This is a genomic window from Mesorhizobium sp. P2_E9, from assembly GCF_056403815.1.
The window spans coordinates 392,987-448,339 of record NZ_JBFUET010000003.1 but is presented as its reverse complement, the minus strand read 5'-3'; the positions used below and the strand labels follow the sequence as shown (position 1 = coordinate 448,339).

General features: G+C 63.0%; 56 protein-coding genes and 2 pseudogenes (2 of these 58 only partly in view). 39 read left to right on the top strand and 19 right to left on the bottom strand.

Going from position 1 to position 55,353, the window contains the following annotated elements:
* From AC1D05_RS08195 to AC1D05_RS08175, 5 genes are all read left to right on the top strand, one after another.
* A protein-coding gene (locus AC1D05_RS08195; protein ID WP_477439861.1) for a translocation/assembly module TamB domain-containing protein crosses the window boundary here: on the top strand, positions 1-5 show its end. It extends 6,049 nt beyond the left edge of the window; 5 of the gene's 6,054 nt are visible here — the last part of the coding sequence; its start codon lies beyond the left edge, outside the window; it ends in the stop codon at positions 3-5.
* Positions 6-281: 276 nt separating this feature from the next.
* Positions 282-1,940, top strand: a complete 1,659-nt coding sequence (locus AC1D05_RS08190; protein ID WP_477439859.1) for an ABC transporter substrate-binding protein — start codon at positions 282-284, stop codon at positions 1,938-1,940.
* Between the two features lie 227 nt (positions 1,941-2,167).
* The gene (locus AC1D05_RS08185; RefSeq protein WP_477439857.1) at positions 2,168-3,202 is read left to right on the top strand and encodes an ABC transporter permease; all 1,035 of its coding nucleotides are present in this window, start codon (positions 2,168-2,170) and stop codon (positions 3,200-3,202) included.
* 12 nt (positions 3,203-3,214) lie between these two features.
* Positions 3,215-4,372, top strand: a complete 1,158-nt coding sequence (locus AC1D05_RS08180) for an ABC transporter permease (RefSeq protein ID WP_477439855.1) — start codon at positions 3,215-3,217, stop codon at positions 4,370-4,372.
* A gap of 53 nt (positions 4,373-4,425) precedes the next feature.
* Positions 4,426-6,747 (top strand): dipeptide ABC transporter ATP-binding protein, encoded by a 2,322-nt coding sequence (locus AC1D05_RS08175; RefSeq protein ID WP_477439853.1) that lies wholly within the window; start codon positions 4,426-4,428, stop codon positions 6,745-6,747.
* A gap of 13 nt (positions 6,748-6,760) precedes the next feature.
* On the opposite strand, the gene AC1D05_RS08170 is transcribed toward AC1D05_RS08175, so the two are convergent.
* The gene (locus AC1D05_RS08170) at positions 6,761-7,351 is read right to left on the bottom strand and encodes a transglycosylase SLT domain-containing protein (RefSeq protein ID WP_477439851.1); all 591 of its coding nucleotides are present in this window, start codon (positions 7,349-7,351) and stop codon (positions 6,761-6,763) included.
* Positions 7,352-7,567: 216 nt separating this feature from the next.
* Here AC1D05_RS08170 and AC1D05_RS08165 point away from each other — a divergent pair, with 216 nt between their 5' ends.
* Both AC1D05_RS08165 and AC1D05_RS08160 read left to right on the top strand, forming a co-directional pair.
* Positions 7,568-9,106, top strand: coding sequence for a trimethylamine methyltransferase family protein (locus AC1D05_RS08165; protein ID WP_477439849.1), 1,539 nt, complete (start codon positions 7,568-7,570; stop codon positions 9,104-9,106).
* A 57-nt stretch (positions 9,107-9,163) separates the two neighbouring features.
* On the top strand, positions 9,164-11,590 hold the full coding sequence (locus AC1D05_RS08160; RefSeq protein WP_477439847.1) for a GcvT family protein: 2,427 nt from the start codon (positions 9,164-9,166) through the stop codon (positions 11,588-11,590).
* A gap of 22 nt (positions 11,591-11,612) precedes the next feature.
* Here the strand turns inward: AC1D05_RS08160 and AC1D05_RS08155 are convergent, their stop codons facing one another.
* Positions 11,613-12,005, bottom strand: coding sequence for a DoxX family protein (locus AC1D05_RS08155; RefSeq protein WP_477439845.1), 393 nt, complete (start codon positions 12,003-12,005; stop codon positions 11,613-11,615).
* Between the two features lie 218 nt (positions 12,006-12,223).
* Between AC1D05_RS08155 and AC1D05_RS08150 the strand changes: the two genes are divergently transcribed.
* Positions 12,224-12,712: a hypothetical protein gene (locus AC1D05_RS08150; protein ID WP_477439843.1), complete on the top strand. Its 489-nt coding sequence runs from the start codon at positions 12,224-12,226 to the stop codon at positions 12,710-12,712.
* Positions 12,713-12,896: 184 nt separating this feature from the next.
* Here the strand turns inward: AC1D05_RS08150 and AC1D05_RS08145 are convergent.
* Positions 12,897-13,672, bottom strand: a pseudogene (locus tag AC1D05_RS08145) (VOC family protein).
* 166 nt (positions 13,673-13,838) lie between these two features.
* Between AC1D05_RS08145 and AC1D05_RS08140 the strand changes: the two are divergent.
* The 7 genes and pseudogenes from AC1D05_RS08140 (at position 13,839) to AC1D05_RS08110 (ending at position 19,783) form a co-directional block, all read left to right on the top strand.
* Positions 13,839-14,573 (top strand): gamma-glutamylcyclotransferase, encoded by a 735-nt coding sequence (locus AC1D05_RS08140; protein ID WP_477439841.1) that lies wholly within the window; start codon positions 13,839-13,841, stop codon positions 14,571-14,573.
* 121 nt (positions 14,574-14,694) lie between these two features.
* Positions 14,695-16,050, top strand: a complete 1,356-nt coding sequence (locus tag AC1D05_RS08135) for an NAD(P)-dependent oxidoreductase (RefSeq protein ID WP_477439839.1) — start codon at positions 14,695-14,697, stop codon at positions 16,048-16,050.
* A gap of 5 nt (positions 16,051-16,055) precedes the next feature.
* Complete coding sequence (locus tag AC1D05_RS08130) at positions 16,056-16,898, top strand: class I SAM-dependent methyltransferase (protein ID WP_477439837.1); 843 nt, start codon at positions 16,056-16,058, stop codon at positions 16,896-16,898.
* A gap of 12 nt (positions 16,899-16,910) precedes the next feature.
* Positions 16,911-18,224: an NAD-dependent dihydropyrimidine dehydrogenase subunit PreA gene (gene preA / locus AC1D05_RS08125; protein ID WP_477439835.1), complete on the top strand. Its 1,314-nt coding sequence runs from the start codon at positions 16,911-16,913 to the stop codon at positions 18,222-18,224.
* 111 nt (positions 18,225-18,335) lie between these two features.
* A complete protein-coding gene (locus AC1D05_RS08120) occupies positions 18,336-18,866 on the top strand; it encodes an RrF2 family transcriptional regulator (protein WP_477439833.1) in 531 nt (176 codons plus the stop codon).
* Positions 18,867-18,877: 11 nt separating this feature from the next.
* Positions 18,878-19,315: pseudogene (locus AC1D05_RS08115) on the top strand (carboxymuconolactone decarboxylase family protein); the annotation flags it as partial.
* A gap of 30 nt (positions 19,316-19,345) precedes the next feature.
* A complete protein-coding gene (locus AC1D05_RS08110; RefSeq protein ID WP_477439959.1) occupies positions 19,346-19,783 on the top strand; it encodes a DoxX family protein in 438 nt (145 codons plus the stop codon).
* An 87-nt stretch (positions 19,784-19,870) separates the two neighbouring features.
* Here AC1D05_RS08110 and AC1D05_RS08105 read toward each other — a convergent pair whose 3' ends face one another.
* Both AC1D05_RS08105 and AC1D05_RS08100 read right to left on the bottom strand, forming a co-directional pair.
* Positions 19,871-20,593 (bottom strand): SDR family oxidoreductase, encoded by a 723-nt coding sequence (locus AC1D05_RS08105; RefSeq protein WP_477439831.1) that lies wholly within the window; start codon positions 20,591-20,593, stop codon positions 19,871-19,873.
* Positions 20,590-21,429, bottom strand: coding sequence for an SDR family NAD(P)-dependent oxidoreductase (locus tag AC1D05_RS08100; protein ID WP_477439829.1), 840 nt, complete (start codon positions 21,427-21,429; stop codon positions 20,590-20,592). Before AC1D05_RS08100 ends, AC1D05_RS08105 begins: the two co-directional genes overlap by 4 nt.
* 104 nt (positions 21,430-21,533) lie before the next feature.
* Here AC1D05_RS08100 and AC1D05_RS08095 point away from each other — a divergent pair, with 104 nt between their 5' ends.
* Entirely contained in the window at positions 21,534-22,406 is an 873-nt protein-coding gene (locus AC1D05_RS08095; protein ID WP_477439827.1) for a helix-turn-helix transcriptional regulator, read from the top strand.
* A 16-nt stretch (positions 22,407-22,422) separates the two neighbouring features.
* Here the strand turns inward: AC1D05_RS08095 and AC1D05_RS08090 are convergent, their stop codons facing one another.
* Complete coding sequence (locus AC1D05_RS08090; RefSeq protein ID WP_477439825.1) at positions 22,423-23,058, bottom strand: TetR family transcriptional regulator C-terminal domain-containing protein; 636 nt, start codon at positions 23,056-23,058, stop codon at positions 22,423-22,425.
* Between the two features lie 227 nt (positions 23,059-23,285).
* On the opposite strand from AC1D05_RS08090, the gene aptA reads away from it, so the two are divergent.
* The 6 genes from aptA to AC1D05_RS08060 all read left to right on the top strand — a co-directional run bounded on the left by aptA (position 23,286) and on the right by AC1D05_RS08060 (position 28,711).
* Positions 23,286-24,614, top strand: coding sequence for an omega-aminotransferase AptA (gene aptA, locus AC1D05_RS08085; protein ID WP_464609806.1), 1,329 nt, complete (start codon positions 23,286-23,288; stop codon positions 24,612-24,614).
* 112 nt (positions 24,615-24,726) lie between these two features.
* Positions 24,727-25,167 (top strand): endonuclease domain-containing protein, encoded by a 441-nt coding sequence (locus AC1D05_RS08080; RefSeq protein ID WP_477439823.1) that lies wholly within the window; start codon positions 24,727-24,729, stop codon positions 25,165-25,167.
* Positions 25,168-26,418 (top strand): Zn-dependent hydrolase, encoded by a 1,251-nt coding sequence (locus AC1D05_RS08075; RefSeq protein ID WP_477439821.1) that lies wholly within the window; start codon positions 25,168-25,170, stop codon positions 26,416-26,418.
* Positions 26,419-26,484: 66 nt separating this feature from the next.
* On the top strand, positions 26,485-27,936 hold the full coding sequence (hydA, locus tag AC1D05_RS08070) for a dihydropyrimidinase (RefSeq protein ID WP_477439819.1): 1,452 nt from the start codon (positions 26,485-26,487) through the stop codon (positions 27,934-27,936).
* 2 nt (positions 27,937-27,938) lie between these two features.
* On the top strand, positions 27,939-28,310 hold the full coding sequence (locus AC1D05_RS08065; RefSeq protein WP_477439817.1) for a hypothetical protein: 372 nt from the start codon (positions 27,939-27,941) through the stop codon (positions 28,308-28,310).
* Between the two features lie 23 nt (positions 28,311-28,333).
* Positions 28,334-28,711, top strand: coding sequence for a hypothetical protein (locus AC1D05_RS08060; protein ID WP_477439815.1), 378 nt, complete (start codon positions 28,334-28,336; stop codon positions 28,709-28,711).
* Between the two features lie 17 nt (positions 28,712-28,728).
* On the opposite strand, the gene AC1D05_RS08055 is transcribed toward AC1D05_RS08060, so the two are convergent.
* Positions 28,729-29,127, bottom strand: coding sequence for a cupin domain-containing protein (locus tag AC1D05_RS08055; RefSeq protein ID WP_477439813.1), 399 nt, complete (start codon positions 29,125-29,127; stop codon positions 28,729-28,731).
* A gap of 128 nt (positions 29,128-29,255) precedes the next feature.
* Between AC1D05_RS08055 and AC1D05_RS08050 the strand changes: the two genes are divergently transcribed.
* From AC1D05_RS08050 to AC1D05_RS08035, 4 genes are read left to right on the top strand one after another with little or no spacing between them, the layout of a single operon-like run.
* Positions 29,256-30,047, top strand: a complete 792-nt coding sequence (locus tag AC1D05_RS08050) for an ABC transporter ATP-binding protein (RefSeq protein WP_477439811.1) — start codon at positions 29,256-29,258, stop codon at positions 30,045-30,047.
* Positions 30,048-30,059: 12 nt separating this feature from the next.
* The gene (locus AC1D05_RS08045; protein WP_477439809.1) at positions 30,060-30,938 is read left to right on the top strand and encodes an ABC transporter permease; all 879 of its coding nucleotides are present in this window, start codon (positions 30,060-30,062) and stop codon (positions 30,936-30,938) included.
* Positions 30,935-32,089 carry an ABC transporter permease gene (locus AC1D05_RS08040; RefSeq protein ID WP_477439807.1) on the top strand — a complete coding sequence of 385 codons (1,155 nt, stop codon included), beginning with the start codon at positions 30,935-30,937 and terminating at the stop codon, positions 32,087-32,089. Before AC1D05_RS08045 ends, AC1D05_RS08040 begins: the two co-directional genes overlap by 4 nt.
* A 39-nt stretch (positions 32,090-32,128) precedes the next feature.
* Positions 32,129-33,100 (top strand): ABC transporter substrate-binding protein, encoded by a 972-nt coding sequence (locus tag AC1D05_RS08035; RefSeq protein ID WP_477439805.1) that lies wholly within the window; start codon positions 32,129-32,131, stop codon positions 33,098-33,100.
* Between the two features lie 39 nt (positions 33,101-33,139).
* Here the strand turns inward: AC1D05_RS08035 and AC1D05_RS08030 are convergent, their stop codons facing one another.
* Positions 33,140-33,598, bottom strand: a complete 459-nt coding sequence (locus tag AC1D05_RS08030) for an Lrp/AsnC family transcriptional regulator (RefSeq protein ID WP_027045952.1) — start codon at positions 33,596-33,598, stop codon at positions 33,140-33,142.
* A gap of 121 nt (positions 33,599-33,719) precedes the next feature.
* On the opposite strand from AC1D05_RS08030, the gene AC1D05_RS08025 reads away from it, so the two are divergent.
* Positions 33,720-35,003: a cystathionine gamma-synthase family protein gene (locus tag AC1D05_RS08025; RefSeq protein WP_477439803.1), complete on the top strand. Its 1,284-nt coding sequence runs from the start codon at positions 33,720-33,722 to the stop codon at positions 35,001-35,003.
* 162 nt (positions 35,004-35,165) lie between these two features.
* On the top strand, positions 35,166-35,609 hold the full coding sequence (locus AC1D05_RS08020) for a CHRD domain-containing protein (RefSeq protein ID WP_477439801.1): 444 nt from the start codon (positions 35,166-35,168) through the stop codon (positions 35,607-35,609).
* A 48-nt stretch (positions 35,610-35,657) separates the two neighbouring features.
* Here the strand turns inward: AC1D05_RS08020 and AC1D05_RS08015 are convergent, their stop codons facing one another.
* The 3 genes from AC1D05_RS08015 to AC1D05_RS08005 form a co-directional block, all read right to left on the bottom strand.
* Positions 35,658-37,307 (bottom strand): thiamine pyrophosphate-binding protein, encoded by a 1,650-nt coding sequence (locus AC1D05_RS08015; protein WP_477439799.1) that lies wholly within the window; start codon positions 37,305-37,307, stop codon positions 35,658-35,660.
* Entirely contained in the window at positions 37,304-38,479 is a 1,176-nt protein-coding gene (locus AC1D05_RS08010) for a CaiB/BaiF CoA transferase family protein (RefSeq protein ID WP_477439797.1), read from the bottom strand. The genes AC1D05_RS08015 and AC1D05_RS08010 overlap by 4 nt, the downstream gene beginning before the upstream one ends.
* A gap of 104 nt (positions 38,480-38,583) precedes the next feature.
* A complete protein-coding gene (locus AC1D05_RS08005; protein ID WP_477439795.1) occupies positions 38,584-39,513 on the bottom strand; it encodes an alpha/beta fold hydrolase in 930 nt (309 codons plus the stop codon).
* A 185-nt stretch (positions 39,514-39,698) separates the two neighbouring features.
* Between AC1D05_RS08005 and AC1D05_RS08000 the strand changes: the two genes are divergently transcribed.
* On the top strand, positions 39,699-40,706 hold the full coding sequence (locus AC1D05_RS08000; protein WP_477439793.1) for a ribonuclease T2 family protein: 1,008 nt from the start codon (positions 39,699-39,701) through the stop codon (positions 40,704-40,706).
* Positions 40,707-40,787: 81 nt separating this feature from the next.
* The gene (locus tag AC1D05_RS07995) at positions 40,788-41,399 is read left to right on the top strand and encodes a hypothetical protein (RefSeq protein WP_477439791.1); all 612 of its coding nucleotides are present in this window, start codon (positions 40,788-40,790) and stop codon (positions 41,397-41,399) included.
* A gap of 9 nt (positions 41,400-41,408) precedes the next feature.
* On the opposite strand, the gene AC1D05_RS07990 is transcribed toward AC1D05_RS07995, so the two are convergent.
* Positions 41,409-42,695 (bottom strand): GGDEF domain-containing protein, encoded by a 1,287-nt coding sequence (locus AC1D05_RS07990; RefSeq protein ID WP_477439957.1) that lies wholly within the window; start codon positions 42,693-42,695, stop codon positions 41,409-41,411.
* 257 nt (positions 42,696-42,952) lie between these two features.
* Between AC1D05_RS07990 and ettA the strand changes: the two genes are divergently transcribed.
* From ettA to AC1D05_RS07965, 5 genes are all read left to right on the top strand, one after another.
* On the top strand, positions 42,953-44,602 hold the full coding sequence (gene ettA, locus AC1D05_RS07985) for an energy-dependent translational throttle protein EttA (RefSeq protein WP_477439789.1): 1,650 nt from the start codon (positions 42,953-42,955) through the stop codon (positions 44,600-44,602).
* A 46-nt stretch (positions 44,603-44,648) separates the two neighbouring features.
* A complete protein-coding gene (gene tam, locus AC1D05_RS07980; protein ID WP_477439787.1) occupies positions 44,649-45,419 on the top strand; it encodes a trans-aconitate 2-methyltransferase in 771 nt (256 codons plus the stop codon).
* Positions 45,420-45,528: 109 nt separating this feature from the next.
* Positions 45,529-45,867 carry a hypothetical protein gene (locus AC1D05_RS07975; RefSeq protein WP_477439785.1) on the top strand — a complete coding sequence of 113 codons (339 nt, stop codon included), beginning with the start codon at positions 45,529-45,531 and terminating at the stop codon, positions 45,865-45,867.
* Between the two features lie 128 nt (positions 45,868-45,995).
* Positions 45,996-47,117 (top strand): beta-ketoacyl-ACP synthase III, encoded by a 1,122-nt coding sequence (locus tag AC1D05_RS07970; protein WP_477439783.1) that lies wholly within the window; start codon positions 45,996-45,998, stop codon positions 47,115-47,117.
* A gap of 172 nt (positions 47,118-47,289) precedes the next feature.
* Entirely contained in the window at positions 47,290-47,706 is a 417-nt protein-coding gene (locus AC1D05_RS07965) for a GFA family protein (RefSeq protein WP_477439781.1), read from the top strand.
* Between the two features lie 25 nt (positions 47,707-47,731).
* On the opposite strand, the gene AC1D05_RS07960 is transcribed toward AC1D05_RS07965, so the two are convergent.
* The 3 genes from AC1D05_RS07960 to AC1D05_RS07950 form a co-directional block, all read right to left on the bottom strand.
* A complete protein-coding gene (locus AC1D05_RS07960) occupies positions 47,732-48,298 on the bottom strand; it encodes a methyltransferase family protein (protein WP_477439779.1) in 567 nt (188 codons plus the stop codon).
* A gap of 106 nt (positions 48,299-48,404) precedes the next feature.
* Positions 48,405-48,803 carry a VOC family protein gene (locus AC1D05_RS07955; RefSeq protein WP_477439777.1) on the bottom strand — a complete coding sequence of 133 codons (399 nt, stop codon included), beginning with the start codon at positions 48,801-48,803 and terminating at the stop codon, positions 48,405-48,407.
* 19 nt (positions 48,804-48,822) lie between these two features.
* Entirely contained in the window at positions 48,823-49,245 is a 423-nt protein-coding gene (locus AC1D05_RS07950; RefSeq protein WP_477439775.1) for a tautomerase family protein, read from the bottom strand.
* 119 nt (positions 49,246-49,364) lie between these two features.
* Here AC1D05_RS07950 and AC1D05_RS07945 point away from each other — a divergent pair, with 119 nt between their 5' ends.
* Complete coding sequence (locus tag AC1D05_RS07945; RefSeq protein WP_477439773.1) at positions 49,365-50,012, top strand: TetR/AcrR family transcriptional regulator; 648 nt, start codon at positions 49,365-49,367, stop codon at positions 50,010-50,012.
* 17 nt (positions 50,013-50,029) lie between these two features.
* Positions 50,030-50,647 carry an MOSC domain-containing protein gene (locus AC1D05_RS07940; protein ID WP_477439771.1) on the top strand — a complete coding sequence of 206 codons (618 nt, stop codon included), beginning with the start codon at positions 50,030-50,032 and terminating at the stop codon, positions 50,645-50,647.
* Positions 50,648-50,709: 62 nt separating this feature from the next.
* Here AC1D05_RS07940 and AC1D05_RS07935 read toward each other — a convergent pair whose 3' ends face one another.
* Both AC1D05_RS07935 and AC1D05_RS07930 read right to left on the bottom strand, forming a co-directional pair.
* Entirely contained in the window at positions 50,710-51,549 is an 840-nt protein-coding gene (locus tag AC1D05_RS07935) for an SDR family oxidoreductase (protein WP_477439769.1), read from the bottom strand.
* Positions 51,550-51,682: 133 nt separating this feature from the next.
* Positions 51,683-52,645, bottom strand: coding sequence for a D-amino acid aminotransferase (locus AC1D05_RS07930; RefSeq protein WP_477439767.1), 963 nt, complete (start codon positions 52,643-52,645; stop codon positions 51,683-51,685).
* A gap of 158 nt (positions 52,646-52,803) precedes the next feature.
* Here AC1D05_RS07930 and AC1D05_RS07925 point away from each other — a divergent pair, with 158 nt between their 5' ends.
* Positions 52,804-53,313 carry a hypothetical protein gene (locus tag AC1D05_RS07925; protein WP_477439765.1) on the top strand — a complete coding sequence of 170 codons (510 nt, stop codon included), beginning with the start codon at positions 52,804-52,806 and terminating at the stop codon, positions 53,311-53,313.
* Positions 53,314-53,317: 4 nt separating this feature from the next.
* Here AC1D05_RS07925 and AC1D05_RS07920 read toward each other — a convergent pair whose 3' ends face one another.
* Both AC1D05_RS07920 and tsaA read right to left on the bottom strand, forming a co-directional pair.
* Positions 53,318-53,632, bottom strand: a complete 315-nt coding sequence (locus AC1D05_RS07920) for a DUF2293 domain-containing protein (protein ID WP_135881930.1) — start codon at positions 53,630-53,632, stop codon at positions 53,318-53,320.
* Positions 53,629-54,153 carry a tRNA (N6-threonylcarbamoyladenosine(37)-N6)-methyltransferase TrmO gene (gene tsaA / locus AC1D05_RS07915; RefSeq protein ID WP_477439763.1) on the bottom strand — a complete coding sequence of 175 codons (525 nt, stop codon included), beginning with the start codon at positions 54,151-54,153 and terminating at the stop codon, positions 53,629-53,631. The genes AC1D05_RS07920 and tsaA overlap by 4 nt, the downstream gene beginning before the upstream one ends.
* A 194-nt stretch (positions 54,154-54,347) precedes the next feature.
* On the opposite strand from tsaA, the gene AC1D05_RS07910 reads away from it, so the two are divergent.
* Positions 54,348-55,353, top strand: partial view of an ArsR/SmtB family transcription factor gene (locus tag AC1D05_RS07910; protein ID WP_477439761.1) — the 5' portion only. The gene runs 11 nt beyond the window's last position; the window shows 1,006 of its 1,017 coding nt (coding positions 1-1,006); it begins with the start codon at positions 54,348-54,350; the stop codon falls past the right edge of the window.

Sequence of the window (55,353 nt, the reverse complement as noted above, 5' to 3'; positions counted from 1 at the left end):
ATTGAGGGCTGGCCCTCATCCCGGGTGAGGCGCTGGCCCTCATCCTGGCCAGCACTGGCGCTGTCGAAACCCGTGCCAATGTCTCAGTTTAATCGCCCTGAGTAGATTTTGGCGGAATCTGGGCGCACTAGCAATTTTGCGTCAAGACTGTCGCTATCGCGCGTACCGCTCCCTTTTCAAAGTTGCACATTCGCAAACATGTTCCCAATCCAAGCCGTCTTTGACATCATGGCCTGGATGCGGAATGTTAATCGGCGGAAAGCCAACAATGGGAGTTAGTCATGACAATCTACAAGAGTAATGGCGACAGCGTTCCGGATCACATCCTGGCCATGGCCGAAGAAGCCAAGGCAGGTAATGTCGATCGCCGCGAATTCCTGGCGCTCGCCAGCGTCTTCGGCGCCTCGACGGCGATGGCCTATGGCCTGCTCGGTCTCGCCGACCCGACGCCGGCAAAGGCGGATGAGGTAAAGGGCAAGAAGGGCGGCACTCTCAAGATCGCCCAATGGATCAAGGATCCGAAGGACCCACGCAAGGCCGACTGGTCAGAAATCGCCAATGCCGAGCGCCAGGCGCTCGAGCCACTGGTCAAGTACACCACCGAATACACGTTCCGCCCCTATCTGCTGGAAAGCTGGGACGTCAACGACGACGCCACGCAGTACACGCTGCATGTGCGCAAGGGCGTGACCTGGCACAACGGCGATGCTTTCACCGCCGATGACGTGGTACACAACTTCAACCGTTGGGGCGAGAAGGCCGCCGAAGGCAATTCCATGCCCGGCCGTCTCGGCACGCTGTTCGACGACAAGACGGGCAAGCTGCGTGAAGGCGCGGTTACCAAGGTCGACGACATGACCGTCAAGCTGTCGCTCACCAAGCCCGACATCTCGATCATCCCCGGCATTTGTGACTATGTTGCTCTCATCGTCCACAAGTCCTTCGACGAAAAGGGCGGCGACTTCAAGGCCTGCCCGATCGGCACCGGCCCGTTCGAGCTCGTCTCCTATGATGTCGGCCAGAAAGTGGTCTACAAGCGCCGCGCCGACGACAAATGGTGGGACGGCGAAGTGTTCCTCGATGGCCTGGAGTTCATTGACTACGGCACCGATCCGGCAGCCATGGTCAGCGCTTTCGAAGCTGGCGAAGTGCACACCAATTTCGAGACCTCGGCCGACTATGTGTCGATCCTCGACGGTATGAGCCTGGTCAAGTCCGAGGTCGTCACCGCCTCGACCATCGTTTGCCGCACCAACGTCAACAACAAGCCTTATGGCGACCAGAAGGTGCGCAACGCGCTGCAGCTTGCAGTCGACAACAACGTCGTCCTGCAGCTCGGCTACGGCAATGCCGGTTCGGTCGCCGAGAACCACCATGTCTGCTCGATCCATCCGGAATATTACGAGCTGCCCAAGGTTGCCCGTGATCCGGCCAAGGCGAAGGCGCTGATGGCGGAAGCCGGGCAGGCCGATTTCGAACATGAACTGATCACCGTCGACGAGGACTGGCACAAGAACACCGGCGATGCGATCGCCGCGCAGCTGCGCGACGCCGGTATCAAGGTGAAGCGCACCGTGCTGCCGGGTTCGACGTTCTGGAACGACTGGCTGAAGTATCCGCTGTCGATGACCAACTGGAACATGCGGCCGCTCGGCGTCCAGGTTCTGGCGCTGGCCTATCGCACCGGCGAGGCCTGGAACGAGGCTGGCTGGTCGAACCCCGAGTGGGATGCCAAGCTCAATGCGGCGCTCGCCGTTGCCGACGCCGCCAAGCGCAAGGACATGATGAAGGATATCGAGCAGATCCTGCAGGATTCCGGCATCATCATCCAACCCTACTGGCGCAAGCTCTACAGCCACTCGGTCAAGGCGGTGCAGAACTACAAGATGCACCCGACCTTCGAGCGCGACTACGGCAAGATCTGGCTCGACCAGGCTTGATCGCACAGACAAGGGAAAGGGGCTTCAGCCTCTTTCCCTGCTGTTTGCATCATCTGTCCCCGTTGGTCCGCGCTTCTCTAAAAAAGTTGCGGACTCCCGGGCAAGGTCATGCAACAAAAACAGGGTTGATCGCATCCGAAGGCCTGTTTGACGGCCAGCCTTGCCGGTCACGGCAGGGTTGGCTTTCATAGCCGGCTCAAACCCCAACCCATCGGCAGGGGGCCGCCATGCTTTCCTTCGTTATCAGGCGTCTTGGCACCATGGCATTGACGATGCTGTGCCTGACCATGGTCGTCTTCTTCCTGATCAACCTTGAACCCAATCTGAAGAAGCTGGCGATCAGCCAGACCGAAATGCATACGTCGGCCGAGCAGCTCGAGAGCTGGCTGGCCGGCCATGGCTACCGGCAGAATTTCTTCGTCCGCTATGGGCAGTGGCTGGGCGTCATGCCCAAGCAGCCGGCGACCGATCCGGCGACCGGCAAGCCGGCGCAGCGTTTCTCGTTCTGCAATGATCCGATCGTGCCGACCTTCGCCGGCGTTTTCGAGGGTGATTTCGGCTGCTCGACCAAGTTCAAGGCAACGGTCGCCTCGAAATTGTTCCCTGCCCTTGGTGCGACCGGCATCCTGATGTTCTGGGTGCTGGTGGTGATGGTGCCGATCTCGCTCTTGATCGGCATCCTGGCCGGTATGCGCGAGGGCTCGCGAACCGACCGGGTGCTGTCGGTGGCCTCGATCGCCTCGACGGCGACACCCGAATATGTTTCGGGCGTCATCTTCACCGTGATCTTCGCCTCCTGGCTTGGCTGGCTGAACGGCTCGGCCGCGTCGGCGAGCCAAGGCATCACCTTCTACAATTTCACGCTGCCGGTCATGACGCTGGCGATCTACGGCATCGGTTATATCGCCCGCATGACGCGCGCCTCGATGGTCGAGGTGATGACGCAGCAATATATCCGCACCGCCCGGTTGAAGGGTCTCTCCTTCGGCAGCGTGGTGGTCAAACATGCGCTGCGCAATGCGCTGATCGCGCCGTTCACCGTCATCATGCTGCAGTTTCCCTGGCTGCTCACCGGCGTCGTCATCGTCGAGGTGATGTTCCGCTACCAGGGTTTTGGCTACACGCTGGTCGAGGCCGCCGGCAACAACGACATCGATCTTTTGCTCGGCTGCTCGCTGGTCTCGGTGTTCATCGTCTTGATCACGCAGCTCATTTCCGATGTCGGCTACGCGTTTCTCAATCCGCGTATCAGAGTTCAGTAGGGGGCGAAGCGGATGCAGGTCCAATATATCAGTGCCTTCACCGTCGTTCTCGAAGTGCTGTCGCGCTTCTGGCCGGTCTGGATCGCGCTCATCATCGTCATGGGGGCGAGCTTCGCCTACAAGAAGAAGCTCGCGCTCTATGGACAGCTGTTCGACAGCGGCGTCGGCATCGTCGGTGTCGGTATCTGCCTGTTCTGGCTGTTCACGGCGATCTTCGCGGCGACCATCTCGCCCTTCGACCCGCTGGCCCAGATCCCCGCGATGAAGGACGTGCTGCCGGGAGCGGTCGAGCCGCAGTCAGGTCTGGTCTATCTGTTCGGCGGCGACAAGCTTGCGCGCGACGTGTTTTCGCGCATGGTCTACGGCAGCCAGATCGTGCTGATCATCGCGCCGGCGGCGACCGGCTTCGCGCTCATGGTCGGCATCACGCTTGGCCTGCCTGCCGGCTATTATGGCGGCAAGATCGATACCGTGCTGTCGTTCCTGGCCAACCTGGTGCTGGCGTTCCCGGTGATCCTGCTGTTCTACCTGCTGGTGACGCCGGGCATCATGGACACGCCAATCCCCTATGCGATGGCCGGCGTGTTCTTCCTGTTTCCAATCATCTTCTTCAGCGTGCTGTTCTGGACGCGCTACAAGAACCGGCCCGACCGGCTGTACATCCTGCTCGGCATCACCCTGATCGTCGGCGGCTGGATTTATCTGGGCCTGGTGTTCGACAAGGACCCGCTGCATATCGTCCACATCGATCCCAACCAGCTCAACATCTTCGTGGCGGTGGTGTTTGCCTCCAGCCCCGGCGTGTTCCGCATCGTGCGTGGCCTGGTTATGGACATCAAGACGCGCGACTATGTGGCGGCGGCGCAGACGCGTGGTGAATCGCCCTGGTACATCATGCTGTGGGAAATCCTGCCCAATGCGCGCGGGCCGCTGATCGTCGATGCCTGCCTGCGCATCGGCTACACCACCATCCTGCTCGGCACGCTGGGCTATTTCGGTCTCGGCCTGGCGCCGGAAAGCCCTGACTGGGGCACAGCGATCAAGGACGCCAGCCGGCTGCTGCGCTCCTTCATCCACCCGGCGCTGCCACCGACGATCGCACTGATGAGCTTCGTGCTGGGGCTCAATCTGCTCGCCGATTCCCTGCGCGAGCAATCGATGAAGGATTGATGGCGGGGTCTTCGACCCGACTTGCCTGCAAGAACCAAGGATTGGAGCGACCCATGAACGAGGCAGTTCGAAATCCCGCAGAGCCGATCATCGAGATCGAGAACCTGTCGATCTCCTTCTTCACCCGCAAGGGCGAGATCCCGGCCGTCATGGATTTTTCCTGCACGGTCATGCCCGGCGAGGCGATGGGCATCGTCGGCGAATCCGGCTGCGGCAAGTCGACCGTGTCGCTCGGCATCATGCGCGACCTTTCCAACATCGGGAAGATCGTCGGCGGCAAGATCAAGTTCCAGGGCAAGGATATGGGCGAGCTCTCCGACGAGGAACTGCGCGCCATCCGCGGCAACAAGATCGCCATGATCTACCAGGAGCCGATGGCCAGCCTCAACCCGGCGATGAAGGTCGGCCAGCAGCTGATGGAAGTGCCGCTGATCCACGACAAGGTGTCGAAGGAAGAGGCCTACAAACGCTCCCTCGACATGGTACGCGCGGTCAAGCTTCCGGACCCTGAGCGCATGATGCGCTCCTATCCGCACCAGCTCTCCGGTGGCCAGCAGCAGCGCATCGTCATCGCTATGGCGCTGCTGTCGAAGCCGGCGCTGCTTCTGCTCGACGAGCCGACGACGGCGCTCGACGTCACGGTGGAGGCGGGCATCGTCGAACTGGTCAAGGGGCTCGGCGAGAAGTTCGGCACCTCGATGATCTTCGTGTCGCACAATCTCGGCCTGATCCTGGAAACCTGCGACCGCATCACCGTGATGTATTCGGGCGAAGCGGTGGAGACCGGCAAGATCAAGGACGTGTTCGACCGGATGCGCCATCCCTACACACAAGGGCTGTTCCGTTCGATCCCGCTGCCGGGCGCGGACAAGAATTCGCGGCCGTTGATCTCCATCCCGGGGCAATTGCCGCTGCCGCATGAGCGGCCGAAGGGTTGCAATTTCGGCCCGCGCTGCCACCATTTCGTCGAGGGCGTCTGCAACGCCGCCGAGATCCCGATGATCGAGGTCGCTGGCCACGAGGGCCATTTCTCGCGCTGCGTGCGCTTCAACGAGATCGATTGGGAGGCGCTGCCGCCCGGAGCCAAGAAAGTCAATGAGCGCGTCATACCCGGCGCGCCAGTGCTCAAGATCGAGGATTTGAGAAAATACTACAAGGTCGGCGGCAACGAGGTGTTCGGCTCGAGCGAGGGCCGCGTCGTCAAGGCTAATGAGACGATCTCGTTCATGGCGCGCGAATCCGAGACCGTCGCCATTGTCGGTGAATCCGGCTGCGGAAAGTCGACGCTGGCCAAGGTGCTGCTCGGCCTGGAGACGGCCAGTGCCGGCACGGTGACGCTGGGCAACAAGGAGATCCAGTCGACCGGCATCGAGAGCCGCAGTGTCGACACCGTGTCGTCGATCCAGATGGTGTTCCAGAATCCGTTCGACACGCTGAACCCCAGCCATTCGGTCGGTTCGCAGATCATCCGCACGCTGGAGAAATTCAATGTCGGCAAGACGGTTGCCGACCGCCGCAAGCGCATGCTGGAACTGCTCGACCTGGTGAAGCTGCCGCGCGCCTTCGAGACACGCAAGCCGCGCCAGCTGTCGGGTGGCCAGAAACAGCGCATCGGCGTGGCACGAGCTTTTGCCGGCGACGCCAAGGTGGTGGTGGCGGACGAGCCAGTTTCCGCTCTCGACGTGTCGGTGCAGGCGGCGGTGACCGAACTCTTGATGGACATCCAGCGCAAGAACAAGACGACGATGCTGTTCATCAGCCACGATTTGTCCGTCGTGCGCTACATCGCCGACCGCGTCGTCGTCATGTATCTCGGCTACATCGTCGAGCAAGGCACGACCGACCAGATCTTCGCGCCGCCCTATCATCCCTATACCGAGGCGCTGCTGTCGGCGATCCCGATCGCCGACACCAGCGTGGTCAAACGGCACATCGTGCTCGAAGGCGACATTCCCTCGGCGATGAATCCGCCGTCCGGCTGCCCGTTCCAGACACGCTGCGGCTACAAGAAGCTGGTGCCGGACAATCTGTGCGAGACCAAGGTGCCGCCGGTCAAGCATCTCGGCGACGGCCATATGAGCCTGTGCTGGCTGTCCGACGACGTGCTGGCGACGATGGAGCCGGTGATCAAGTTCGACAAGGAGCACGCGGCGCATGAAGGCGTGCCGGAAGATGCGCCGCATGGCGGCGGCCCGGGTTCGACAGGAACAGCGCCCAAACGGCCGCGTGGCAAAACGTCCAGCGCGGAAGCCGACCAGATCGGCGAGGCCGTGGAGCAGGGCCAGGCTGGGATGCGAGCCCGTCGCAACAAAGTAGTCGACGAGGCTTCCGAAACCGGTGTTAAAAAGCCGAAAGATACGACAAGGCGGCACTAAACCGGGAAGGGTGCTAGTTTTCGCATTGCTGTAGCTGGACGGCGTAGTCGCGGGCCATCTTGTCGGTCGCCCGCGCGTAGCCCTGCACGCCCGCGTCGCCACGGTTGCCGCGGCCATAGGCGGTCCAGCCGAGATAGTAGGCGAGGTAGAGATTGTAGGTGTCGTTGCGGGCGACGCCGTATGTGTCCGCCGTCTTGGAATGATACCAGCCGACGAAATCGACGGCGTCGGCGAACTTCGTGCGTCGCGCCGCCCAGTTGCCGGTTTCGCGCTGATATTGCGACCAGGTGCCGTCCAGCGCCTGCGAGAAGCCGGTGGCCGAGGAGACGTGCTTCCACGGAATGAAGCCGAGCAGCTTGGTGCGCGGCGGCCGGGCATTACTCTTGAAACCGGATTCCTTGCGCACCGTCGCCATCAGCACCGGCACGGGTATGCCGTATTTCTGCGAGGCGCGTTCGGCCGCCGACTGCCAATTGTCGAACCAGCCGTCATTCTGGTCGAACACGGCACAGACATTGTTGATGTGGCTGGGCGCGGTGGCGCAGGCCGACAACGCCAGCAGAACGCCAACCGCTACAATTTTACTAAAACTCGACCTACGCATGGGATGAGCAATAGGCCGAAATCATAAAAGGAATCTTGCTGCGTCCGTTAACGCTCCGCCGGGACGAGAGCTTGGCGAAAAGCCGTATTGATATTCCGACGGATTTTGTCGCTTATTATAAAGTCAAACTGCATAGATGCCGCCGTGGCTAAAATCACGCCTGCAAACGGCGTATTTCTGACAGCTTGCGTGGTTTGCCGGAGCTTTGATGCCGGTATGAACGAACCAAGACGCAAGCGCGGCGCCGAGCGCACCAGCAACCGAGGGCCAGCGCCGATCCCGCAGCTGCCGCAAAAGCGGGTGACCAATCCCTATCCGCCGATGGCATTGCTATCGCCCGACCAGATCGAGGCGATCCACCAGGCATCGATGCATGTATTGGAGAATTTCGGCATCGAGGTGATGAGCCCGCGGGCGCTGTCGCTGTTCGAGAAGGCTGGTGCTGCGGTCGATCACGCCTCGGCGAATGTCCGCATCGATCGCGGCATGGTCGACGAGGCGCTGAAGACCACACGGTCCAACTACACGCTGACACCACGCAACCCGGCCAATACGATCCATCTCGGCGGCAACACCATCAATTTCACCCTCGTTGCCGGGCCGCCCAATGTGCACGACATGGAGCGTGGCCGCCGCGCCGGCAATCTCCGCGACTATGCGGATCTCACCCGGCTGGCACAGCATTTCAACTGCGTCCACATGCTCGGCAACCAGGTCTGCGCGCCGGTCGAGTTGCCGGCCAATTCGCGCCATCTCGACACATACTTCACCAATCTGACGCTGACCGACAAGAGTTTCCACGTCTCGGCGATTGGCCGGGGCAGGGCGCTGGACGGCATCGAGATGATGGCGATCGCGCGCGGGCTGACGCTGGACCAGCTGCGCGACGATCCCGGCATCGCCACCATCATCTCTGTCAACTCGCCGCGCCGCTTCGACGAGATGATGGCCGAGGGGCTGATGACGATGGCCGAGTTCGGCCAGTCGGTGGCGGTGACGCCGTTCACGCTGATGGGGGCGATGAGCCCGGTGACGCTGGCCGGCGCGCTGGCGCAGCAGAATGCCGAGGCGTTGTTCGGCGTCGTGCTGACGCAGTTGGTGCGGCCGGGCGCGCCGGTGATGTATGGCGCCTTCACTTCCAATGTCGACATGAAGTCGGGCGCGCCGGCCTTCGGCACGCCGGAGAACACCAAGGCCAACATCGCCTCGGGGCAGTTGGCGCGGCGCTACGGGCTGCCATACCGCACCACGCCCGGTTCGGCCTCCAACGCCGCCGATGCGCAAGGCGCCTATGAAACGCTGATGGCGCTGTGGGGCGCGGTGCTTGGCCATGGCAATCTCGTCTACCACGCCGCCGGCTGGCAGGAGGGCGGGCTGACGGCGTCGTTCGAAAAATTCATCATCGATGTCGAGATGATCCAGCACATGATGGAGTTCCTGCGCCCGATCATGGTCGATGAGGCCGAGCTTGCCATCGAGGCGCTGGGCGCGGTGCCGACGGGCGGGCATTTCTTCGGCGAGCCGCACACGCTGGAGCGCTACGCCACCGCTTTCTACCAGCCGATCCTGTCCAACTGGCAGAATTTTGAAGCCTGGCAGGAGGCCGGCAGCCTCGACGCCACCGCGCGCGCGACGCGGCTGTGGAAGAAGGCGCTGGAAGACTATGTCGAGCCGGTGATGGATGTCGCCGTGCGCGAGGCGCTGGAGGCGTATGTCGCCAGGCGCAAGGAAGCGATCGGGCAGGGCGAGCCGTGACGCCTCCCGTCTTGAATCCATTCACCCATCCAACTCCTTGATATCAGAGAAAAATCCATGAAATCGCATGCAAAGGTCGTGGTCATTGGCGGTGGCGTCGTCGGGTGCTCCGTGCTGTTCCATCTCGCCCGCCATGGCTGGACCGACGTGGTGCTGCTGGAGCGCGACGAGCTGACCTCCGGCTCGACCTGGCACGCGGCGGGCGGCATGCACACGATCAATGGCGACCCCAACGTCGCCAAGCTGCAGAAATACACCATCAACCTCTACAAGGAGATCGAGGAGCTTTCCGGCCAGGCGACCGGCGTGCACCTGACCGGCGGCGTGCTGTTGGCGGCGACCGAGGCGCGGCTGGACTGGCTGCGTGGCGTCGTCGCCAAAGGGCGCTATCTCGGCATCGAGCTGGAAGAAATCTCGCCGAAAGAGGCAGCCGAACTGATGCCTCTGCTCGACCCAAAGCAGTTCGTCGGCGCCGTCCGCAACAAGGAGGACGGCCATCTTGATCCCTCCGGCGTCACCCACGCCTATGCCAAGGCTGCGCGGAAGCTTGGGGCGGAAATAGAACGCTTCACCAAGGTCGAGGACATCGTGCGGCGGCCGGACGGAATGTGGCGCGTCATCACCAACAAGGGCGAGGTGGTGGCCGAGCATGTCGTCAATGCCGGCGGCCTGTGGGCGCGCGAGGTCGGTCGCATGGTCGGGCTCGAACTGCCGGTGCTGGCGATGGAGCACATGTACCTGATCACCGAGGACATGCCGGAAGTCGCCGCCTGGAACGCCAAGACCGGAGAAGAGATCATGCATGCCGTCGATTTCGACGGCGAGCTTTACCTGCGCCAGGAGCGCGGCGGCATGCTGATGGGGACCTATGAGAAAGCCAACAAGCCATGGTCTGAATACCAGACGCCGTGGAATTTCGGCCATGAATTGCTGGCGCCCGACATCGACCGCATCGCGCCGTCGCTGGAGGTGGGCTTCCGGCATTTCCCGGCCTTCCAGAACACCGGCATCAAGCAGATCATCAACGGCCCCTTCACCTTTGCGCCGGATGGCAATCCGCTGGTCGGGCCTGTGCGCGGCCTGCCGGGTTTTTGGGTCGCCTGCGGCGTCATGGCCGGCTTTTCGCAGGGTGGCGGCGTTGGTCTTGCGCTGTCCAACTGGATGATCGAGGGCGATCCCGGCGCCGACATCTGGGCCATGGACGTGGCGCGCTACGGAGACTGGGCGACGATGGCCTACACCAATGCCAAGGTGCGCGAGAACTATTCAAGGCGCTTCTCGATCCGCTTCCCGAACGAGGAACTGCCTGCAGGGCGGCCGCTCAAGACCACGCCGATCTACGATCTGTTGTCGGCCAAGGGCGCGCAGTTTGGCGTCGCCTATGGGCTGGAGGTGCCGCTCTGGTATGCGCCGGAAGGCATCAAGGATGAGTTCTCCTGGCGGCGTTCGAGCGATTTCTCCCATGTCGCCAGGGAGGTCGCAACGGTACGCGGGGGCGCCGGCCTGTCGGAAATCTCGTCATTCGCCAAATACAAGGTGACGGGCGAGGGGGCGGCGGCTTGGCTGGACCGCATGCTTGCCTGCAAATTGCCGAAACCCGGCCGCATGACGCTGGCGCCGATGCTGAAAGAAGACGGCAGGCTGATCGGCGATTTCACACTGGCCAATCTGGGCTCGGACGGCTGGTTCCTCGCCGGCTCCGGTATTGCCGAGCAGTACCATATGCGCTGGTTTGAGGCGCATCTGCCGGGAGATGGCTCGGTTCACATCGAAGCGCTGGGCGCGAAACTCACCGGCCTTGCGATTGCCGGGCCGAAGGCGCGGGAGGTGCTGGCCAAGGTCAGTCGCGCGGATGTCTCCAACGCAGCGTTTCCGTTCATGGCGGTAGCGAAGATGGATATCGGCATGGCGCCGTGCCTGGTCGGCCGCGTCAGCTATACCGGCGATCTCGGCTACGAGATCTGGGTGGCGCCGGAATATCAGCGTGCGGCCTATCAGGCGCTGATGGCGGCGGGCGAAGACTTCGGCATCGGCCTGTTCGGTTCTCGGGCGCTGAACGCGCTGCGGCTGGAGAAGAATTATGGCTCATGGGGGCGCGAATACCGGCCGATATACGGGCCGCTAGAAGCTGGGCTCGACCGCTTCGTCGCCTATGGCAAGGAGGCGGATTTCATCGGCAAGGCGGCGGCATTGGCCGAGCGCAGGCAGGGCGGCAAGCTCCGGCTGCGGGCCTTCATCGTCGATGCCGATGATGCCGATGTCATCGGCGACGAGCCGATCTGGTTCGGCGGCGCGGTGCGCGGCTGGGTGACGTCGGGCGGTTATGCCCATCACTCGAAAAAGTCGGTCGCCGTCGGCTATGTGCCGAAGGAGATCGCCGACGAGAGCGATGGCTTCGAGATCGAGTTGCTGGGCAAGCGCCACGCGGCGCGCATGCAGGCGGCGCCGCTGTTCGATGCGAATTTCGAGCGGATGCGGGAGTGAAGGCTCACCCCCGCTTGGGACCTCAGGCCTTGCTGCGGTTGTCCAGCGCGAAGGCGCCGGCGCCGGCGAACACCAGATAGAGGAAGATGAAGCAGAACGAGATCGCCGCGTCGCCGCCATTGTTGGCTGGGAAGAAGTCGCGCGGGTAGTGCGCCATGAAATAGGCGATCGCCATTTCGCCGGCTAGAAGGAACGCCACGGGCCGCGTGAACAGGCCAAGCGCCAGCAGGATGCCGCCGGCGAATTCGAGAATGCCGGCGGTTGTCGTCAGCCCGTTGAGGGCGTGAGGCTCGGCGCTGAAGGGGAAGTTGAACAGTTTCTGGCTGCCATGCTCGATGAACTGCAGCGCGGTCATGATGCGCAGCACGCCGAGCGCCTGCGGCTGGTATTTGGAGAGGCTTTCGAGAAGCTTCATCTAAAACTCCATTTTCACCCTCCCGGCCCGGCCATAGATTATCGCCCGGCCATGGACCATTCACTTCCCATGGCGCAGCATCAACAATCGGTGATTGGAAATGTGCCCTGGTATGCCCTTTGATATTGTTCTCGCCTGGGTTGCATTATTATCGCTATGGTTGTATCAGAATGGACGCTCTGAACGTGTGGGTTCCCCGCCATGAAAGTTCCCTTGTCATGAAAAAAGTCATCATCAGCCTGTTCGCACTCCTTGCAGGCACCAGTTTCGCCATGGCCGAGGACGCCGGCTGTGAGGCCTTCAAATGGCCGGTGACGCGGGAACAGGCGCTGTTTGCCTCGGCACCCGCAACGCCGTCTGGAGCGGCGCTGGCGGTGGGTGCCGCCGCGGATCTGGCACTGGTCCCGGCCGAGAAAGCCGGCTTTACGCTGCCGCCCGAGCGCGCGCCGGCGGAGGGCACGTTCGGTGCCGTCGCCAGCGTGGAGGTGCCGGCCGAAGGCGCCATTCAGATCAGCCTGTCGGGCGAGGCCTGGATCGATGTCATCGAGGACGGCAAGGCCATCAAGTCGGCCGGCTATAGCGGTGTGAAAACCTGCCCCGGCATCCGCAAGAGTGTGCGCTTCAAGCTCGCGGCCGGCCCGGCCACCGTCCAGTTCAGTGGCGCGAAAAAGGCCGAGCTGAAGGTCGCGGTGCTGACGCCGGAATAAGACGGCTAAGGCATGTCGCCCAAAAGTGACCTCGGTTTTGGGAGAACGACATGCATAAAAACAAAGACCTAAAGCGCGTCGCATGAATCCGTTTCAACGCGACGCGCTTTAGGCAGAGCAATGCGGCCTTTCATCGGTGGTGCGATGAAAGGCCGTCGTTTCATGCCAGCGGTGTTTGTTGCCGTCAGCGCACCGGCGCCATCAAGGCGAAATGCGCGCCTTGCGGGTCCTGGCATTGCACGATCCAGCTGCCGCCGGGAACCTCCATCGGCCCCATCAGGATCTTGCCGCCATTGTCGGTGACGCGCTTTGCGGCCGCGTCGATGCCGGTGACGTTGAAATAGAACTGCCAGACCGGGACGGGGATTTGCGCAGGCTTGTTCATGATGCCGCCGCCGGATTCGGGGCCGGCCGTGAATGTCTGGTAGGTGCCCATCGGGCCCATGTCGAAATCACCGGCATTGGCCCAGCCGAACTGGCCGGAATAGAAATCGAACGCGGCCTTCCAATCGCTCGTATAGAGCTCGTGCCAGCCGATATGGCCAGGTGTGCTGGCTTGCACGACGGGCTGGTCGGGGCCGCTGGCTGCAGGAACATGAAGGTCGCGCCTTGCGGATCGGCGACGACGGCAAAGCGGCCGACGCCGGGGATGTCGTCGGGCTCGCGGTGTACAGCTCCGCCAGCAGCCTTCAGTGCCTTGGTCGAGGCATCAACATCTTTGGTGTGGATATAACCTAGCCAGGCGGGCGGCATGCCCATCTTGGCCGCGTCCTCTGGCATCGTCATCAGGCCGCCGACGCCGCGCTCGCCGACATTCATGACGATGTAGCGCGGCATGCCGGGCGCCTTGTCGAAAGGCTGCGCCGTCCAGCCGACAACCTTGGTGTAGAAGGTCTCGGCGGCGTCGAGGTCTGTGGTCATCAGCTCGTACCAGAAGAAGGGCATTGGGGATTTCGGCATGGTCGGTCTCCTCACCGTTCAGCATCGATCGTTGTCCGATCCATCGCAGGACGATCCTGGCGACGGAAATCCGACAACCGCCCAAACAATAATGTCGGCCCATGACATGCGTTCCCCGGTTGCGTGCCCCGCGGTTTTCGATTTCTGTACGACAAGGGGGTTGTTCATGCGCCAGATGTCGCTCACGCCGGAGCTTGTCGCACTGTGCCACAGGGAAGAGGCCGATCCCGGCCCGGACCCAAGCTGGACGGAGCTGAACGATGAGGATTTCAGGGCGCTGGCCATGCGGCTTGCCGCTGAAGCGGATGAGGGGCCGCTCTGGGTGTTCGCCTACGGATCGCTGATCTGGAAGCCGGAATTCGAATCGGTCGAGCAACGGCTCGCCACGGCCTTCGGCTGGCACCGCTCTTTCTGCCTCGACATGGTGCGCTGGCGCGGCAGCGCGGCGCAGCCCGGCCTGATGATGGCGCTCGAACGCGGCGGCCGCTGCAACGGCGTGATCTACCGCTTGCCGGAGGGCGAAAAACCGGCGCAGATCGAAAGGCTGCTGCGGCGTGAGATCAGCGACCATGAGAGCATCAGCTCGGTCCGGTGGCTGCCGGTGCATACGGCGCAAGGCGGGCTGCGGGCGTTGGGTTTCTGGGTTGGCGTGAAGGGGCGGGGAACGTCACTCAGCCAACCGCTGGACAGAGTGGCGAGCATATTGGCCAGGGCCTGCGGCCATGTCGGCTCCGGCGCCGAATATCTCTACAACACGGTCAGCCATCTCGAGGCATTCGGCATCCACGACCGCAATCTGTGGCGGCTGCAGCAACTGGTGGCGGACGAGGTCCGGGCTATCCATGACCGACCGATCGACGAGGGCTACCCGCCACTGCAAGAGCAGCCGTCCACAGTATAACATGAGTAAAAAAATCATGTTTTTATCGAGCCTTTTCAGCAGCTTGCGCTGAAAATTGACCAATTGATAAAAAAATAAAACGTGCTAGCCTTCCCCAAAACGAAAACATGGGGAACTGACAATGCCAGAAGGCCAGTTCAAAGAGGGTATTGTCGGCGGCCGGCTCCAGGCCGACCAGTACGCCGACAATTTTTCCGACCTGCATCCGCCGCTCGATCATCACGAGGCGCTGGTCGAATCCGACCGCTGCTATTTCTGCTATGATGCGCCGTGCATGAATGCATGCCCGACTTCGATCGACATTCCGCTGTTCATCCGCCAGATCTCGACCGGCAATCCGATTGGCTCGGCCAAGACCATCTTCGACCAGAACATTCTGGGCGGCATGTGCGCCCGTGTCTGCCCGACCGAGACGCTGTGCGAAGAGGTCTGCGTGCGCGAGATCGCCGAGGGCAAGCCGGTGCAGATCGGCCGCCTGCAGCGCTACGCCACCGATGTCGCGATGGCCGAGAACAAGCAGTTTTATCCGCGCCCGGAACCGACCGGCAAGACGGTTGCCGTGGTCGGCGCCGGCCCGGCTGGCCTTGCCGCCGCGCACCGGCTCGCCCGTCATGGCCATGACGTGACCATACTGGAAGCGCGGCCGAAGGCCGGCGGCCTCAACGAATACGGCATTGCCGCCTACAAGAGTGTCGACAATTTCGCGCAGGCCGAGGTCGACTATGTCACCGCGATCGGCGGTATCGACATCCAGAACGGCAAGGCGCTCGGCCGCGACTACCAGCTCTCCGACCTGATGCGCAATTACGATGCGGTGTTCCTTGGCATGGGGCTGGGCGGCGTCAATGCGCTGCGCGCCGATGGCGAGGATGCGGCCGGCGTCACCAACGCGGTGGAGTTCATTGCCGAACTGCGCCAGGCCAGCGATCTCTCCGGCCTGCCGGTCGGCCGCCGTGTCGTCGTCATCGGCGGCGGCATGACGGCGATCGACGCCGCCGTGCAGTCGAAGCTGCTCGGCGCCGAGGAGGTGACGATCTGCTACCGGCGCGGCCAGGAGCACATGAACGCTTCCGGGTTCGAGCAGGACCTGGCCGCCGCCAACGGCGTCACCATCCGCCACTGGCTGCAGCCGAAGCGGGTAATCGCCGAAGGCGGCAAGGTGTCGGGCATCGAACTCGAATATACCGCGCTAAACGGCGACAAGCTCGCCGGCACCGGCGAGACGCTGACGCTCGTTGCCGACCAGGTGTTCAAGGCGATCGGCCAGAGTTTTGTCCCGGCCGCGCTCAATGGCAGCGGCGCGTCGATCGAGCTCGAAGCCGGCCGCATCAAGGTCGACGCGGAAGGGCGCACCTCACTGGCCAAGGTCTGGGCCGGCGGCGATTGCATCTTCGGCGGCGACGACCTGACCGTCTCGGCCGTGGCGCAAGGGCGCGATGCGGCGGAGAGCATCAACAGGAGTCTGACACAGGGATAGAGATCATGGCCTCGGTTGAATCGGGCATCGCCCGTCACTACGACGTATCGGGTCTTGAGCAGCACATTCTTGCCGTGCTCGCCGATGCCGGCGTGGACGTTGCCCATCTGCGCACCGGCGATCTCGAAGCGGTCGACGAATTCCACATTGGCGGTATCGCCGCTACCAGGGAACTCATCGGCCAGATGGGTTTGAAGCCGGGAGCCAGGCTGCTCGACATCGGTTCCGGCGTCGGTGGTCCAGCCCGCTTTGCCGCCAACAATGCCGGCGCCGATGTCACCGGCATCGACCTGACACAGAGCTATGTCGATATCGCGACGAGCCTGTCGAAGCGGGTGGGAACGGCCGACAAAGTCCGGTTCGCGCAGGGCAGTGCCCTGGACATGCCGTTCGGCAACGCCAGCTTTGACGCGGCTATGATCCTGCATGTCGGCATGAACCTTCCCGACAAGTCGAGGCTGATGAGCGAGGCTGCCCGCGTGCTCAAGCCGGGCGGTATCTTCGCCGTCTACGATGTGATGCGGCTAAAGGACGGCGTGCTGACCTTTCCGCTGCCATGGGCATCCGATGAAAGCATGTCATTCGTCGCCACGCCCGGCGACTATCGCGCGGCGGCCGCAGCCGCGGGGTTCTCGGTGATCGCGGAGCGACAGCGTGGCGCCTTTGCCATCGAATTCTTTGCAACGGTGCGTGCCAGGATGGCGGCCGCGCAAGCAGAGGGCAAAAAACCGCCGCCCGGCGTCGGCGTCGTCATGGGTGAGGACGCCCGCACCAAGATCGCCAATATCACCGCCGCGCTTGAAGGCGGCATTCTCGCACCCGTCGAATTGATCCTTCGTCTCGGCTGAAAGGGACCTGTCATGGCTGACATTCGCAACAATTTCGTCGGCATCAAATCGCCAAATCCGTTCTGGCTGGCCTCGGCGCCGCCGACCGACAAGGCCTACAACGTCATCCGCGCCTTCAAGGCAGGCTGGGGTGGCGTGGTGTGGAAGACGCTGGGCGAGGAAGGCCCGCCGGTGGTCAATGTCAACGGCCCGCGCTATGGCGCGATCTGGGGCGCCGACCGCCGCCTGCTCGGCCTCAACAACATCGAACTGATCACCGACCGCGACCTGCAGGTCAATCTGCGCGAAATCAAGCAGGTCAAGAAGGATTGGCCCGACCGCGCCATCGTCGTCTCGCTGATGGTGCCCTGCGTCGAGGAAAGCTGGAAGGCGATCCTGCCGGTGGTCGAGGAGACGGAAGCCGACGGCATCGAGCTCAATTTCGGCTGCCCGCACGGCATGTCGGAACGCGGCATGGGTGCCGCCGTCGGCCAGGTGCCGGAATATATCGAAATGGTGGTGCGCTGGTGCAAGCAGAACACCCGCATGCCGGTCATCACCAAGCTGACGCCCAACATCACCGATGTGCGCAAGCCGGCACGCGCCGCCCTTGCCGGCGGCACCGACGCTGTGTCGCTGATCAACACCATCAACTCGATCACCGGCGTCGACCTCGACAGTTTCGCGCCGCAGCCGACAATCGACGGCAAGGGTTCGCATGGTGGCTATTGCGGCCCGGCGGTGAAGCCGATCGCCATGAATATGGTGGCCGAGATCGCGCGCGATCCCGAAACGCAGGGCCTGCCGATCTCCGGCATTGGCGGCATCACCACCTGGCGCGACGCCGCCGAATTCATGGCGCTCGGCGCCGGCAATGTGCAGGTGTGCACGGCGGCGATGACCTATGGCTTCAAGATCGTCCAGGAGATGATCGCCGGTCTTGAAAACTGGATGGACGAGAAGGGCCATGCCTCGCTCGACGATATCATCGGCCGTGCCACGCCCAATGTCACCGACTGGCAGTATCTCAACCTCAACTACATCGCCAAGGCGCGTATCGACCAGGACGCCTGCATCAAATGCGGCCGCTGCCACATCGCCTGCGAGGACACTTCCCACCAGGCGATCACCAGCATGGTCGACGGCGTCAGGCATTTCGAGGTGATCGAGGCCGAATGCGTCGGCTGCAACCTCTGCGTCAATGTCTGCCCGGTCGAGAACTGCATCACCATGGAGCCGCTGGCGGTTGGAGTGATGGACCAGCGCACCGGCAAGCCGGTGTCGCCGATCTACGCCAACTGGACCACGCACCCGAACAACCCGATGGCCAAGGTGGCTGCGGAGTAGGGGCGGACATTCAACAGAAAAGGCGGCGCCTTCGGGCGCCGTTTTTCATTTTCCTATTGCAGACAAAAATTATCCACGATAAAGGATATCTATGAATAGGAGATCGGCATCATGAAGCTGGGCGAGGGCGTTGAAGCGGCCATCCACTGCGCGGCCACGCTGGCGAGCGTCGAGGGCAACAGCACCATGCCCGGTGCGGCTCTGGCAGAGGCCTTCGGTCTGTCGCCGAGCTATCTGCTGAAGCATCTCAACATGCTGACCGCCGCGCGCATCCTGGAATCGGTATCGGGTCCAGCGGGCGGCTACCGGCTGGCGCGGCCGGCCGAACGCATCACGCTGCTCGACATCGTGCTGGCGGTCGAAGGGCGCGAACCGGCGTTTCGCTGTGGTGAAATCCGCCGCAACGGTCCGGTCAAGATCGATGCCTCGGCCTATGTCAAACCCTGCGGCATCAATGCCGCGATGTTGAAAGCCGAGCGCGCCTATCGCGCAGCACTCGCCGAAGTGAAGCTGTCCCACATCGTGGCGGATTATGCGGCAGAGGGCGATCCGAGATCGTTTGCCGCGAGCTGCGCCTTCGTCGCGCGCCACCAGCGGCCACAGAGATTCAGTTCAACCCCGCAAACCCCAAAGCAGATGTGAAAGGAAAGACGATGAAGCCGAGACTGCAATTTTACGCCAAGGCGCCCGAGATCATGAAGGCAGTGTCGGCGCTCAACAAGGCGGTCGACGAATGCGGGCTTGAGGTCAGCCTGCTGCACCTGATCAAGCTCAGGGCCTCGCAGATCAATGGCTGTTCCTTCTGTGTCGAGATGCACAGCCGCGAGGCCCGGCGCGATGGCGAGACCGAGCAGCGGCTCTATCTCGTCGCGGCCTGGAAGGAATCGCCTCTGTTTTCCGAGCGCGAGCGCGCCGCGTTCGCGTGGACCGAGGCGGTGACCCTGATCGCCAACAATGGCGTGTCGGACGAGCTCTATGCCCGTACGCTCGAGCATTTTTCGGAAGAGGAACTGGTCAAGCTGTCCGTTGCGCTCGGTATGATCAACACCTGGAACCGGCTCTGCATTCCGTTCCACGCCATTCATCCGATTGCCGGCCGCCAAGGCGGCCTGATTGTCCTGATGTGTTTGGGAGCGCCGTCGAGGAGGCGGCGCTCCCCTATTTTTCAAAGGGAGCGTTTTATGCCTGTCGATTTGTCTTCGACCCTGTTGTTTCTCGGCCGCCTGTTGCTTGGCGGCGCTTTCGTCTTCGCCGGCCTGCGCAACATCCAGAACGCGGCTTTCCTGACCGGGCTGATGGCCGCGCGCGGCGTGCCGCAGGCGCGGCTGGCGCTGTGGGCCGGCATCGTCCTGCAGATCCTTGCCGGCCTGCTGGTGATGGCTGGCCTGTGGACCGCGATCGCCTGTGCGGTGCTGGTGCTGTTCCTGATTGTCGCCACACCGATATTCCACAACTTTTGGGACCATCAGGGCCCGGACCGCGCGGCGCGCATCAACGGCTTCGTCGGCAACGTCGCGCTGAGCGGTGGTTTCCTGACGCTGATCGCGCAATCCGTTTGAAGGGCGAACTAGAGCGGTGAATCGCTCTAGTTCCTTGTTTGACGCATTCCGGACGGAAAACCGCTTCGCACTTTTCCTGGAATTGCTCTAGGCGGCAAACCGCAGGCCGCCATCGCAGGTCAGCACCTGGCCGGTCATGAAGCCGTTGGAGACGAGGAAGGCTATTGCCGAGGCGACATCCTCGGCGCAGCCGACCCTGCCCACCGGCGTCTTGCCGGCGTATTCGGCAAAGACCGCCTGCCGCTGGTCCTCAGGCAAAAAATCCCACCACGGCGTGTCGATGACGCCGGGCGCCACGACGTTGACGCGCAGCGGCTTCAGTTCGACAGCCAGGATCGGCGTCACGGTCAGCAGCATGCCGTTGACGGCACCGATGCCGGCAACGCCGGGCATGGTGGCCTGAGCCGACACCGCCGATATGAAGGTGACCGAACCTGATTTGTTCAGCGTCGGCAAGGCCGCCTGCAGGCAGGACAGTTGCGGCCGCACCTTCTCCTCGACGCCGCTGCCGATGTCGGCAAGGTCGAGGGTCGCGAACGGGCCAAGGCCCTTGCCGCCGCTCGCCGCCAGAACGAGGTGGTCGAACGGGCCGAGGCGCTCGAAGAATTGGCGGACTTCATCCGGCTTCGAAGCATCGAAAGCCGCCTTGTCCGCGGCGCCGCCAAGGCTCTTCCAGGCACTGTTGAGCTTGTCCTGGTTGCGCCCGGTGATGGTCACCTTCATGCCGGGCCCAATCAGCTTGCGCGCGGTCGCCAGGCCGATGCCGGACGAGCCGCCGATGATGACTGTGTGTTCGGTTCTGTCGGTCATGAATGCTGTTCCTTCTGTTCTGCGGAAGCCAAGCCGACAAGGTCAAGGCTCAGGCTTCGCAATTGCTGTCTTGCCCTGGCGTCGTAGGCCTGGGCGTCGGCACGGGATTCGCGCAGGCCGTCGAAATAGAGGCCGGCGCGTCCTTCGAGCGCGGGTGAGGTGGCGAGGTTGACGATGGCGTCGGCACCGGTTTCGACCGAACTCCATGGCGTCACGCCTGCCTGGCGGACCATGGTGGTGTCCATATAGCTCGCCGGATGGAGCGCGTTGACGGTGACCCCGGTGCCTTTCAGCTGTTCCGCCAGATCGACGGTGAACAGGATTTGCGCCAGCTTGCTCTGGCAGTAGGCGCGCACGCCGCTATAGCCGTGCGTCAGCATGACGTCGCTGAAATCGATCGCCTGCTGGCCGGCCGAGGCGACATTGACAATGCGCGCCGGAACGCTCGCCTTCAGCAGCGGCAGAAGCTCCGAAGTCAGCAGAAAACCGGCGAGATAGTTGACCGCGAAGCGCAGTTCGTAGCCATCAGCGCTGATCTGCCGTTTGGCGCCTGCTGCACCGATGCCGGCATTGTTGATGAGGATGTCGAGCTGGTCCGTCCTGGCGCGGACGGCCTCGGCGAGCCGGCGAACCTCGGCCAGCGAGGCGAGGTCGGCGGCGAAGAACTCGGCCTTGCCGCCGGCGGCTTCGATCTCGGCGATTGCCGCCTTGCCGCGCGTTGCATCGCGACCGTGCACCAGCACGCGGGCGCCGGCGGCACCCAGCCTTTGCGCGACGACGCGGCCGACGCCGTCGGTCGAGCCGGTGATGAGGATTGTCTTGTCTTTCAGGTCCATTCTTGGAGCCTCCTGTCTGCTGCTCTGGGCGCAAGATGGCGTGTCCGAGAGGGCTCAAACAGTTCAAACTTTATCCTGGTATCAGTACTGCTATAATAGGCGGCATGGATGCTCCCACACATTCCGCTGAAGACAGCCGCCGGCGCGAGCTCGGTGCTTTCCTGCGCTCGCGCCGCGAAAGGCTGACGCCCTCGGCAACCGGTATCACGACCGGTCTCAGGCGGCGCACGCCGGGCCTGCGTCGCGAAGAGGTGGCGATGATCGCCGGCGTCGGCACCACCTGGTACACCTGGTTGGAACAGGGCAGGGATGTCAGGCCTTCCGCGGAGGTGCTGACGGCGCTATGCGGGGCGCTGCGCCTCGACGCCGCGGAGAAGCGGCATTTGTTCACGCTTGCCGGCCGCCAGCAGCCCGAGCGGCGGCGTATCGCGGCTGGAAAGGTCGAAGGTCCCCTGCTGCACATGCTGCAAAGCCTTGTCCTGCAGCCCGCCTATGTCGTCGGCCCACGTTGGGACGTGCTGGCCTGGAATGACGGAGCCGTTGCCATTTTCGGCGATTACGGCCAACTCGAGGGCGACGCCCGCAACATCATCCACGGCGTGTTCACCGATCCGCACCGGCGGCATTTGCTGGTCGACTGGGAGCAGCTGGCACGTGCAACCCTTGCCGCGTTTCGTGCCGAGAGCGCGAAATATGTCGGCGATCCGGATTTCGAGCGGCTGATCGCGCTGATGATGCGCTCAAGTCCCGAGTTCCGTGAATGGTGGCCGCAGCGCGATGTGGTGCACCGCCTGTCCGGCATGAAGCATCTGCGCCACCCCACAGCCGGCGCGATGGTGTTCGAGCATATGAGCCTGTCGATCGATGACGGCTCGGACATGAAGCTGATCGTCTACACGCCGCTCGCCGAGCAGAACTCGATCGCCAAGCTGCAGTCCTTGCTGGACGCGCTGCCGGCCGAGCGGCGCAGCGCCTGAGCCGTCGCGGCAGCGATCAGGGCTTTGGCTTCAGCCCTTCAAGGAACAATTGCTCGAGGAACCTCGCAGCGTCCTCGAAGCGGCCGTCGCCGCCGCGGTTCGGCCCGAGCACGGCGCGGACCTGGACGTCGAAATCGGCATAATGCTGCGTCGTCGCCCAGATCGAGAAGATCAGGTGCCAGGGATCGGTCCTGGCAATCTTGCCGGCACGCATCCAGCCCTTGATGACGGCGGCCTTCTCGTCGACCAGTGTCTTCAGCTCGCCGGCCAGCAGCGGCATGATGCGCGGCGCGCCTTGCAGGATCTCGTTGGCGAACAGGCGGCTCTCGCGCGGAAAGTCGCGCGCCATTTCGAGCTTGCGCCTGATGTAGCTCCTGAGTTCGGTCATGGGGTCGCCGATGTCGTCGAGTTCCCTGAGCGGAGCCAGCCAGGTGTCGAGCAAGCGCTGCATCAGCGTCTCGTGAATGTCTTCCTTGCGGCGGAAGTAATAGAGCAGGTTGGGCTTCGACATGCCGGCGGCTTCGGCGATCTGGTCGATGGTCGAACCGCGGAAGCCGTTGGTGGAGAACACTTCGAGTGCTGCCTCCAGGATCAGCTCGCGCTTTTCCTGCTGAATGCGGGTGCGGCGAGGGGCGTCCGTGCCGGTGTTCACCTTTGCGACCCCTTATGTTGGTGGTCATCTGGACCAATTCTCTGGACCAGTTTTTCCCTAGCCTGTGGAACGCACTTCAGGAGCCGCATTTCCGCTAGTAATCCCTTGACCGCCGACAGGGCGGTGCTAACGTTTGTCCAATCGGTCAAAAATTTGCGTAGCATGAAAGCGCGGCAAAGACCAAGCGTTGGACGCACCGAAACAGTTTACAAGGGGAAGTCTTGGTCATGTCCAACCGGCTGAAAGTCACGCCGAACGATCTCAGCGCATTCTGGATGCCGTTCACGGCAAACCGGCAGTTCAAGCAGGCGCCACGCATGTTCGTGTCCGCCAAGGACATGCATTACACGACCAGCGATGGCCGCAAGGTGCTGGACGGCACCGCCGGCCTGTGGTGCGTCAATGCCGGCCATTGCCGGCCGAAGATCACCGAGGCGATCCAGCACCAGGCCGCCGAACTCGACTACGCGCCGGCCTTCCAGATGGGCCATCCGATCGTCTTCGAACTGGCCAACCGCCTGGTCGACCTCGCGCCCAAGGGCATGGACCACGTCTTCTTCACCAATTCCGGTTCGGAATCGGTCGAGACCGCGCTGAAGATGGCGATCGCCTATCACCGCGTGAAGGGCGAGGGCTCGCGTACCCGCCTGATCGGCCGCGAACGCGGCTATCACGGCGTCAATTTCGGCGGCATCTCGGTCGGCGGCATCGTCACCAACCGCAAGATGTTTGGCACGCTGCTCGGCGGCGTCGACCATATGCCGCACACGCATTTGCCGGAGAAGAACGCCTTCTCCAAGGGCGTGCCGGAATATGGCGCGGAGCTCGCCAACGAGCTGGAGCGCATCGTCGCCCTGCATGATGCCTCGACCATCGCCGCCGTCATCGTCGAGCCGGTCGCCGGCTCCACCGGCGTCATCCTGCCGCCCAAGGGCTATCTGCAGAAGCTGCGCGAAATCTGCACCAAGCACGGCATCCTGCTGATTTTCGACGAGGTCATCACCGGTTTCGGCCGTCTCGGCGCGCCATTCGCCGCCGATTATTTCGGCGTCACGCCCGACATCATGACCACCGCCAAGGGCGTCTCCAACGGCGTCATCCCGATGGGCGCGGTGTTCGTGAAGAAGGAAATCCACGACGCCTTCATGACCGGCCCCGAGCACATGATCGAGTTTTTCCACGGCTACACCTATTCGGGCAATCCGATTGCGTGTGCGGCGGCACTCGGCACGCTCGACACCTACAAGGAAGAGGGCCTGCTCACCCGTGGTGAGGAACTGGCGCCCTATTGGGAAGATGCGCTGCACTCGCTGAAGGATGAGCCGCATGTCATCGACATCAGGAACATCGGCCTGATCGGCGCGATCGAGCTGGCGCCGATCGCCGGCAGCCCGACCAAGCGGGCCTTCTCGGCCTTCGTCAAGGCGTTCGAGCGCGGCGCGCTGATCCGCACCACCGGCGACATCATCGCGCTGTCGCCGCCGCTGATTATCACCAAGGGCCAGATCAACGAGTTGATCGACCATGTGCGTGAAGTGCTGAGGTCGATCGATTGACAAACTGGGCGCGGATATCCCTCCCCCTCGAGGGGAGGGTGGCCGCGAAGCGGTCGGGTGGGGTCGGTGCGACCGGGCGCCGACCTGATCTTTTGCCGCGAGGCCGCCCCTGATGCCCCGTACCCGCGTGAGCTTCGAAATGCGCCAGAAGGCGCGTGCGCTTCGAGTTCACGCGACCAAGGGCGAATCCCTGCTGTGGTATGAACTGCGGGACCTGAAATCGATCGGCATAAAGTTTCGCCGTCAGTGCCCAATCGGGCCATATATCGTCGACTTCGCCTGCTTCGGTGTGAAGCTGGTGGTCGAGGTGGATGGCGATCTGCACGAACACGAAAAGGGCAAACGGCACGACGCCGTTCGCGATGCCTATCTGCGTTCGCTCGGGTTCGATATCTTTCGCGTTGACGAGCCCGATGTCATAAACAGCGCGTGGCATGTCGCGCAGGTGGTCAAGGGGAAGGTCGAGCTTAGGTCAGGCGACCCCACCCGACCGCTTCGCGGCCACCCTCCCCTCGAGGGGGAGGGGGACGCCGCGCAATTGGAGAGGTTTTGAATGGCCGCGCCCGGCGAGAATTTGCGAATCAATTCAGACCGTTTGTGGGATTCCATCATGGAGATGGCGAAGATCGGCCCCGGCATTGCCGGCGGCAACAATCGCCAGACCGTGACCGATGAGGATGGCGAGGGCCGGCATCTGTTCAAGCGCTGGTGCGAGGCCGCCGGGCTCGAAATGGGCCTCGACGAGATGGGCACGATGTTTGCTCGCCGCGAAGGCACCGATCCCAGCCTGCCGCCGGTCTATGTCGGCAGCCATCTCGATACGCAGCCGACCGGCGGCAAGTATGACGGCGTGCTCGGCGTTCTCGGCGGGCTGGAAGTCGTGCGTTCGCTCAACGATCTCGGCATCAAGACCAAACATCCGATCGTCGTGACCAACTGGACCAACGAGGAAGGCTCGCGTTTTGCCCCGGCGATGATGGCATCCGGCGTGTTCGCCGGCGTGCTTGAGCAGGCCGATGTCTACGAGCACACCGACAAGCAGGGCAAGAAATTCGGCGAAGAGCTGGAGCGTATCGGCTGGAAGGGCACCGAGAAGGTTGGCGACCGCAAGATCCACGCCTTCTTCGAACTGCATATCGAGCAGGGTCCTATTCTGGAAGATGAAGACATTGACATTGGTGTCGTCACCCACGGCCAGGGCCTGAAATGGCTGCAGGTGACGCTGACCGGCAAGGAAGCGCATACCGGCTCGACGCCGATGCCCAAGCGCCGCAATGCCGGGCTTGGCATGGCCCGCGTCATCGAACTGGTGCACGAGATCGCCATGGACTACCAGCCCGACGCCGTCGGCGCGGTCGGCCACATGGAAGTGTTTCCCAATTCGCGCAACATCATCGCCGGCCGCACCGTCTTCACCATCGACATCCGCTCGCCGGAGAAGGAAGTGCTGGACGCGATGGATGGCCGCATCCGCGAAGGCATCGACACGATCTGCGAGGCGCTCGACATCCAGTACAAGGTCGAACAGGTCGGCGCGTTCGATCCGGTCACCTTCGACGCCGGTTGCGTCAAGGCGATCCGCGATGCTGCCGACCGCCTCGGCTATACGCACCGCAACATCGTCTCGGGTGCGGGCCACGACGCCTGCTGGATCAACCGTGTCGCGCCGACCGCCATGGTGATGTGTCCCTGCGTTGACGGGTTGTCACACAACGAGGCTGAAGAGATCTCCAAGGAATGGGCTTCGGCGGGTGCCGATGTGTTGTTCCATGCGGTGGTGGAGACGGCTGTCATCGTGGAGTGAGCTTAGAGATTTACCTTCCAAACGCCGCTCGTAAAGAAGCGCGAAGAGAACAAAGGGAACAAGAAAATGACCAAAGTCATCAAGAACGGCACCGTCGTCACCGCCGACCGCAGCTGGAAAGCCGACGTGCTGTTCAGCCACGGCAAGATCGTCGCCATCGGTTCGGATCTGCATGGCGACCATGAGTACGACGCCACCGGCTGCTATGTCATGCCCGGCGGTATCGATCCGCATACCCATCTCGAAATGCCGTTCATGGGCACCTATTCGGCAGACGACTTCGAATCCGGCACGCGTGCCGCCCTTGCCGGCGGCACGACGATGGTGGTCGATTTCTGCCTGCCGGCTCCGCAGCAGTCGCTGCTAGAGGCCCTGCAGATGTGGGACAACAAGACGTCGAAAGCTGCCTGCGACTATTCCTTCCACATGGCGATCACCTGGTGGGGAAAGCAGGTGTTCGACGAGATGGCCACTGTCGTCGACAAGGGCATCACCTCGTTCAAGCACTTCATGGCCTACAAGGGCGCGCTGATGGTCGATGACGACGAGATGTACGCGTCGTTCCAACGCTGCGCCGATCTTGGCGCGCTGCCTTTGGTGCATGCCGAGAACGGCGACGTGGTTGCAGCACTCTCGCAGAAGCTGCTCGCCGCCGGCAACAACGGCCCCGAGGGCCACGCCTATTCGCGTCCCCCTGAAGTGGAAGGCGAGGCGACGAACCGTGCCATCATGATCGCCGACATGGCCGGTGTGCCGCTCTACGTCGTGCATGTCTCCTGCGAGCAGGCGCACGAGGCCATCCGCCGAGCACGGCAGAAGGGCATGCGCGTGTTCGGCGAGCCGTTGGTCCAGCATTTGACGCTCGATGAAAGCGAATATTTCAACAAGGACTGGGATCATGCGGCGCGCCGCGTGATGAGCCCACCCTTCCGCAATAAATTGCATCAGGATTCGCTGTGGGCCGGCCTGCAGGCAGGATCGCTGCAAGTGGTGGCGACCGACCATTGCGCCTTCACCACCAAGCAGAAGCGCAACGGCGTCGGCGACTTCACCAAGATCCCCAACGGCACCGGCGGTCTGGAAGACCGGTTGCCGGTTCTGTGGACCACGGGCGTCAACACCGGCCGGCTGACGATGAACGAGTTCGTCGCTGTGACCTCGACCAACATCGCCAAGATCCTCAACATGTACCCGAAGAAGGGCGCCATCGTCGAAGGCGCCGACGCCGACATCGTCGTATGGGATCCGAAGCGCAAGAAAACCATCACCTCGAAGAAGCAGCAGTCGGTCATCGACTACAATGTCTTCGAAGGCTTCGAAGTGACCGGCCTGCCGCGCTTTGTGTTTTCGCGCGGCGAACTGTCGATCGAGGAAGCCGAGGTGAAGGCCAAGCCCGGCCATGGCCAATTCGTCGGCCGCGAGCCGAACGCGGCGGTCAACCGGGCGCTGTCGACGTGGAAAGACATCACCGCGCCGCGCAAGGTGGAACGGTCAGGCATTCCGGCGACCGGGGTCTGAGCTTGGCGCGTTTGGCCGCGCTCATCTCGTTGGTCCTGGCTACTGTTGCCGGTGGTCCGGCAAGTGCGGCCGGGGTGCTGGCCGGTTCCTGGGGCAATGATGTCGGCTGTGCCGGCGTCAAGGCCGGGTATCAGGACAGCGATGCCTATATCCTGCTGACCGCGGAAGGCATCGAGACCTATGGCAGCGGTTGCCGCTTCGAGCAGCAGTTGACCTCAGTGCCGGGTACGCAATCTCTGCGTTCGACCTGTTCCGCCGAGGGCGAGGCGGGGACGACGATCGAAACAATTCTGGTCACCAACAAGGGTGCGGATGGCTTCTTCGTGACCATTCCCGGCCTTGAGGAACTGGGGCCGCTGCAATCATGTTCTTAACGTTGGGCAATGGGGGAATGAGCATGCGTGGTTTTAGTCTGTCTGTTGCGATGGTTGTCGTCTTGGCTGCTGGCCAGGCTTTCGCGGCAGGCATCGATCTGTCGAAACCCTATGGCGACAAATATGGCTGCATCAACCGCAACGGCCAGGAAGTCGCCGCCGATCAGATGCTGCTTTTGACCGACAAGGAATTGATCACCGCCGCCAGCGCCTGCACGTTCACGAAGACGCAAGCGCAGGCTGACGGATCGCTGGTGGCGACAGCAACATGTGAGGCGGAAGGCGAAGAGGGACAGGCGCCGACCAAGTTCACCATCAAGCACAGCGCCAAAAATGCCAAGAAGCTGACGATCACCGACGAAGATGGCAACGTCATGGGAGAAGTTGCGCGGTGCAAATGACGGCGATCCCGTCAGCGTCAGGCGACCAGCGCATCCAGTTCCGGCAGCAGGACGACGCTTTCCTGTTCGTTGGGGTCGGTGCGGGCAATGACGGCCGAGGACGGGGCGTTGCTCAGATTGGCCGGCAGATGCGGAACGCCGGCCGGAATGTAGAAGAGGTCGCCGGCCTTGACGACGATGTGGTGCTCGAGCCGGTCGCCATACCAGGTATGGACCTCGCCGGAGAGCACGTAGATCGCCGTTTCGTGGTTCTCATGCAGATGCGCCTTGGCGCGGGCGCCGGGCGGCATGGTCAGCACATGCATGCAGATGCCGGAAGAGCCGACCGACTCGGTGGCGATGCCGGCGAAATAGGTCAAACCCTGCTTGCCTTCATAAGTGCTTTCAGGGCGGATAAGATGACAAGTGGGCGACATCGGGGAAACTCCGGGCGTCGATTGAGTGGGACAAAGACCAATGGGACTGGGCGAGTGGAAAACAACATCGCGATAAAAGCAATCGGAATCCGGCCGGCGCAGGGGCGGGACCAGGCAGGCTGTAGCCGATGACCGGGACTTCGCCAGCCGTCGTCGCGGCAAGCAAACTGGGCCTCACCTTCCAGACCAATGACGGGCCGGTGCAGGCGCTGTCCAATGTCGACCTGACGATCGGCAAGGGGGAGTTCGTCTCCTTCATCGGGCCGTCTGGCTGCGGCAAGACCACGCTGCTGCGCGTCATCGCCGACCTGGAGAAGCCGACCTCGGGCACGATCTCGGTCAACGGCATGACGCCCGAACAGGCGCGCGAGAAACGCGCCTATGGCTACGTCTTCCAGGCGGCCGCCCTGTTTCCCTGGCGCACGATCGAGCGCAATGTCGGGCTGCCGCTGGAGATCATGGGTCTGTCCGGGGCGGAGCAGGCGGAGCGCATCAAGCGCACGCTCGACCTCGTCAACCTCTTGGGCTTCGAGAAGAAATATCCCTGGCAGCTGTCGGGCGGTATGCAGCAGCGCGCCTCGATCGCCCGCGCTCTGGCCTTCGACGCTGACCTGCTTTTGATGGACGAGCCGTTCGGCGCGCTGGACGAGATCGTGCGCGACCACCTCAACGAGCAATTGCTGGAATTGTGGGGGCGGACGAACAAGACGATATGCTTCGTCACCCACTCCATTCCGGAAGCCGTGTATCTGTCGACGCGCATCGTCGTCATGTCGCCGCGTCCGGGCCGGGTCAGCGACATCATCGAATCGACGCTGCCGAAGGAAAGGCCACTCGACATCCGCGAGACGCCGGAGTTTTTGGCGATCGCGGCCAGGGTACGTGATGGCTTGAGGGCAGGGCACAGCTATGATGATTGAGGCGGCCTGCTGATGGACACCTTCCGCGACAAGCTCGTCCCGGTGACATCGATCCTGTTGGGCGTCGTTATCCTTTGGTACGTCTTCGCCGTCATCCTCAACACGCCGTTCCAGCGCGACCTCGACCGCCGCGCCAACGAGACCTCCACGTTCAGCGAGCTCATCGGCAAGACGCTGTCGCAGCCCAAGCCGACGCTGCCGGCGCCGCACCAGGTGGCGGTGAACTTCTTCGAGAACACATTCCTGCGGCCCATCAATTCGAACCGCAGCCTCGTCTACAACGCCTGGGTGACACTGTCGTCGACGCTGCTCGGCTTCGCCTTCGGCACCGCGCTCGGCATCATCATCGCGGTGGGGATCGTGCATGTGGCGACGCTCGACCGCAGCCTGATGCCGTGGATCATCGCCTCGCAGACCATCCCCATTTTGGCGGTGGCGCCGATGATCATTGTGGTTTTGGCGGCGGTCGGCATCACCGGGCTGATCCCGAAGGCGATGATCTCGACCTATCTGTCGTTCTTCCCGGTGACGGTCGGCATGGTGAAGGGGCTGCGCTCGCCCGAGATCATGCATCTCGACCTGATGCACACCTACAATGCCAGTGCCTCGCAGACCTTCTGGAAGCTGCGCGTGCCGGCCTCGGTGCCGTTCCTGTTCACCTCGATGAAGGTAGCGGTGGCGGCAAGCCTGGTCGGCGCCATTGTCGGCGAACTGCCGACCGGTGCGGTCGCGGGCATCGGTGCCAAGCTGCTCGCCGGCGCCTATTATAGCCAGTCGATCGACATCTGGTCGGCGCTGGTCGCCGGTTCGATCGTGGCCGCACTTCTGGTCATGGTGGTCGGCATTGCCGGTCGCCTCGTCGACCGCGCCATGGGCGGGAGACCGGCATGAACTGGCTGAAACCTTCCTGGCAAGCGGCGCTGGCCATCGTGCTGTGCCTGGCCGGACTTGCGCTTGGCGCGATCGCCGCGCCAAAGGTGGATCCGCTGGCGCAGCCTGCCGGGACGTTGATCTATCCCTATGCCGCTACAAGCTGGCTGATCTTCGCCGTGCTGCTTCTCGCTGCTTTGATCTCCATGGCCAGAATGCCGTCCATCGTCGAAGCCGTCGTGCTTTTCATCGGCGCGCATCTGGTGGCCTGGCTCTTGATTGGTGGCATCGCTGGCTTCGAAGGTCAGGCACGGGCGCCGTATTTCCTGCTGCTCGCGGCGGCATGGTTGCTCGGTTGGCGCTGCGTTGCGGTGCTGTCGGGACTTCGGCCGATGGCGAACTGGGAACGGACCGCCCTTCGGCTCATCATCCCGGCCATCTTCGGCGCCTGGATCCTGATCATCTGGGAAGCGGTGACGCGGGGCGCCGGCATTCCCTTCATCCTGTTGCCGCCGCCCAGCGCCATCGGCGCGCGCATCGCCGGTTCGCTGCCGGTGCTTGGCGCCGATGTGCGGCAGACCATCTTCAAGGCGGTGATCTTCGGTTATGTCGTCGGCAGCGGTGCCGGCTTCATCACCGCGGTGCTTGCCGATCGCGTGCCGTTCCTGCGGCGCGGGCTCTTGCCAATCGGCAACATGGTCTCGGCGCTGCCGATCATCGGCGTGGCGCCGATCATGGTGATGTGGTTCGGTTTCGACTGGCAGTCCAAGGCGGCTGTCGTCATCATCATGACCTTCTTCCCGATGCTGGTGAATACGGTGGCCGGGCTGTCCGCCTCAGGCCATATGGAGCGCGACCTGATGCGCACCTATGCGTCGGGCTATTGGCAGACGCTGCTGAAGCTCAGGCTACCGGCCGCGGCGCCTTTCATCTTCAACGCGCTGAAGATCAACTCGACGCTAGCGCTGATCGGCGCCATCGTCGCCGAGTTCTTCGGCACGCCCGTCGTCGGCATGGGCTTCCGCATCTCGACCGAGGTCGGGCGGATGAACATCGACATGGTCTGGGCCGAAATCGCAGTTGCAGCACTTGCGGGTTCGGTCTTTTATGGCGTGGTCGCTCTTGTCGAAAGAGCCGTCACGTTTTGGCATCCCTCTGTCCGTGGTGGATAGGGCGGTGGGTTTAGGGCACTAACTTCAGAGGGTAGAAAAATGAAAAGACTTGTTATTCCCGTTCTGGCCGGCGCGATGTCGCTGGCCGCCTTCCAGGCAATGGCCGCCGACAAGGTGACGTTGCAGTTGAAATGGGTCACGCAGGCCCAGTTTGCCGGCTACTATGTTGCCAAGGCCAAGGGTTTCTATGAGGCCGAAGGCCTCGACGTCGACATCAAGCCGGGCGGCCCGGACATTGCGCCCGAGCAGGTGATCGCCGGTGGCGGCGCCGATGTCATCGTCGACTGGATGGGCGGTGCGCTGGCCGCGCGCGAAAAGGGCGTGCCACTGGTCAACATCGCCCAGCCGTTCAAGAAGGCCGGCATGGAACTGGTCTGCCCGAAGGATGGCCCGATCAAGACCGAAGCCGATTTCAAGGGCCATACGCTCGGCGTCTGGTTCTTCGGCAACGAATATCCGTTCTACGCCTGGATGAACAAGCTTGGCCTCAAGACCGACGGCGGCCCGGACGGCGTCACCGTCCTCAAGCAGAGCTTCGACGTGCAGCCGCTGATCCAGAAGCAGGCCGATTGCATCTCGGTCATGACCTACAACGAGTACTGGCAGTTGATCGACGCCGGCTACAAGCCGGAACAGCTGACCGTGTTCAATTACTCGGCGATGGGCAACGACCTGCTCGAGGACGGGCTCTACGCGTCCGAAGACAAGCTCAAGGACCCGGCCTTCGCCGACAAGATGGTGCGTTTCGTGCGCGCTTCGATGAAGGGCTGGAAATACGCCATCGACAACAATGACGAAGCCGCTGGCATCGTCATGGATGGCGGTGGCCAGGACGAGAACCACCAGAAGCGGATGATGAGCGAAGTCGCCAAGCTGGTCGACAATGCCGACGGCAAGCTCGACCCGGCGACCTACGAGCGCACCGCCAAGGCGCTGCTCGACCAGAAGATCATCACCAAGGAGCCGAAAGGCGCCTACACCACCGCGATCACCGACAAGGCGGTCAAGTAAGTCTGACCGGCAAATATCCTGACTTCGGGAACGGCGCCTTTAGAGGCGCCGTTCCTTTATGGTGTTCATGACGAAGCTGGTTTCGATCGAGGCGACGCATTTCAGCCGCGCGATCTTCTCCTTGATGAAGCGCTCGTATTGTTCGAGGCTGCCTGTCACCACCTTCAGCACATAGTCGCGCGAACCGGTGACGAGGTGGCACTCCAGCACCTCTTCCCAGCCGCGGATCGCGTCCTCGAACATGACGATCTCGTCCTCGTTCTGCCGGCTGAGCCGGATGGTGGCGATGGCGACCATGCTCCAGCCGAAGGCGGCGGGATCGACCAGCGTTGTGTAGCCCCTGATGACGCCGGTCTCCTCCAGCCGCCGCACGCGTCGGAGGCACGGCGACGGCGACAGGCCAATGCGCTCGGCGAGCTCGTTGTTGGTGATGCGGGCGTCCGCACGCAATTCGCGCAATATCTTGAGGTCAAAATCGTCGGCTATCTTCTGCTGCACTTTCGCTCTCTCTCGGCAATTTGTTGCTCGCATGCAGCCATGCGAGCCCAAGAATAGCAAGGACTGGCTGATCAGGATCGCATAAATTGCGGCGCGATATCCCTCGAACGCAGGAAAAGCCATGACCGCGCCACGTCCGTCGAAAACCCATATCGGCAACCACAAGCTCCATCCGGAGACGCTGATGCTGAGCTATGGCTTCGATCCGCAGCTTTCCGAGGGTGCCGTCAAGCCGCCAGTGTTCCTGACCTCGACTTTCGTGTTCAAATCGGCGGAAGAGGGGCGCGACTTCTTCGATTACACGTCCGGCCGCAAGGAGCCGCCGAGCGGCACGGCGTCAGGGCTGGTCTATTCGCGCTTCAACCATCCCAACAGCGAGATCGTCGAGGACCGGCTGGCGATCTATGAGGGGACGGATGCCTGCATCCTGTTTTCATCGGGCATGTCGGCGATCGCCACGACACTGCTCGCCTATGCCCGCCCGGGCGACGTCATCCTGCACTCGCAGCCGCTTTACGGCGGCACCGAGACGCTGTTGACGCGCACGCTGTCCGGCTTCGGTATTGGTGCTGTCGGCTTCGCCGATGGTGTCGACGAGAAGGCGGTACGGACGGCGGCCGATGCCGCGGTTGCCAAAGGGCGCGTTTCGGTCATCCTGATCGAGACGCCGTCAAACCCGACCAACAGCCTGGTCGACATCGCGCTGATGCGGACGATCGCCGATGAGATCGGCGCGAGCCAAGGTTCGACACCGATCATCGTCTGCGACAACACGCTGCTCGGCCCGGTTTTCCAGCGGCCGATCGAGCATGGCGCCGATGTCTCCGTCTATTCGCTGACCAAATATGTCGGCGGCCACTCCGACCTGATCGCCGGTGCCGCCATGGGCAGCAAGGCGGTCACCAAGCCGATCAAGGCGTTGCGCGGCGCCATCGGCACGCAGCTCGATCCGCATTCCTGCTGGATGCTCGGCCGCTCGCTGGAGACGCTGTCGATCCGCATGGAGCGGGCCAACGACAATGCACGCCTGGTCGCCGAATTCCTGCGCGATCATGCCAAGGTCGGGAAGGTGCATTATCTGCCGTTCCTGGGCGAGGAGACGCCGGCGGGGCGCGCCTATATCAGGCAATGCAGCGGTGCCGGTTCGACCTTCTCGTTCGACATCAGAGGCGGAGAGAAGGCGGCTTTCGCCTTCCTCAACGCCCTGCAGATCTTCAAGCTTGCGGTGAGCCTCGGCGGCACGGAGTCGCTCGCCAGCCATCCGGCGGCGATGACCCACTCCGGCATTCCCTTCGACGTGCGACAGCGCATCGGCGTGCTGGAGACCACGGTCAGGCTGTCGATCGGTGTCGAGCATCCGGACGACCTGATCGCTGACCTGACGCAGGCACTGGCGGCGGTCTGACGGCTCCCTCTGGAAGAGGGAAAGGGCGGTCGATCGCCCTTTTCAATGTTTTCCCAGTCACAAAAACGTGTGCAGGGAAACATTGCGCCGCCCAGCCGTTGCGTTGGAGCATGCGCGCGTCGGGGGACCGTGACCCATGCGACAGCCAATCGGAGGTTCTTTATGCGCACACATTCTTTCCTGCCGGTATTTTCGGCGCTGGCCATTTCGACCGCTTTCCTGCTCGCATCCCCGGCCATGGCCGAAGTGGTGAAGTACAAGGCAACGCTCGATGGCGCCCAGCAGAACCCGCCCGTCACCACCAAGGGCAAAGGCACCGCCACGTTCACCTTCGACACCACCAGGAAGAAGCTCAGCTGGAACGTCAAATATTCCGGCCTGAGCGGACCGGCAACGGCAGCGCACATTCATGGCCCGGCGGCGATGGGTGCGAACGCCGGCCCCGTCATTCCGTTCAAGGGCAAGCTGAAGAGCCCGATCAAGGGTTCGGCCGAGCTGACGGACGCGCAAGCCGCTGACCTGGCGGCCGGCAACTATTATGTCAACGTCCACACCGCCGCCAACAAGGACGGCGAGATTCGCGGCCAGATCGAGGCGGTGAAATAGCCCAAAACGCGTTGAGAAAAAGGGGCGGGAGACCGCCCCTTTTTTGGATCACGCCTTGTCGCGGATCTGCGTCATCGTCCGTGTCGGCGTGATCGCCTCCGGGTCGAGCCTGATCTCGACGATGGCCGGCTTGCCGCTGGCGCGGGCTCGCTCGAAGGCCGGCGCGAAATCGGCTGTCTTTTCGACCGTTTCGCCATGGCCGCCATAGGCGCGGGCCAGCGATGCGAAGTCGGGGTTTTTGAGATCCGTAGCGACGACGCGGCCGGGATATTCGCGCTCCTGGTGCATGCGGATGGTGCCGTAGATGCCGTTGTTGACGACGATGACGATGATCGGCAGGTCATATTGCACGGCGGTGGCGAACTCCTGACCGTTCATCAGGAAGCAGCCATCGCCGGCAAAGGCAACCACGGTGCGATCCGGATAAAGCGCCTTGGCGGCGACCGCCGCCGGCGTGCCATAGCCCATCGAGCCGGAGGTCGGCGCTGCTTGCGTGGCAAAGCGGCGGGAGCGGTGGAAGCGATGCACCCAGGTGGCGTAGTTGCCGGCGCCATTGGTGAGGATGGCGTCGTCGGGCAGCACCTTTTCCAGATAGTTCATGATCGGTCCCATATGGACCGGGCCGGGGCCGCTTTCCGGCGGTGTCGACCAGTCGAGATAGGCGGCGTGCAGTTTGGCTGTTTCGTCCGCCCAACTCGGCGCCGAGGCCGGCTTGCGCTTGGCAAAGGCTTCGACAAAGGCGGAAGGTGAGGCGTTGATCGCCAGCGCCGGCCGGTAGACGCGGCCGAGTTCGCCGGCGTCGGCATGGACATGCACCAGCGTCTGGTCGGGATAGGGGCTTTTCAGCAGCGTGTAGTCCGAGGAAGGCATCTCGCCCATGCGGCCACCGATCAACAAAACGAGGTCGGCCTGCTTGATGGCGGTGGCCAGCTTCGGGTTGATGCCGATGCCGACATCGCCGGCATAGTTGGGATGCAAATGATCAAACAGCATCTGGCGACGGAAAGAACAGCCAACCGGCAGCGACCACGCCTCCGCGATCGCGCGCATCCGTGCCACGGCATCGGCATCCCAGCGCGTGCCGCCGAGGATGACAAAGGGGCGTTTCGCACCGGCCAGCAGTTTCTCCAGCGCATCGAGTTCGGCTTCGCCCGGCCGGGTTTCGACCGGGGTGTGCGGCAAGGCAGCCGGTGCTTCGACCACGCTGGTCAGCATGTCCTCGGGCAGTGAAATGACCACCGGGCCGGGGCGGCCCGATGTCGCCACCGCGAAGGCGCGGGTGACGAGTTCCGGGATGCGCGCGGCGTCGTCGATCTCGACCACCCATTTGGCGATGTCGCCAAAGAACCTCTTGTAGTCCACTTCCTGGAAGGCCTCGCGCTCCTTGGCGTGGCTGGCGACCTGGCCGATGAACAGGATGACGGGTATCGAGTCCTGCATAGCGATGTGGATGCCCGCTGACGCGTTGGTGGCGCCGGGGCCGCGGGTGACGAAGCAGATGCCGGGCTTGCCGGTCAGCCGGCCCTGGCAGTCCGCCATCATCGCCGCACCGCCTTCCTGGCGGCAGACGATGGTGCGGATTTTGGAATCGTGCAGCGCATCGAGCACCGCGAGGTAGGATTCGCCGGGCACGCAAAAGATGCGGTCGGTGCCGTTCGCTTCCAGCGCGTCGACGATCAGTTGTCCACCGGTCTTCATTTCGCTGATCTCTCCAATTCGGCAAGGATTTCGTCAGTGTGCTCGCCCAGGCGCGGCGAGGGGCGCTCATAGACGAGCGGTGTTTCAGACATCACCATCGGCGCGCGCACCGACGGCAGAAGATTGCCGTGGCCGTCGTCGAGGTCGAGCCGCATGCCGCGCGCGATCGTCTGCGGGTCGGCGAACATCTGGCCGATCGTGTTGATCGGGCTCGCCGGCACGCTTGCCGCTTCGAGCTTTGCCAGCAGCGGGTCACGATCAAAGGTTTTCAGCGCCTCGATCATATGCTCGCGCAGCTTGACCCGGTTGGCGACCCGGGCCGGATTGGTGGCAAAGTCGGGATTTACAGACAGTTCATCCAGCCCGACGGCAGCGCAGAATTTGGCGAACTGGCCGTCATTGCCGACCGCCAGGATGATGTGTCCGTCCCTGACCGATACCACCTCGTAAGGGGCGATGTTCATGTGCGCATTGCCCATCTGCACCGGCGACTTGCCGGAGACGAGATAGTTGAGGTTCTGGTTGCCGAGCGCCGAGATCTGCGTGTCGAACAGCGCCATGTCGATATGCTGGCCTTCGCCGGTCTGGTCGGCATGGCGCAACGCGGCCTGGATGGCGATGACGGAATAGAGGCCGGTGAAGATGTCCGAGATGGCGACGCCGGCCTTTTGCGGTTCGCGCCCGACCTCACCGGTGATCGACATCATGCCGGCCATGGCCTGGATGATGAAGTCGTAACCGGCGCGTGGTGCGTAGGGGCCATCCTGGCCGAAACCGGTGATCGAGCAGTAGACAAGACGCGGGTTGATCTTGCGCAGGCTGTCATAGTCGAGCCCGTATTTCTTCAAGCCACCGAGCTTGAAGTTCTCGATCAGCACATCCGCCGTCGCGACCAGCCGGCGGATGGTTTCCGCACCCTCTGGTGTCGAGAAATCGATGGCGATGGAGCGCTTGCCGCGATTGCAGGAATGGTAGTAGGCGGCCGACAGGTTCTCGCCGTCATGGCTCATGACGAACGGCGGTCCCCATTTGCGGGTGTCGTCGCCGCCATCGGGGCTTTCGACCTTGATGACATCGGCGCCGAGATCGGCAAGCAATTGCCCGGCCCAGGGCCCGGCCAGGATGCGGGCGAGTTCGACGACGCGGACGCCTGTCAGGGGAGGTTCGGCCATAAATCACCAGAATTGGTCGGAACCGCAGCCTCTATCAACACCTTGTGCTGCTGTCACGGCCCTTGCGATGGGCCAAAGGGCCGGTTTGCGATGGATAGGGGGCGTTATTTCAGAATGCCGTCGGCCCAGGCGGCGAAATCGCCCATGATGATGTCGCGGTTCACTTCGTTCAGGCTTTCGTGGCGGGTGTCGGCGTAAACCTTTGAAACCAGATTCGAAAAGCCCATCTTGCGCATGCGATTGGCGAGATGGGTGATGCCCTTGCCATAGTCCGAGGCGGGGTCTTTCTCGCCGCCAATAATGGCGACCGGAATGTCGCGACGGACGCCGGCAAAACCAGCATCCTTGCCGCCGTTCAGCGCCATCGAGACCACGTCGCGCCACATCGAGATAGAAGCATCCCAGCCGCACAGCGGATCGGCGATGTATTTCGCCACCTCGGCCTCGTCGCGCGACAGCCAGTCGAACAGCGTGCGGTGGTTGGGCACCGCCTTGCCCCAGGCCTGGAAGGTGAGTTTCGGCAGCAGGCGCGACGGCACATCCGAGCCCAGCCGCATGCGTTCCCAGGCGAGGACGCCGAGCGCCACCTGCCCAAGCAGGCCTTGCGAAAAATTGCCGTTCCAGATCGCGGCGGCATGGACGCGTGGCGAATGGCTCAAAAGGTAGTTCAGCGCCACCGACGCGCCCATCGAGTGACCGAAGAGGATGACCGGGAGGTCCGGGCACTCGCGGGCGATGAGATCGTGGATGGCATCGACATCGGCGATCACCTTGGCCGGACCATCCTTGTCGGCGAATCTGCCGAGCGGTGCGTCAGAGGCCTTGGTCGCGCCATGACCGCGATGGTCGTGGACATAGGTGTGGAAGCCGCGCGCCGAGAGAAAATCGGCAAAGCGGGCATAGCGCGCGGCGTGTTCGGCCAGGCCGTGATTGATCTGGACGACGGCGCGTGGCTTGCCCACCGCCTGTTTCACATAGAGGTTGAGGTCGGCACCGGTCGGTGAGCGGACCATGCGTTGTTGATTAAAGGGCATGGCCGCCTGGTCTCTCCCTCATTTTATCGTTGTTGGCTTTGTTTGCGCCGACCCCGGTTTGGCGTCAATCCACAGCAACTGCTTTTGCGCGACGATGTTTCTTGCGTTTGACCCGCAAAATATCGCAATTCTGACATGGAGACAGAGACAGTCTGTCGCCCACTTTGTTCAGCCGGGGATTTCTCATGCGCATTGGTGTCGTTTTCGGATTGGCCATGCTGGCGATGTCGCTGGCCAATGCTGCGCATGCCGAGGTCAAAATGAGCGGCACCTTCGTTGCCGACGCGGCCTGCCCGGCAACGCAGGCCATCAAGAACGGCAAGAACCCCGGCAATGTCTCGACCGATGCCGGACAGAGCTACCAGCTGCTTGCCGGCAACAAGGATGCGCCGACGCATTATCTGATCCTGGTGCCGGGCGCCGATCCGGAGCGGCGCTGGGTGAAGGTCACCTGCGGTCATCTGTCGGGCAGCGGTGCCGCGACGGTGCCGGCGGCACCTGGCGGACAAGGCAAGCCCGCCGCCTCGGGAAAACCCGAATATGTCTTCGCGCTGAGCTGGCAGCCGGCCTTCTGCGAGACCAAGTCGAACAAGACCGAATGCAAGGCGCAGAGCCCGAGCGAGTTCGACGCCACCAATTTCACCTTGCACGGCCTGTGGCCGCAGCCGAACGGCAATTTCTATTGCCAGGTGGCGGCAAGCGACAAGACCAACGACAATCCGGCCCACTGGAAGGACCTGCCACCGGTCAATCTGGACGCCGGCACCCGCAAGGAACTCGATCAGGTGATGCCAGGCACAGCCTCCCAGCTGGAACGGCATGAATGGATCAAGCATGGCACCTGCTACGGCAAGAGCCAGCAGGAGTATTTTTCCGACGCGCTCGGCCTAATGCGACAGGTCAACGCCTCGCCGGTGCGCGATCTCTTCGCCAAGACCATTGGCGGCAAGCTGACGGCGGACCAGATCCGTGGCGCCTTCGACCAGGCTTTCGGCGCTGGGGCAGGGGACCGCGTGCGGGTGTCCTGCGTCATCGATCCTTCGAGCGGCCGGCGGCTGATCGGCGAACTGACGCTCGGCCTTGCCGGTCCGATCGGCCCGAACTCTTCGCTCAAGGACCTGCTGCTCGCCTCGGTGCCGACCAACAAGGCCGGCTGCCCGACAGGCACCGTTGACGCGATCGGGTTCCAGTAAGTGTAGCGGGTCCGGTAACGGGCTGTCGTTGCGCCATGGCGCGGTGTTAGGGTGGGGCGACATCATTCGACGGGGATGGCGATGGGGGATGTGACAGGCAGTGCGCTGGCACGGCTGGCTTTCTGGGCCAAGGGCATGGTTTCGATCAACAATGCCCGGATGGAATGGCCGGGCTTTTCCTACAGCGATGCCGAGTGGGCGCGTATGCGCACGCTGTCCGAGCCGATCGGCGCCGGCACTTATCAGCTGTTCACGATGGTCAACGCGGCCATCTTCATCACCATCGCCGCGCTCGGCATTTTCGGCGTCTTCCTGCCGCTGGCGACATTGCTGTTTCCGATACCGGCCGAAACCAGCGCGCTGAAGTTCTCGATGCTGCTCGCTGCCTGCGCGTTCCTCATCATCGGGTTCGGCCTGCCGATCTCGATGCGCATCTCGGCCATGCTGGTGGGCGGCAAGACTTTGCGCGCGGCGCTGGTGCCCGATGCCGGCGATGAGGCGCTGGCGTCAAAAGTGTCCTGGCAGATCAACCGCATCATGCTGATCATGTGCGGCCTGCTGGTGCCGGGCATTCTTTTGTTCATCGCCTATGACATCCAGGCTGGGCCGATCATCACGGCGCTGAAATGGCTGGCGATCGTGCTGATGGCGGTCTCGACGTTTACAGGCATTGCGCGACAGAGAAAGTCGTAGCCAAACGAACTAGATCTGCGCCGACTTGGTCCAGGCGATGGCGGCGTCGGGCTCGTAGCCGCCTGGTTCGCCGACGACGCGATCACGCCCGGTCGACTTCGCCTTGTAGAGGCGCTGGTCGGCGAGCGCGAACAGGTCGGCAAGGCAGCGCGTCGTTTCGCCGACGGTTGAAACACCGGCGCTGACGGTCAGTTCGAAGCGGCTGGTCACGGTCGATGCCTTGACCGCGTAGCGGATGCTTTCGCCAAACAACCTGGCGACCGGATGCGGACGCGAACTCAGGACGGCGAATTCCTCGCCGCCGATCCGGAACACCTGGTCCTCGGCGCTCGCCACTTCGCGAAGCAGGCTTGCGACCGCTTTCAGCACCTTATCGCCCTCGGCATGGCCGAAACGGTCGTTGATCGACTTGAAATGATCGACATCGATGATCAGCAGGCTGAGGGGCCTCGCCGTGCGCAGGCTGACCTCGACGGCAGCCTCACCGTCGGCGTCGAAGCGCCCGCGATGCAGCAGGCCGGTCAGGCCGTCGCGGCCGACATGTTCGACCAGCGCTTCATAGCGCTCGCGATAGGTCAGGGTTTCGAAGATGTCGGTCAGCCCACGCGGCAGCGGAATGTCGCGGGCCTCGAACCATTTGAGGTAGGCGACAAGCATTGCGCTGAAGGTCAGCGCCGCCGCCATCTTGGCGAACCAGCCGCCGAAGAAGACGGCGATCGGCGCGCCGGCGACGAAATGCAGCGCGGTGAAGAAGCCCACCTGGTCGAAGGTCAGCACGCAGGCGACGCAAATCAGGATGCGCGCGAACTGCGCCTGGCGCAAATACCGCCCAAGCTTTTCATAGAGCAGGATGATCAGGATGGCGTCGATGAAGAGCAGTGTCGTGCCCCACACCATCAGCCAGCCCATCTCGTCGATGAAGCCGATGTCGGGGAGCTTGCCGTCGGGGAGCGGCGCGATCGCGTGCAGGCGCAACAGCAGCACCAGTCCGATCATCAGCGCATTGCCTAGCAGCAGGCCGTAGATCGGCTGGCGCACGGTGGCGGCGTCCTCCTTGATGTAGAGCAGGAGCAGCATCACCAGCTTGCCTGAAAACAGCACCGCCGAGCCCGGCGAGACCAAGCCGAACGGCAGCGCGACGTAAAAAACGCTGGCGAGATAGGTTTCCAGGAAATGCATGACGCCGAGCGCGCAGACGAAGACGCCGAGGCCAATGCGCTTGCGGAACCGGAAAAGCGTCACCATGACGCTGAAGTAGACGACCGCTTCGGCAAGGAGCAGGAAACTGTTCAGCACTGCCGTCGATCCGATCTCTCGCTCGAAATCGCGATAATCCAGCGATTCCACCCCGATCCTGTTTTGACGCGGAAGGGTTAACCGGAGATTTCAGCGGCCCCTTGACCGGTGGAAAAACGTCGTCGTTCGGCGAACACTTCCCCGTGTGCCCGAACTGAAGCGGCAAAAGCGATTGCCGTTCGCCGCCGCATCGCCTACATAGCGGCCAACCTCCATTCAATTCGACAAATCCAGTCATTTTTCAGGGAAAAGCGCGCGTGGCACGCCAGTTCATCTATCACATGGCCGGCCTCAACAAGGCCTATGGCACCAAGAAGGTGCTCGAGAACGTTCATCTGTCCTTCTATCCCGATGCCAAGATCGGCATTCTCGGCCCCAACGGCGCCGGCAAGTCGACGATCCTCAAGATCATGGCCGGGCTCGACAAGGAGTGGAGCGGCGAGGCGTGGCTCGCCGAAGGCGCCACCGTCGGCTACCTGGCGCAGGAGCCGGCGCTCGACGCGAACAAGACGGTGTTCGAGAACATCATGGAAGGCGTCGCCGCCAAGACCGCCATCATCGAGCGCTACAACGAATTGATGATGAACTACTCCGACGAGACGGCCGACGAGTCGGCCAAGCTCCAGGATGAGATGGACCGGCTGAACCTGTGGGATCTCGAACAGCAGGTCGAGATGGCGATGGAAGCGCTGGGCTGCCCGCCCAAGGATTCGGAAGTCACCAAGCTTTCAGGCGGCGAGCGCCGCCGCGTCGCGCTTTGCCAGCTTCTGCTGCGCCAGCCTGATCTTCTGCTGCTCGACGAGCCGACCAACCATCTCGATGCCGAAACCACGGCGTGGCTGGAAAAGCATCTGCGCGCCTATCCTGGCGCCGTGATGATCATCACCCACGATCGCTACTTCCTCGACAATGTCACCGGCTGGATCCTCGAGCTCGATCGCGGCCGCGGCATCCCCTATGAGGGCAACTACACCAAGTACCTCGAAGCCAAGGCCAAGCGCCTCAAGCAGGAAGGCCGCGAGGACGATGCCCGCCAGCGCGCCATCGGCCGCGAGCGCGAGTGGATCCAGTCGAGCCCGAAGGCCCGCCAGACCAAGTCCAAGGCACGTATCCAGGCCTTCCAGGACCTGCTGGATGCCGCCGACAAGCGGCGCCCGAGCGATACGCAGATCGTCATTCCGCACGGTGAGCGGCTCGGCAATGTGGTGATCGAGGTCGACGGCCTGTCGAAGGGCTTCGGCGATACGCTGCTGATCGACGGACTGGAATTCAAGCTGCCGCCGGGCGGCATCGTCGGCGTCATCGGCCCGAACGGCGCCGGCAAGACGACGCTGTTCCGCATGATCACCGGCCAGGAAAAGCCCGATGCCGGCACCGTCCGCGTCGGCGAGACGGTCAAGCTCGGCTATGTCGACCAGAGCCGCGATGCGCTCGATCCGTCGAAGACCGTCTGGGAAGAAATTTCGGGCGGCGCCGAAGTGGTCAAGCTCGGCAAGTTCGAGGCCAACACCCGCGCCTATTGCGCGTCGTTCAACTTCCGCGGCGGCGACCAGCAGCAGAAGGTCGGCAATCTCTCCGGCGGCCAGCGCAATCGCGTGCACCTGGCCAAGATGCTGAAGACCGGCGGCAATGTGCTGCTGCTCGACGAACCGACCAACGATCTTGACACGGAAACACTGGCGGCACTCGAAGATGCGCTGGAAAATTTCGGCGGCTGCGCGGTCATCATCTCGCACGATCGCATGTTCCTCGATCGTCTGGCGACGCACATCCTCGCCTTCGAGGGCGACAGCCATGTCGAATGGTTCGAGGGCAATTTCGAGGATTACGAGCAGGACAAGATCCGCCGGCTCGGGCCCGAAGCCGTCAACCCGCACCGCATGACCTACAAGAGGCTGACGCGGTAAGGGACAAACCGGGGCGGCGATTCTCAAGGCGATATGAGGAGCTCAAATGGCTGATTGGTCCGCCGCCCAATATCTGAAATTCGAGGATGAGCGCACGCGGCCCGCGCGTGACTTGGTGGCACAGGTGCCGGTCGATTTTCCGCGCCGGGTCGTCGACATCGGCTGTGGGCCTGGCAATTCGACCGAGCTTCTGGTCGAGCGCTGGCCGGATGCCGCGGTGAGCGGCTTCGACACCTCTCCCGACATGATCGAAAAGGCGAGGGCGCGCCTGCCCAACGTGACCTTCGATCTCGCCGATGCATCGAAATGGCAGCCGGCCGAGCCGGTCAATGTGATCTTCGCCAATGCGGTGTTCCAATGGCTGCCCACCCATCCGGCAGTGTTTCAGCGGCTGATGGGCTTTCTGACGCCTGGTGGTGCGCTGGCCGTTCAGATGCCTGACAATCTGCTTGAGCCTTCGCATCAGGTGATGCGCGAGACCGCGGCCGAAATGCCCTTCGCTGCAAAGATGGCGGGCGCGGCGCGTGGGCCGTTGCCGCCAGTGTCGTTCTATTATGACCTGCTGTCACCGCTCTCCGACCGGCTGGATATCTGGCACACGGCCTACAATCATCCCTTGGCTGACGCCGAGGCAATCGTCGAATGGGTGAAGTCGACGGGGCTGAAGCCTTTCCTCGATCCGCTGGAGGCCGACGAGCGCAAGCTGTTCCTCGACAGCTACACCGCCAAGATCAAACAAGCCTATCCGAAGACCGCGAACGGCAAAGTCTTGCTGCGCTTTCCCCGGATTTTCATTGTCGCCAAGCGGGCTGGCTAGGAAAGAATTACCCACTTCGCCAGCAGCAGGTTGCCGCTGCTTGACCCGGTTTCGCCGCCATGGCCAACTCATCGCGTGGGGCCATGATGGCCGAATGGCAGGGGGGTGGATGATGACTTTGAAAAGATTGCTTTATGGTGGCGGCTTGTGCGCGGCGGCGCTTCTGGCATTCTCGGTTTCGGCGGAGGCCAAGCGGGCGCGTTGCTTCACCACGGATGATGGCTATTTCGCGTGCAGCTACCGCGCGATCGACGATGCCGGCAGTTTCCGCATCTCGGCGCCGGGCTATCCGACCTATGTGCTGGAGATCGACGGGCCGGGCTTTGCCTATGGCTATGTCAATCTCGGCCGCCGCAATGTGCCGTTGCCGGGACAGTTCGTGCGCAGCCGCGACGACGGCGCCTGCTGGAACAACCCGCAGACCAACACCAAACTGTGTGCCTGGTAAGATGGGATTCAAGCCGACCTAAGCTTTGGTTTAAGCCGGCGTAAACGGCCTGATGAGAAAAGTGTTGCGCCGAAGCGTTTCGGCGCCCACATGAAGCCGCAACGCCCGCGGATGGGACAGACTGAAACATGCATCGCGTCATCATCAGCGGCATCGGCGCTGAAATTCCTGAAGCTGTCATCACGAACGAAGAGCTGGTCGAGAGCTTCAACAGCTGGGTCGACACGGAGAACGCGCGCCGGCAGGGCACCGACGAGGCGCTGCTGCAGAAGTCCGACAGCGACTTCATCGTCCATGCTTCGGGTGTGAAATCCCGCCATGTGATCGAGCGCGAAGGCATTCTCGATCCGACCCGCATGACGCCGCGCATTCCGGCGCGACCCGACGATGCGGTGTCGCTGGAAGCGGAGTTCGGCATCGCTTCGGCCAGGAAGGCGCTCGACCATGCCGGACTTGAACCGTCCCAGATCGACCTGGTCATCTGCTCGGCCTCGCACCACCAGCGGCCCTATCCGGCGATCGCCATCGAAATGCAGGAGGCGTTGGGCACCACCGGAGCCGGCTTCGACATGGGGCTTGGCTGTTCTTCCGCGGCGGCAGCGCTGCATCTGGCGGTCAATCTGGTGCGCTCGGGCGCGCACAAGCGCATTCTGGTGACTACGCCGGAAATCATCACCGGGCACCTCAATTTCCGCGACCGGCAGACGCATTTCATCTTTGGCGATGCCTCGGTGTCGCTGGTGGTGGAGGGGCTTGCCCAGGGTGACAAACGGCCAGGGCGTTTCGAGGTGCTCGACACGCGCCTGTGGACGCAGATGTCGAACAACATCCGCACCAATCTCGGCTACCACACCCGCACCGCCCAGGATGATCCCTACATGATCAACCTGGAAGGCAACCTCATCAAACAGGTCGGCAACAAGGTGTTCAAGGAAGTCACCGTTGCCGGCCAAAAATTCATCGTCGAGTTCCTGGCCGAGCACGGGCTGACCCCGCAGGCCGTCCGGCGCTTCTGGCTGCATCAGGCCAATGCGCGCATGAATGCGATGATCCTGAAACTGTCCTTCGGCCATGATGTCGATCACGATCGCGCGCCGATGGTGCTGGAGCGGCTGGGCAACACGGCGGGCGCCGGCGCCATCGTCGCGCTGTCGGAGAACCATGCCGACATGAAGCCCGGCGATTTCGGCTTGATCTGCGCTTTTGGCGCGGGGTATTCGATAGGCGGCGCGCTTATCAGAATGCTCTAGGCATCTCGGTATCGAGATGCTGGCCTGACAGGGCTATTCGGACTTTCGAAATCCACCCAGTCCGGCCGTTTCGTGCCCGTCTTCCACTCCCGTTCAGCCTGAACAGACCTCAACACAGCCTGTGTTGGGGGCTTGAACCAATGCGATCTCGTTTCAGAAAGGAGAGTTTCCAATGGTTGATGCCCGATGCAGTTGCGGCGCTCTCACGCTGACGCTTCCAGGACCATCAAGACTGGTTGTCGCCTGCCACTGTCTCGATTGCCAGCGCCGAACCGGCGCGCCATTCGGCGTCGGCGCCTTTTATCCGGTCGACGCGGTGGCCATCTCTGGAACCTCGAAAGAGTTCACCCGCGATGCGGTCAGTGGCGGCAAGGTGCACAGCTACTTTTGTCCCAACTGCGGCTCGACGGTCTATTGGAGAGCCGACCGGTTGCCGTCGATGATCGGCGTTGCCGTGGGTGCGCTGGCCGACCCGACATACCCGCCTCCCGTCAGGTCGATTTTCGAGCAGTCGAAACATGATTGGGTTCAGATCGACGGTGCTGCCGACCATTTTTGGCAAAGCAGCGCAACAGGGAAATCGAGCTGAGCTGGCGTTCGCCGCATCTTGCCTGTCAGGCTGGTGTGAAGGGGACCAGCATCGGCACTCGCCCGGCATAATCGTCATAGGCGCTGCCGAGTTCGCCACGCAGGAAGCTTTCCTCGAGCCTTGCCTTGACGACGATGCCGATGATGAGCAGCACGGTGCCCGCAATGCCCCATACGGTGCCCTTGGCCGCCATGGTGGCGAGGATGGCGAGCAGCAGTCCGGTGTAGATCGGGTGGCGGACGAGGCCGTAAGGGCCGGTGTCGACGACATGGTGGTCGGCCTTGGCGGTGACCGTGCCCGACCAGAGCCTGCCGAGATGCAGGCGCGCCCACCAAGCGAAGCCGATGCCGACGGCAATCAGGGCGACGCAGATCCAGGCTTCGGCCAGATCAGGCATCCACAGCCTGAGCCGGCCCTCATAGCCGTGCGCAGGAATGAACAACAGGATCGCACCCACCAGCCAAAGAACCCTGTAGCGGGCCTCCGCTTTGAAACCGGCGCGCTTCTGGGCAGGGTCGGTCCACAAAGCGGCGGCGGCCCAGGTCACCGCCCAGATCAACCAAAGCAGGGTGATTGCCGTCACCGGTCGCATGAGAACCTCCGCCGACTGTCCTGATATCACCATGAAGCCGGTGCAGCTCGGCAGCAATGCGGCGGTATCCGGAACCGGCTGCTGTTCCGGTAAGAAGATCGTGATCTCATTCGCTCGAGCAGTTGAACATCCACTGCACGCCGAACGCATCGACCAGCATGCCGAAGCTGGTTCCCCAATATTGCCGCGCCAGGGGCACGGTGATCCGCCCGCCTGCGGCCATGCGGGAGAAAAGCTCGCGCATGGCGGCCAGATCGTCGAACTCCAGCATCATGGCGGAGCCTTTCATCGGCTCCGCATCGTCATTGTCGGAGGCATGGAACAGAACGCCTGGACCTTCAAACCGCGCATGCAGGATCTTTCCGCGCATGGCTTCGGTTCGCACCGGCATGTCGTTGTCGCCCCAGCGCAGCAGGATTGTTTTCAGGCCAAGGCCGCACTGTTCGTAAAAGGCCAGTGCCGGCTCGCAATTGGTGGTGAAGAACAGCGAAGGGGAGAGGCGCATCCTGTCTTTCCCTATCTGGTCAGTGCGCGGCGGCGGTGGCGGCTGCGACGAGCGCGTCTCCGGTATATTGCCTGTCACCGATGCCCCAGCCGCCGTCGGGCGCGTTGACGATGTTGATCCAGGTGTTTTCTGGCCTGTGCCCGGGCACGCAGCGTTCGGCGACTATCCCGGAAGCGGCGTGGATGAAGGCCTTGCGGGCCTCGACCGAGGCAAGGCCGACATTGGGCAATTTCAACTCGACCATGACGACGGGCCGATTGCCGCCGCCGGCATAGATATGGCGCGACGGCAGGATGTGGACGGTGCCGCCGACGATCGCGGTGAAGAAAGAATTGCCGGTGGCGCCGGAGGCTTCGATGAGGGCGGCACTGAGGCGCGGCAGGATTTCGCGCTCGCCGGCCTCTGTCAGTACGCCTTCCGGTGCGGTCACGGTGATTGGCATTTAGGGTCTCCTTGTCCTCGGGTTGCACGGCCTTGTCGGTAGCTTCCGGCTTGCCATGTTTCGTATCAATTGTTACGTTATGTCAAACGAGCAAGTCAACAGGTTTCGTAGCGATCACTATGGATAATTTGGAAAAGGCCAAGGATTTGGAAAAGGCCAGGGGTGGTCGTCCCCGCGCGTTCGACCCCGACCGGGCACTGGATGCGGCGATGCATCTGTTCTGGGAGCATGGCTATGAGGCGACGTCGCTGGCAATGCTGCGCGAGGCGATGGGGCTGACGCCACCGCAGATCTACAACGCCTTCACCGACAAGGAGACTTTGTTTCGCAAGGCGCTGACACGCTACCACGAAACGGAGATCGGCTTTGCGCTGGATGCGATGAGCGCACAGGTGTCGACGCGGGAGGCGATCCGGCGGTTGCTGCTGGGGGCGGCGGAGGCCTATTCCAGGCCCGGCAAGCCGGGTGGCTGCCTGTTCGTCAGCGGTGCGCTGGCAGCCTCGCCGCAGGCGCAAGCCATTGCCGATGAACTCAAGGCCTATCGCAAGGCAAGTGAAGCGGCAATTGCCGAGCGGCTGGCCAAGGGGAGGGCGGCGGGCGATCTGCCGGAAGGCATCTCCGCCGAAGGCTTCGCCAAATACCTGGCCGGCGTCATGAACGGCATGTCGATCCAGGCGCGCGACGGCGCATCGGTCGAAGAGTTGCGCATTTTGGCCCAAACCGCTCTTGCGGCCTTGCCGGCCGAAGGGCAAAAACGGGAAGCATGATTCAAGGACAGAACGCCATGCTGGATCTCTTCCCCGAGGCCGACAAGCCGGCCGAAATCATCCCGGCGAAGAAGCTTTCCGCCCGCGCGGCAGCGCTCTATGTCGCGCCGGCGGATCATTTCCAGACGCGTCCAGTGGAGGAATTGCGGCTCGGCTTCGACGGCATATCGGGCGATTTTCATGCCGGACCGACGCGACGCTCGGGCGGGCGCGAACCCTGGTATCCGCGCGGCACCGAAATGCGCAACGAGCGGCAGCTGTCGATCGTGGCGATGGATGAACTGGCCATCGTCGCTGAGCGGATGAGGCTGGCCGAGATCAAGCCGGAATGGATCGGCGCCAATCTGGTGATCGAAGGCGTGCCGCATCTGTCGATGCTGCCGGCCGGCACGCTGCTGTTCTTCAAGGGCGGCGTGACCCTCAAGGTCGACGCCCAGAACGGGCCATGCCGCATCGCCGGGCGATCGATTGCTGAACATGCCGGAATGGCTGATGTGGAGGCCGGCGCACTGCTCTTCCCCAAAGTGGCCAAGCGGCTGCGTGGTCTCGTTGCCTGGGTCGAGAAGCCGGGAACGATCAGGGCCGGCGAAGAGATTTCGGCGCGGGTGCCGGAGCAGTGGATTTATCAGGCGTAGCCGCGAGCCTGAGGGCAGGGGCTACGCCGCCCATTGAGCGGCGTAGCGGACGCTGCAAATCGTCAGTCCTTGCGGTTCTTCTTGGCACCTTGCGCCATGACCGAAACGTGGTCCCACTTGTCCCAGGTGGCGAGGCGGTTGGCGTATTCCTGGCGGATCATCGGCAGGCCGCCATCGCCGAAGAACACGCGCAGCGGCGGCTCGGCGGCGTCGACGATGGCCAGCATCGCCGGACCGGTGGCCTCGGGATCGCCGGCGACCGAGTTGGCGCGGCGCTCGGCCATCTTGGCGCGGGCAGGCGCATAGGCCTCTATCGGCTTGGAGACCTTGGCGGAGGCGCCGGACCAGTCGGTGGAGAAGCCGCCCGGCTCGACCAGCGTGACATGGATGCCGAATTCCGCGACCTCGATGTTGAGCGACTGGCTGAAAGCTTCCAGCGCCCATTTCGAGGCATGGTAGAGGCCGAGCGAGGCAAAGGCATTGACGCCGCCGATCGACGAGATCTGGATGATGTGGCCGGACCGCTGCGCCCGCATGATCGGCAGTACGGCCTGCGTGACCCAGAGCGCGCCGAAGACATTGGTCTCGATCTGGTCGCGGGCTTCCTGTTCGCTGACTTCCTCAATGGCGCCGAAATGGCCGTAGCCGGCATTGTTGATGACGACGTCGAGCCGGCCAAAGCGCTTGTGCGCCTCGGCAATGGCGGCATCGACGGCTTTCTTGTCGGTGACGTCGAGCTTTATCGCGGCGATGTTGTCGCCATACTTCTCGACCAGATCGGCGAGCGTGCCGGCGTCACGGGCGGTCGCGGCAACGCGGTCGCCACGCGCCAATGCGGCTTCGGCCCAGACGCGGCCAAAACCCTTCGACGATCCGGTGATGAACCAAACCTTTGATGTCATGATGTGGAATCCTTGCCCCTGCGGGCGCAATTTTTGGATGAAAGCGGAGGCTTCTCCGCTTTCGCGCATATACGGTCTATCCTCTGATTTTCCAGAGGCGAGGGGAAATCTTTTTGAACAAGACGTCCTCTGATCAGGGGTAATTCACCTGAGACGACCACGCCGGGTCGTCGTGCTTTTGCCAGTAGAGCGCCGTCAGCCGGCTGGTGATCGGCCCGACCTTGCCGTCCGCGATCGCCGCGCCATCGATCTGCGTCACCGGCATGATGCCACCGGCGGTCGAGGTGATGAAGACCTCGTCGGCCGCCTTGAGCGCGGCCACGCTGACATCGGCCGCATTGGCGACAAGACCTTCCTCGTCGCAGAGTTCGAAGACGGTGCGCCTTGTGATGCCGGGCAGCACGCCGATGGCCGGCGTCGACAGTCTGCCGTCCTTGACGCAGAAGACGTTGAAGCCCGGGCCTTCGGCGACGTTGCCGTTGAAGTCGAGGATGAGCGCGGTCTCGGCGCCGCGGTCATAGGCATCGTAGAGGCCGCGCACCAGATCGAGCCAGTGGTAGTTCTTGATCGCCGGATCGATCGAAGCCGGCGGAATGCGCACCTTGTCGCTGATGGCGACACGCAGGCCGCGCTGCAACTGCTCTGCATTGGCGACCGAGCCGAACGGCACGGCGAATGCCATGAAGCGGTTGATCGCCTGGCGCGGATCGCGGCTGAAGGTCGGCGAGGCGCCGCGCGTGCACAGCATCTCGACATAGGCGGCGCGATGGCCCGACAGTGCTGCGCAATTGTGCAGGATCTCAGTCACGCCATCCCTGTCGAAAGGGATGGTCATGCGCAGCTTTTCCAGCCCGCCGAAGAAGCGGTCGAGATGCAGGTCGAGGCGGAAGAAGCGGCCGTTCCAGACATGCACCGTGTCGTAGGTGGCGTCGGAATGCAGTAATCCCCAATCCAGCAGCGAGATCTTGGCTTGCGACATCGGCAGGTACTGGCCGTCGAGGAAGGCGATGCCGTCGGGATAGGAATGTGGGTCGATATGGCGATCGCTCACCGCTGGCAGCGGCTTCGAAGCCTGTGTTGCCGTCGTCTGATCCATCGGGGCCTCCTCGCGCGCAGGGCGGGTCATCAGCCTATCGGCGCCGGACAGAAGGCATAGAGCCAGCCATCAGGCGATGTTCGTCCTCCAGGACGGTCTAGCCGATACATTGGATTGGAGTTGCCTTATAATCCGATGGGGCAGAATGGGAGGGGGATATGGGCAGGTTTTGGGCCGTCATGGCGGCCATGATGATTGTTGCCGCCGCGGGCGAAGCCAGCGCGCAATGTACGAAAGACGGTGACGAACTCTGCCAGGGCGGTCAGACCTATCGCTGCGAGAAGACCGGCAGCGAATTGACGCCGATCTTCCAGAACGTGCCTTGCGCGGTGAACGTGCCGGCGCAGACATTTACCGGCACCTGGGTCGGCAGCGGCCACCAGAGCCCGGCAGGCGACGCCGGCGCCGACTGGGCGATCGCCATGACGATCAGGGATGACGGCGCGTCGATCGACTATCCGTCCCTCGGCTGCGGCGGGTCGCTGTCGCAGACGTCGAGGGACGAGACGTCGGCGGAATTCCATGAGAGCATCACCTACGGCCAGGACAAGTGCATCGATGGCGGCGACATCACCGTCCGGTTTTTCAAGGGAAACCTGTCCTGGACCTGGGTCGGCCAGGCCGACGGTCAGCCCTACAATGCGATCGCCGTGCTGACCCGGCAATAGCGCCTCACTCCTCCTCATCGTCGGCGTCGAGCAAGCGTGTCGCGCGCCAGCGGGTGAGCACGATGTTGGTCTGCTCGATGACGAAGAAGCGGGCGGAGTCGCGGTCATAGCCCTCGGCCAGCAGCTTTTCGTAGTCGGTGTGCATGTGGCGTATATGGGCGATCGTCGCCAGCCACACCGCGATCGTCGGCGGCAAGGTCTTCATATGCACCGAGCCGGCGTCAGTGCGGATCTTTTCCATGTCGGCGTAGGGCGCCAGCGGCAGAAGTGCTGTCAGCGCCTTGGCGATGGCGCGGCGGCGGCCGGTCGGCGCTGTCATCGTTCCTCGCGCCCCTCAATGGTCGACTCGGCAATGGCATCGGTCGAGGCGAAATAAGGCTTGATGTCGATGACCGGCGTGCCGTCGAGCACGTCGATGGCGTCGAGATCGATACGTCCGGTGCCGATGTCCAGCCCGACGAGCCTGGCGACATGCAGGCCGACCGGGTTCGGCCGGGCAGGGGAGCGCAGGCCGAATACGCCTTTTGCTTCAGCCGCATGGCGGGGTTTCTGCACAATCAGATTCCGCGGCGCGTGATGCAGCCAGGACAGGACGATGACATGGCTGGCGCGCTCCAGTCCGCGCAAGCCATCCCGGTAGGGCGCGTCGATGGTCAGCACCGCCGGCTGCCCGGTCTCGCGGGCCGTGCGCATGTTTTTCGGGCAGCTCTCCCGCGTCACCCAAGGCGAGGCGATGCGGCCGATGAAGACGACGCCAGCATCCGCCGGCATCGTTGCTGGATCCTGTTCCAGCCTCTGCTCGCCTTCGCGTGCCTCGAACATTTCACGCGGCCCGGTCATTCTGCCTGTCTCTGTGTTGGCGCCTGTCATTGCCCCGGAACTGCACCACATTTTTGCGCGGCACACACCGGAAAATCACGCATGCGGCATTTTCTGGTCCGGAAGCGACATAGCGCTTGCAAGGTTTTGAAAATCGACATAAACATATGTTTATATCTTTTTCAAAGTGAATGCGCTGAAAAGAGAATACGCTGATGCATGTCTCGCTCGACACCATGGTGGATACGCTGAAGGCGGCGGCCGAATCCAGCCGCTTGCGCATATTGGCATTGTTGTCGCGTGGCGACCTCACCGTTTCCGATCTTACCGAAATTCTCGGCCAGTCCCAGCCGCGGGTCTCGCGCCACCTGAAGCTGCTGCTCGAAGCCGGGCTGATCGGCCGCTACCAGGAAGGGTCATGGGCCTTCTTCCGCCTCTCGGATACCGATTCCGCGCGTGACTTCGTCATGGGGCTGGTTTCCAGCATTCGCGGCGCCGATCCGCAGGTCCAGCGTGATCTTGAGCGCCTGGCCTCGGTCAAGCGCAAGCGGCAGGACCGGGCGACGGAGTACTTTTCCGTGAATGCGGCGAGTTGGGACCATATCCGCTCGCTGCACGTGCCGGACCGTGCCGTCGAGGCCGCGATGCTGAAGCTGGTCGGCAAGCGGCCGTTCCAGTCGATGCTGGATCTCGGCACTGGCACCGGACGGCTGCTCGAAATCTTCTCGCCGCTCTACCGGCGCGGCGTCGGCATCGACATGTCGCGTGAGATGCTGACCGTGGCGCGCGCCAATCTCGACAAGGCCGGCGTTTCCAATGCGCAGGTGCGGCAGGGCGACATCTTCTCGCCGCCGGTCGAGCGCGATGCCTTCGATCTCGTCACCATCCATCAGGTGCTGCACTATCTCGATGATCCGGCCCGCGCCATCCACGAGGCGGCGCGGCTTTTGCGCCCGTCGGGCCGGCTGGTCATCGTCGATTTCGCACCGCACACGCTGGAATTCCTGCGCGATGAGCATGCGCATGTCAGGCTCGGCTTTTCCGACCGGCAGATCGGCGAATGGTTTGCCGAGGCCGGCCTCGATCTCGAGGATGCCCAGGAGTTCGAGCCGCGCGGCGGCAACGAGGCCAGGCTTACCGTAAAACTCTGGCTTGGCCGCGACCGGCGCCTGCTGATCGCCGATCCCGCCAATGAGCAGACCAAAGTGAACTCGATAGGGG

Excerpts from the sequence above, each read along its gene's own strand:
- AC1D05_RS07950 (WP_477439775.1), bottom strand. The coding sequence starts at position 49,245 with ATGCCAATCACCGTGACCGCACCGGAAGGCGTACTGACAGAGGCCGGC.
- AC1D05_RS07960 (WP_477439779.1), bottom strand. The coding sequence starts at position 48,298 with ATGCGACCGGTGACGGCAATCACCCTGCTTTGGTTGATCTGGGCGGTG.
- AC1D05_RS08180 (WP_477439855.1), top strand. The coding sequence starts at position 3,215 with ATGCAGGTCCAATATATCAGTGCCTTCACCGTCGTTCTCGAAGTGCTG.
- AC1D05_RS08060 (WP_477439815.1), top strand. The coding sequence starts at position 28,334 with ATGCGTGGTTTTAGTCTGTCTGTTGCGATGGTTGTCGTCTTGGCTGCT.
- AC1D05_RS07935 (WP_477439769.1), bottom strand. The coding sequence starts at position 51,549 with ATGACATCAAAGGTTTGGTTCATCACCGGATCGTCGAAGGGTTTTGGC.
- AC1D05_RS07940 (WP_477439771.1), top strand. The coding sequence starts at position 50,030 with ATGCTGGATCTCTTCCCCGAGGCCGACAAGCCGGCCGAAATCATCCCG.
- AC1D05_RS08110 (WP_477439959.1), top strand. The coding sequence starts at position 19,346 with ATGTGTTTGGGAGCGCCGTCGAGGAGGCGGCGCTCCCCTATTTTTCAA.
- hydA (WP_477439819.1), top strand. The coding sequence starts at position 26,485 with ATGACCAAAGTCATCAAGAACGGCACCGTCGTCACCGCCGACCGCAGC.
- AC1D05_RS08000 (WP_477439793.1), top strand. The coding sequence starts at position 39,699 with ATGCGCATTGGTGTCGTTTTCGGATTGGCCATGCTGGCGATGTCGCTG.
- AC1D05_RS07965 (WP_477439781.1), top strand. The coding sequence starts at position 47,290 with ATGGTTGATGCCCGATGCAGTTGCGGCGCTCTCACGCTGACGCTTCCA.
- AC1D05_RS07995 (WP_477439791.1), top strand. The coding sequence starts at position 40,788 with ATGGGGGATGTGACAGGCAGTGCGCTGGCACGGCTGGCTTTCTGGGCC.
- AC1D05_RS07930 (WP_477439767.1), bottom strand. The coding sequence starts at position 52,645 with ATGGATCAGACGACGGCAACACAGGCTTCGAAGCCGCTGCCAGCGGTG.
- AC1D05_RS08095 (WP_477439827.1), top strand. The coding sequence starts at position 21,534 with ATGGATGCTCCCACACATTCCGCTGAAGACAGCCGCCGGCGCGAGCTC.
- AC1D05_RS08150 (WP_477439843.1), top strand. The coding sequence starts at position 12,224 with ATGAAAAAAGTCATCATCAGCCTGTTCGCACTCCTTGCAGGCACCAGT.
- AC1D05_RS08100 (WP_477439829.1), bottom strand. The coding sequence starts at position 21,429 with ATGGACCTGAAAGACAAGACAATCCTCATCACCGGCTCGACCGACGGC.
- AC1D05_RS08010 (WP_477439797.1), bottom strand. The coding sequence starts at position 38,479 with ATGGCCGAACCTCCCCTGACAGGCGTCCGCGTCGTCGAACTCGCCCGC.
- tam (WP_477439787.1), top strand. The coding sequence starts at position 44,649 with ATGGCTGATTGGTCCGCCGCCCAATATCTGAAATTCGAGGATGAGCGC.
- AC1D05_RS08120 (WP_477439833.1), top strand. The coding sequence starts at position 18,336 with ATGAAGCTGGGCGAGGGCGTTGAAGCGGCCATCCACTGCGCGGCCACG.
- AC1D05_RS07945 (WP_477439773.1), top strand. The coding sequence starts at position 49,365 with ATGGATAATTTGGAAAAGGCCAAGGATTTGGAAAAGGCCAGGGGTGGT.
- AC1D05_RS07975 (WP_477439785.1), top strand. The coding sequence starts at position 45,529 with ATGATGACTTTGAAAAGATTGCTTTATGGTGGCGGCTTGTGCGCGGCG.
- aptA (WP_464609806.1), top strand. The coding sequence starts at position 23,286 with ATGTCCAACCGGCTGAAAGTCACGCCGAACGATCTCAGCGCATTCTGG.
- AC1D05_RS08175 (WP_477439853.1), top strand. The coding sequence starts at position 4,426 with ATGAACGAGGCAGTTCGAAATCCCGCAGAGCCGATCATCGAGATCGAG.
- AC1D05_RS08025 (WP_477439803.1), top strand. The coding sequence starts at position 33,720 with ATGACCGCGCCACGTCCGTCGAAAACCCATATCGGCAACCACAAGCTC.
- AC1D05_RS08005 (WP_477439795.1), bottom strand. The coding sequence starts at position 39,513 with ATGCCCTTTAATCAACAACGCATGGTCCGCTCACCGACCGGTGCCGAC.
- AC1D05_RS08160 (WP_477439847.1), top strand. The coding sequence starts at position 9,164 with ATGAAATCGCATGCAAAGGTCGTGGTCATTGGCGGTGGCGTCGTCGGG.
- AC1D05_RS07920 (WP_135881930.1), bottom strand. The coding sequence starts at position 53,632 with ATGACAGCGCCGACCGGCCGCCGCCGCGCCATCGCCAAGGCGCTGACA.
- AC1D05_RS08135 (WP_477439839.1), top strand. The coding sequence starts at position 14,695 with ATGCCAGAAGGCCAGTTCAAAGAGGGTATTGTCGGCGGCCGGCTCCAG.
- AC1D05_RS08050 (WP_477439811.1), top strand. The coding sequence starts at position 29,256 with ATGACCGGGACTTCGCCAGCCGTCGTCGCGGCAAGCAAACTGGGCCTC.
- AC1D05_RS08075 (WP_477439821.1), top strand. The coding sequence starts at position 25,168 with ATGGCCGCGCCCGGCGAGAATTTGCGAATCAATTCAGACCGTTTGTGG.
- AC1D05_RS08155 (WP_477439845.1), bottom strand. The coding sequence starts at position 12,005 with ATGAAGCTTCTCGAAAGCCTCTCCAAATACCAGCCGCAGGCGCTCGGC.
- AC1D05_RS08020 (WP_477439801.1), top strand. The coding sequence starts at position 35,166 with ATGCGCACACATTCTTTCCTGCCGGTATTTTCGGCGCTGGCCATTTCG.
- preA (WP_477439835.1), top strand. The coding sequence starts at position 16,911 with ATGGCTGACATTCGCAACAATTTCGTCGGCATCAAATCGCCAAATCCG.
- AC1D05_RS08040 (WP_477439807.1), top strand. The coding sequence starts at position 30,935 with ATGAACTGGCTGAAACCTTCCTGGCAAGCGGCGCTGGCCATCGTGCTG.
- AC1D05_RS08015 (WP_477439799.1), bottom strand. The coding sequence starts at position 37,307 with ATGAAGACCGGTGGACAACTGATCGTCGACGCGCTGGAAGCGAACGGC.
- AC1D05_RS08055 (WP_477439813.1), bottom strand. The coding sequence starts at position 29,127 with ATGTCGCCCACTTGTCATCTTATCCGCCCTGAAAGCACTTATGAAGGC.
- AC1D05_RS08185 (WP_477439857.1), top strand. The coding sequence starts at position 2,168 with ATGCTTTCCTTCGTTATCAGGCGTCTTGGCACCATGGCATTGACGATG.
- AC1D05_RS08035 (WP_477439805.1), top strand. The coding sequence starts at position 32,129 with ATGAAAAGACTTGTTATTCCCGTTCTGGCCGGCGCGATGTCGCTGGCC.
- tsaA (WP_477439763.1), bottom strand. The coding sequence starts at position 54,153 with ATGACCGGGCCGCGTGAAATGTTCGAGGCACGCGAAGGCGAGCAGAGG.
- AC1D05_RS08140 (WP_477439841.1), top strand. The coding sequence starts at position 13,839 with ATGCGCCAGATGTCGCTCACGCCGGAGCTTGTCGCACTGTGCCACAGG.
- AC1D05_RS08130 (WP_477439837.1), top strand. The coding sequence starts at position 16,056 with ATGGCCTCGGTTGAATCGGGCATCGCCCGTCACTACGACGTATCGGGT.
- AC1D05_RS07970 (WP_477439783.1), top strand. The coding sequence starts at position 45,996 with ATGCATCGCGTCATCATCAGCGGCATCGGCGCTGAAATTCCTGAAGCT.
- AC1D05_RS08045 (WP_477439809.1), top strand. The coding sequence starts at position 30,060 with ATGGACACCTTCCGCGACAAGCTCGTCCCGGTGACATCGATCCTGTTG.
- AC1D05_RS08165 (WP_477439849.1), top strand. The coding sequence starts at position 7,568 with ATGAACGAACCAAGACGCAAGCGCGGCGCCGAGCGCACCAGCAACCGA.
- AC1D05_RS07925 (WP_477439765.1), top strand. The coding sequence starts at position 52,804 with ATGGGCAGGTTTTGGGCCGTCATGGCGGCCATGATGATTGTTGCCGCC.
- AC1D05_RS08105 (WP_477439831.1), bottom strand. The coding sequence starts at position 20,593 with ATGACCGACAGAACCGAACACACAGTCATCATCGGCGGCTCGTCCGGC.
- AC1D05_RS08170 (WP_477439851.1), bottom strand. The coding sequence starts at position 7,351 with ATGCGTAGGTCGAGTTTTAGTAAAATTGTAGCGGTTGGCGTTCTGCTG.
- AC1D05_RS08080 (WP_477439823.1), top strand. The coding sequence starts at position 24,727 with ATGCCCCGTACCCGCGTGAGCTTCGAAATGCGCCAGAAGGCGCGTGCG.
- AC1D05_RS07955 (WP_477439777.1), bottom strand. The coding sequence starts at position 48,803 with ATGCGCCTCTCCCCTTCGCTGTTCTTCACCACCAATTGCGAGCCGGCA.
- AC1D05_RS08190 (WP_477439859.1), top strand. The coding sequence starts at position 282 with ATGACAATCTACAAGAGTAATGGCGACAGCGTTCCGGATCACATCCTG.